Origin of the sequence: Mesorhizobium sp. M0195, from assembly GCF_040322115.1 — a bacterium.
Lineage (GTDB): Bacteria > Pseudomonadota > Alphaproteobacteria > Rhizobiales > Rhizobiaceae > Mesorhizobium.
In genome coordinates this window covers 1-55,802 of sequence record NZ_JAMYSV010000022.1, presented here as the reverse complement: position 1 = coordinate 55,802, position 55,802 = coordinate 1, and the positions used below count along the sequence as shown (strand labels likewise).

At 59.0% G+C, this 55,802-nt stretch carries 56 protein-coding genes and 1 pseudogene (1 of these 57 running past the window's edge); 25 read left to right on the top strand and 32 right to left on the bottom strand.

Annotated elements, in window-relative coordinates; translation table 11 throughout:
* Both NKJ12_RS27440 and NKJ12_RS27435 read left to right on the top strand, forming a co-directional pair.
* Nucleotides 1-1,118 carry the 3' portion of a mandelate racemase/muconate lactonizing enzyme family protein gene (locus NKJ12_RS27440; protein ID WP_352509052.1) on the top strand. The gene continues 46 nt to the left of window position 1, outside the view, so 1,118 of the gene's 1,164 nt are visible here — the last part of the coding sequence; the start codon falls outside the window, past its left edge; the stop codon is at nt 1,116-1,118.
* 22 nt (nt 1,119-1,140) lie between these two features.
* Nucleotides 1,141-1,890 (top strand): ribonuclease activity regulator RraA, encoded by a 750-nt coding sequence (locus tag NKJ12_RS27435; RefSeq protein ID WP_352509053.1) that lies wholly within the window; start codon nt 1,141-1,143, stop codon nt 1,888-1,890.
* Here the strand turns inward: NKJ12_RS27435 and NKJ12_RS27430 are convergent, their stop codons facing one another.
* From NKJ12_RS27430 to NKJ12_RS27420, 3 genes are read right to left on the bottom strand one after another with little or no spacing between them, the layout of a single operon-like run.
* Nucleotides 1,891-2,712: an alpha/beta hydrolase gene (locus tag NKJ12_RS27430; protein ID WP_352706352.1), complete on the bottom strand. Its 822-nt coding sequence runs from the start codon at nt 2,710-2,712 to the stop codon at nt 1,891-1,893.
* A gap of 8 nt (nt 2,713-2,720) precedes the next feature.
* Nucleotides 2,721-4,208, bottom strand: coding sequence for an NAD-dependent succinate-semialdehyde dehydrogenase (locus tag NKJ12_RS27425; RefSeq protein ID WP_352706350.1), 1,488 nt, complete (start codon nt 4,206-4,208; stop codon nt 2,721-2,723).
* Between the two features lie 18 nt (nt 4,209-4,226).
* Nucleotides 4,227-5,453, bottom strand: a complete 1,227-nt coding sequence (locus tag NKJ12_RS27420; protein WP_352706349.1) for an iron-containing alcohol dehydrogenase — start codon at nt 5,451-5,453, stop codon at nt 4,227-4,229.
* A gap of 188 nt (nt 5,454-5,641) precedes the next feature.
* Between NKJ12_RS27420 and NKJ12_RS27415 the strand changes: the two genes are divergently transcribed.
* The 4 genes from NKJ12_RS27415 to NKJ12_RS27400 all read left to right on the top strand — a co-directional run bounded on the left by NKJ12_RS27415 (nt 5,642) and on the right by NKJ12_RS27400 (nt 8,053).
* Complete coding sequence (locus tag NKJ12_RS27415) at nt 5,642-6,343, top strand: GntR family transcriptional regulator (protein WP_352706347.1); 702 nt, start codon at nt 5,642-5,644, stop codon at nt 6,341-6,343.
* Between the two features lie 153 nt (nt 6,344-6,496).
* Nucleotides 6,497-7,090, top strand: coding sequence for a DJ-1/PfpI family protein (locus NKJ12_RS27410; RefSeq protein ID WP_352706345.1), 594 nt, complete (start codon nt 6,497-6,499; stop codon nt 7,088-7,090).
* Nucleotides 7,091-7,391: 301 nt separating this feature from the next.
* On the top strand, nt 7,392-7,619 hold the full coding sequence (locus tag NKJ12_RS27405) for a CopG family transcriptional regulator (RefSeq protein ID WP_352479447.1): 228 nt from the start codon (nt 7,392-7,394) through the stop codon (nt 7,617-7,619).
* Nucleotides 7,616-8,053 carry a TA system VapC family ribonuclease toxin gene (locus tag NKJ12_RS27400; protein WP_352706342.1) on the top strand — a complete coding sequence of 146 codons (438 nt, stop codon included), beginning with the start codon at nt 7,616-7,618 and terminating at the stop codon, nt 8,051-8,053. Before NKJ12_RS27405 ends, NKJ12_RS27400 begins: the two co-directional genes overlap by 4 nt.
* A 713-nt stretch (nt 8,054-8,766) precedes the next feature.
* Here NKJ12_RS27400 and NKJ12_RS27395 read toward each other — a convergent pair.
* The 4 genes from NKJ12_RS27395 to NKJ12_RS27380 all read right to left on the bottom strand — a co-directional run bounded on the left by NKJ12_RS27395 (nt 8,767) and on the right by NKJ12_RS27380 (nt 12,069).
* Nucleotides 8,767-9,222 (bottom strand): type II toxin-antitoxin system VapC family toxin, encoded by a 456-nt coding sequence (locus tag NKJ12_RS27395; RefSeq protein ID WP_352509059.1) that lies wholly within the window; start codon nt 9,220-9,222, stop codon nt 8,767-8,769.
* Nucleotides 9,203-9,445: a type II toxin-antitoxin system Phd/YefM family antitoxin gene (locus NKJ12_RS27390; RefSeq protein WP_292653697.1), complete on the bottom strand. Its 243-nt coding sequence runs from the start codon at nt 9,443-9,445 to the stop codon at nt 9,203-9,205. Before NKJ12_RS27390 ends, NKJ12_RS27395 begins: the two co-directional genes overlap by 20 nt.
* A 431-nt stretch (nt 9,446-9,876) precedes the next feature.
* On the bottom strand, nt 9,877-11,004 hold the full coding sequence (locus NKJ12_RS27385; protein WP_352706340.1) for an NAD(P)/FAD-dependent oxidoreductase: 1,128 nt from the start codon (nt 11,002-11,004) through the stop codon (nt 9,877-9,879).
* A gap of 63 nt (nt 11,005-11,067) precedes the next feature.
* Nucleotides 11,068-12,069 carry an SIS domain-containing protein gene (locus tag NKJ12_RS27380; RefSeq protein ID WP_352509062.1) on the bottom strand — a complete coding sequence of 334 codons (1,002 nt, stop codon included), beginning with the start codon at nt 12,067-12,069 and terminating at the stop codon, nt 11,068-11,070.
* Between the two features lie 100 nt (nt 12,070-12,169).
* On the opposite strand from NKJ12_RS27380, the gene NKJ12_RS27375 reads away from it, so the two are divergent.
* The 4 genes from NKJ12_RS27375 to NKJ12_RS27360 all read left to right on the top strand — a co-directional run bounded on the left by NKJ12_RS27375 (nt 12,170) and on the right by NKJ12_RS27360 (nt 16,857).
* Entirely contained in the window at nt 12,170-13,060 is an 891-nt protein-coding gene (locus NKJ12_RS27375; protein ID WP_352509063.1) for a PfkB family carbohydrate kinase, read from the top strand.
* 134 nt (nt 13,061-13,194) lie between these two features.
* Nucleotides 13,195-14,031, top strand: a complete 837-nt coding sequence (locus tag NKJ12_RS27370) for an ABC transporter substrate-binding protein (RefSeq protein ID WP_352706338.1) — start codon at nt 13,195-13,197, stop codon at nt 14,029-14,031.
* Between the two features lie 76 nt (nt 14,032-14,107).
* A complete protein-coding gene (locus tag NKJ12_RS27365) occupies nt 14,108-15,637 on the top strand; it encodes an amino acid ABC transporter permease/ATP-binding protein (RefSeq protein ID WP_352509065.1) in 1,530 nt (509 codons plus the stop codon).
* Between the two features lie 89 nt (nt 15,638-15,726).
* Nucleotides 15,727-16,857: a LacI family DNA-binding transcriptional regulator gene (locus NKJ12_RS27360; RefSeq protein WP_352706336.1), complete on the top strand. Its 1,131-nt coding sequence runs from the start codon at nt 15,727-15,729 to the stop codon at nt 16,855-16,857.
* A gap of 1,271 nt (nt 16,858-18,128) precedes the next feature.
* On the opposite strand, the gene NKJ12_RS27355 is transcribed toward NKJ12_RS27360, so the two are convergent.
* The 13 genes from NKJ12_RS27355 to NKJ12_RS27295 form a co-directional block, all read right to left on the bottom strand.
* On the bottom strand, nt 18,129-18,521 hold the full coding sequence (locus NKJ12_RS27355; protein WP_352706334.1) for a hypothetical protein: 393 nt from the start codon (nt 18,519-18,521) through the stop codon (nt 18,129-18,131).
* 231 nt (nt 18,522-18,752) lie between these two features.
* Nucleotides 18,753-19,391 (bottom strand): ribbon-helix-helix domain-containing protein, encoded by a 639-nt coding sequence (locus tag NKJ12_RS27350; RefSeq protein ID WP_352542689.1) that lies wholly within the window; start codon nt 19,389-19,391, stop codon nt 18,753-18,755.
* The gene (locus NKJ12_RS27345) at nt 19,388-19,861 is read right to left on the bottom strand and encodes a beta-barrel domain-containing protein (RefSeq protein ID WP_352706332.1); all 474 of its coding nucleotides are present in this window, start codon (nt 19,859-19,861) and stop codon (nt 19,388-19,390) included. The genes NKJ12_RS27350 and NKJ12_RS27345 overlap by 4 nt, the downstream gene beginning before the upstream one ends.
* A 24-nt stretch (nt 19,862-19,885) precedes the next feature.
* Nucleotides 19,886-20,479: a hypothetical protein gene (locus tag NKJ12_RS27340; protein ID WP_352706330.1), complete on the bottom strand. Its 594-nt coding sequence runs from the start codon at nt 20,477-20,479 to the stop codon at nt 19,886-19,888.
* Nucleotides 20,476-21,066, bottom strand: coding sequence for a L,D-transpeptidase (locus NKJ12_RS27335; protein WP_352706329.1), 591 nt, complete (start codon nt 21,064-21,066; stop codon nt 20,476-20,478). The genes NKJ12_RS27340 and NKJ12_RS27335 overlap by 4 nt, the downstream gene beginning before the upstream one ends.
* The gene (locus NKJ12_RS27330; protein ID WP_352706326.1) at nt 21,050-22,213 is read right to left on the bottom strand and encodes a CpaE/TadZ family protein; all 1,164 of its coding nucleotides are present in this window, start codon (nt 22,211-22,213) and stop codon (nt 21,050-21,052) included. Before NKJ12_RS27330 ends, NKJ12_RS27335 begins: the two co-directional genes overlap by 17 nt.
* A complete protein-coding gene (locus tag NKJ12_RS27325) occupies nt 22,210-22,845 on the bottom strand; it encodes a TadE/TadG family type IV pilus assembly protein (protein ID WP_352473002.1) in 636 nt (211 codons plus the stop codon). Before NKJ12_RS27325 ends, NKJ12_RS27330 begins: the two co-directional genes overlap by 4 nt.
* Before the next feature lie 2 nt (nt 22,846-22,847).
* Nucleotides 22,848-23,366: a TadE/TadG family type IV pilus assembly protein gene (locus NKJ12_RS27320; protein WP_352473017.1), complete on the bottom strand. Its 519-nt coding sequence runs from the start codon at nt 23,364-23,366 to the stop codon at nt 22,848-22,850.
* 14 nt (nt 23,367-23,380) lie between these two features.
* Nucleotides 23,381-24,865, bottom strand: a complete 1,485-nt coding sequence (locus tag NKJ12_RS27315; RefSeq protein WP_352706324.1) for a pilus assembly protein TadG-related protein — start codon at nt 24,863-24,865, stop codon at nt 23,381-23,383.
* A gap of 61 nt (nt 24,866-24,926) precedes the next feature.
* Entirely contained in the window at nt 24,927-25,193 is a 267-nt protein-coding gene (locus NKJ12_RS27310; protein ID WP_352508001.1) for a hypothetical protein, read from the bottom strand.
* A gap of 10 nt (nt 25,194-25,203) precedes the next feature.
* The gene (locus NKJ12_RS27305; protein WP_352706322.1) at nt 25,204-26,649 is read right to left on the bottom strand and encodes a type II and III secretion system protein family protein; all 1,446 of its coding nucleotides are present in this window, start codon (nt 26,647-26,649) and stop codon (nt 25,204-25,206) included.
* Nucleotides 26,650-26,704: 55 nt separating this feature from the next.
* Nucleotides 26,705-27,742, bottom strand: a complete 1,038-nt coding sequence (cpaB, locus tag NKJ12_RS27300; protein ID WP_352706320.1) for a Flp pilus assembly protein CpaB — start codon at nt 27,740-27,742, stop codon at nt 26,705-26,707.
* 83 nt (nt 27,743-27,825) lie between these two features.
* Nucleotides 27,826-27,999, bottom strand: coding sequence for a Flp family type IVb pilin (locus tag NKJ12_RS27295; RefSeq protein WP_352472996.1), 174 nt, complete (start codon nt 27,997-27,999; stop codon nt 27,826-27,828).
* A 529-nt stretch (nt 28,000-28,528) separates the two neighbouring features.
* Between NKJ12_RS27295 and NKJ12_RS27290 the strand changes: the two genes are divergently transcribed.
* The 9 genes and pseudogenes from NKJ12_RS27290 to NKJ12_RS32335 all read left to right on the top strand — a co-directional run.
* Nucleotides 28,529-29,911, top strand: a complete 1,383-nt coding sequence (locus tag NKJ12_RS27290; protein ID WP_352706318.1) for a TadA family conjugal transfer-associated ATPase — start codon at nt 28,529-28,531, stop codon at nt 29,909-29,911.
* The gene (locus NKJ12_RS27285) at nt 29,911-30,882 is read left to right on the top strand and encodes a type II secretion system F family protein (RefSeq protein ID WP_352542681.1); all 972 of its coding nucleotides are present in this window, start codon (nt 29,911-29,913) and stop codon (nt 30,880-30,882) included. Before NKJ12_RS27290 ends, NKJ12_RS27285 begins: the two co-directional genes overlap by 1 nt.
* A gap of 21 nt (nt 30,883-30,903) precedes the next feature.
* Nucleotides 30,904-31,845 carry a type II secretion system F family protein gene (locus NKJ12_RS27280; protein WP_502899860.1) on the top strand — a complete coding sequence of 314 codons (942 nt, stop codon included), beginning with the start codon at nt 30,904-30,906 and terminating at the stop codon, nt 31,843-31,845.
* A gap of 54 nt (nt 31,846-31,899) precedes the next feature.
* Nucleotides 31,900-32,451, top strand: coding sequence for a tetratricopeptide repeat protein (locus NKJ12_RS27275; protein ID WP_502896167.1), 552 nt, complete (start codon nt 31,900-31,902; stop codon nt 32,449-32,451).
* A 9-nt stretch (nt 32,452-32,460) separates the two neighbouring features.
* A complete protein-coding gene (locus NKJ12_RS27270) occupies nt 32,461-32,967 on the top strand; it encodes a prepilin peptidase (RefSeq protein ID WP_352706312.1) in 507 nt (168 codons plus the stop codon).
* Nucleotides 32,968-33,088: 121 nt separating this feature from the next.
* Entirely contained in the window at nt 33,089-33,886 is a 798-nt protein-coding gene (locus tag NKJ12_RS27265) for a sterol desaturase family protein (RefSeq protein WP_352706310.1), read from the top strand.
* 19 nt (nt 33,887-33,905) lie between these two features.
* Nucleotides 33,906-34,535 carry a methyltransferase family protein gene (locus NKJ12_RS27260; protein WP_352706308.1) on the top strand — a complete coding sequence of 210 codons (630 nt, stop codon included), beginning with the start codon at nt 33,906-33,908 and terminating at the stop codon, nt 34,533-34,535.
* Between the two features lie 80 nt (nt 34,536-34,615).
* Nucleotides 34,616-35,617: a phosphatase PAP2 family protein gene (locus NKJ12_RS27255; protein ID WP_352706306.1), complete on the top strand. Its 1,002-nt coding sequence runs from the start codon at nt 34,616-34,618 to the stop codon at nt 35,615-35,617.
* A 118-nt stretch (nt 35,618-35,735) separates the two neighbouring features.
* A pseudogene (locus tag NKJ12_RS32335) lies at nt 35,736-35,834 on the top strand (transposase); the annotation flags it as partial.
* Nucleotides 35,835-36,671: 837 nt separating this feature from the next.
* Here the strand turns inward: NKJ12_RS32335 and NKJ12_RS27245 are convergent.
* A complete protein-coding gene (locus tag NKJ12_RS27245; protein ID WP_352706304.1) occupies nt 36,672-36,896 on the bottom strand; it encodes a hypothetical protein in 225 nt (74 codons plus the stop codon).
* 402 nt (nt 36,897-37,298) lie between these two features.
* Here NKJ12_RS27245 and NKJ12_RS27240 point away from each other — a divergent pair, with 402 nt between their 5' ends.
* The 3 genes from NKJ12_RS27240 (at nt 37,299) to NKJ12_RS27230 (ending at nt 39,712) form a co-directional block, all read left to right on the top strand.
* Nucleotides 37,299-37,520 (top strand): hypothetical protein, encoded by a 222-nt coding sequence (locus NKJ12_RS27240; protein WP_352706303.1) that lies wholly within the window; start codon nt 37,299-37,301, stop codon nt 37,518-37,520.
* A 152-nt stretch (nt 37,521-37,672) separates the two neighbouring features.
* Nucleotides 37,673-38,476 carry an ABC transporter permease gene (locus NKJ12_RS27235; RefSeq protein WP_352706301.1) on the top strand — a complete coding sequence of 268 codons (804 nt, stop codon included), beginning with the start codon at nt 37,673-37,675 and terminating at the stop codon, nt 38,474-38,476.
* A 135-nt stretch (nt 38,477-38,611) separates the two neighbouring features.
* Nucleotides 38,612-39,712 (top strand): ABC transporter ATP-binding protein, encoded by a 1,101-nt coding sequence (locus NKJ12_RS27230; protein ID WP_352706298.1) that lies wholly within the window; start codon nt 38,612-38,614, stop codon nt 39,710-39,712.
* Nucleotides 39,713-39,721: 9 nt separating this feature from the next.
* Here NKJ12_RS27230 and NKJ12_RS27225 read toward each other — a convergent pair whose 3' ends face one another.
* From NKJ12_RS27225 to NKJ12_RS27175, 11 genes are all read right to left on the bottom strand, one after another.
* Nucleotides 39,722-40,660, bottom strand: a complete 939-nt coding sequence (locus NKJ12_RS27225; protein WP_352706296.1) for a glycosyltransferase — start codon at nt 40,658-40,660, stop codon at nt 39,722-39,724.
* Nucleotides 40,657-41,535, bottom strand: coding sequence for a glycosyltransferase family 2 protein (locus NKJ12_RS27220; RefSeq protein ID WP_352706295.1), 879 nt, complete (start codon nt 41,533-41,535; stop codon nt 40,657-40,659). The genes NKJ12_RS27225 and NKJ12_RS27220 overlap by 4 nt, the downstream gene beginning before the upstream one ends.
* Complete coding sequence (locus NKJ12_RS27215; RefSeq protein ID WP_352706292.1) at nt 41,528-42,529, bottom strand: polysaccharide deacetylase family protein; 1,002 nt, start codon at nt 42,527-42,529, stop codon at nt 41,528-41,530. Before NKJ12_RS27215 ends, NKJ12_RS27220 begins: the two co-directional genes overlap by 8 nt.
* A complete protein-coding gene (locus NKJ12_RS27210; RefSeq protein WP_352706290.1) occupies nt 42,526-44,088 on the bottom strand; it encodes a glycosyltransferase in 1,563 nt (520 codons plus the stop codon). The genes NKJ12_RS27215 and NKJ12_RS27210 overlap by 4 nt, the downstream gene beginning before the upstream one ends.
* Nucleotides 44,085-45,182, bottom strand: coding sequence for an NAD-dependent epimerase/dehydratase family protein (locus NKJ12_RS27205; protein ID WP_352706289.1), 1,098 nt, complete (start codon nt 45,180-45,182; stop codon nt 44,085-44,087). The genes NKJ12_RS27210 and NKJ12_RS27205 overlap by 4 nt, the downstream gene beginning before the upstream one ends.
* Complete coding sequence (locus NKJ12_RS27200; protein WP_352706286.1) at nt 45,179-46,279, bottom strand: Gfo/Idh/MocA family protein; 1,101 nt, start codon at nt 46,277-46,279, stop codon at nt 45,179-45,181. Before NKJ12_RS27200 ends, NKJ12_RS27205 begins: the two co-directional genes overlap by 4 nt.
* Complete coding sequence (locus tag NKJ12_RS27195; protein ID WP_352706284.1) at nt 46,263-47,255, bottom strand: glycosyltransferase family 2 protein; 993 nt, start codon at nt 47,253-47,255, stop codon at nt 46,263-46,265. The genes NKJ12_RS27200 and NKJ12_RS27195 overlap by 17 nt, the downstream gene beginning before the upstream one ends.
* Nucleotides 47,252-48,184, bottom strand: coding sequence for a glycosyltransferase family 2 protein (locus tag NKJ12_RS27190; protein WP_352706283.1), 933 nt, complete (start codon nt 48,182-48,184; stop codon nt 47,252-47,254). Before NKJ12_RS27190 ends, NKJ12_RS27195 begins: the two co-directional genes overlap by 4 nt.
* A gap of 59 nt (nt 48,185-48,243) precedes the next feature.
* Nucleotides 48,244-49,215, bottom strand: a complete 972-nt coding sequence (locus tag NKJ12_RS27185; RefSeq protein WP_352706280.1) for an NAD-dependent epimerase/dehydratase family protein — start codon at nt 49,213-49,215, stop codon at nt 48,244-48,246.
* Nucleotides 49,212-50,462, bottom strand: a complete 1,251-nt coding sequence (locus tag NKJ12_RS27180) for a glycosyltransferase family 2 protein (RefSeq protein ID WP_502905740.1) — start codon at nt 50,460-50,462, stop codon at nt 49,212-49,214. The genes NKJ12_RS27185 and NKJ12_RS27180 overlap by 4 nt, the downstream gene beginning before the upstream one ends.
* Nucleotides 50,463-50,883: 421 nt before the next feature.
* Nucleotides 50,884-52,290, bottom strand: coding sequence for a polysaccharide biosynthesis/export family protein (locus NKJ12_RS27175; RefSeq protein WP_352706276.1), 1,407 nt, complete (start codon nt 52,288-52,290; stop codon nt 50,884-50,886).
* A gap of 159 nt (nt 52,291-52,449) precedes the next feature.
* Between NKJ12_RS27175 and NKJ12_RS27170 the strand changes: the two genes are divergently transcribed.
* The 3 genes from NKJ12_RS27170 to cysN all read left to right on the top strand — a co-directional run bounded on the left by NKJ12_RS27170 (nt 52,450) and on the right by cysN (nt 55,661).
* Complete coding sequence (locus NKJ12_RS27170) at nt 52,450-52,728, top strand: inositol monophosphatase family protein (protein WP_502899863.1); 279 nt, start codon at nt 52,450-52,452, stop codon at nt 52,726-52,728.
* 84 nt (nt 52,729-52,812) lie between these two features.
* Nucleotides 52,813-53,760: a sulfate adenylyltransferase subunit CysD gene (gene cysD, locus NKJ12_RS27165; RefSeq protein ID WP_352706273.1), complete on the top strand. Its 948-nt coding sequence runs from the start codon at nt 52,813-52,815 to the stop codon at nt 53,758-53,760.
* A complete protein-coding gene (gene cysN, locus NKJ12_RS27160; protein ID WP_352706271.1) occupies nt 53,760-55,661 on the top strand; it encodes a sulfate adenylyltransferase subunit CysN in 1,902 nt (633 codons plus the stop codon). The genes cysD and cysN overlap by 1 nt, the downstream gene beginning before the upstream one ends.
* The last annotated feature ends 141 nt before the right edge of the window (nt 55,662-55,802 follow it).

Below are 55,802 nucleotides of genomic sequence, written 5' to 3'. Positions count from 1 at the left end.
GGGTGGGAACCCGCAATCAGATGCTCGTCAAGATCGAGACCGACCAAGGCATCTTCGGCTGGGGCGAGAGCGGCTTGAGCGGTCGCGAGAGGGCCGTGGCCGGCGCGGTCGAGCACTATCGCGAGTTTCTCATCGGCCGCGACCCGATGCAGATCGGGCGGATCTGGCAGGAGGTTTACCGCAGCCAGTACTTCGAAGGCGGGCGAGTCCTTCAGGCGGCGATTTCCGCCATCGACATCGCCCTTCACGACATCAAGGGCAAGGCGCTGGGCGTGCCGGTCTATGAGCTGCTGGGCGGCAAGCAGCGCGACCGCATCCCCACCTTCGCCTCGACCGGCGACGAGGCCGAAGGCGATGTTGCCATCGAACGGGCGCGCGAGCTTCGCGCACAGGGGTGGCAGGCAATCCGCTTCTTCCCTTTCGGGCAAAACAGCAAGGACATCTTCGAGCCGCGCGAGTCCATCGGCGCTACCGCGAGTATGCTGAACAAGGCGCGCGAGGCGCTGGGCGGCGACGTGGTCCTCGGTCTCGACTATCATCATCGGCTGTCGGTGGCAGAGGCGGCGAGCTTCTGCAACAAGCTCGGCCGCGGCGTGCTTGATTTCCTCGAGGAGCCGATACGGGCTGAGACGCCGGAGGCCTATGAATCACTGCGCACGATGACCGACATCCCCTTTGCCATCGGCGAGGAATTTGCCAGCAAGTGGCAGTTCCTGCCCTACATCGAGCGCGGCATCCATCAGTTCAACCGGATCGATGTCTGCAATGTCGGCGGGCTCACCGAGGCGATGAAAATCGCTGGCTGGAGCGAGGCGCATTATGTGGACCTGATGCCGCACAATCCGCTTGGTCCAGTGTGCACGGCCGCGACCGTGCATCTCGCTGCAGCGGTACCCAACTTCGCGTGGCTCGAGACCAGGGCGCCCGAAACGAAGCTGGGCTTCGACAATTCCGACTTCTTCCCCGTGCAACCACGGCTCGACGGGACCGATTACCCGGTCGGCGATCTGCCGGGGCTCGGCGTCGAGGTCAACGAAGTTGCGGTCCAGGCGCAAAGTCTGCGTTTCTGGGAAGCGCCTCACCTTAGGCGCCGCGACGGTTCTGTTACGAACTGGTAGTTCCATTCAATCGGAGTCCACAATGACGCATACTTCCGACATCATGCGGCCGCCTAAAGACCTGATCGACGCGCTAAGGGAGATCGGCGCCGCGACGGTGGCCGGCACGCTTGGCCACATGGGCTTCCGCAATCCGCACATGGTCGGTCCGGTGGCGCAAAACCACGGGAAATCGATCGTCGGGCCGGCGTTGACGCTGCAGTTCCTGCCGCAGCGGCCGGACCTCTTCACCGAGGGAGAATATGCCGATCCGGAGACGCAACTGCACCGGCACGTGCTCTATCACGCGCAGGAGGGCGATGTGGTCGTGGTCGACGCGCGCGGCGACATGAGCTCGGGCGTCTTCGGCGATATGATGTCGACCTATTTCAAGGGCAGGGGTGGGGCGGGTATCGTCATCGACGGATGCATGCGCGACCGGCCCAATGTCGAAAAGCTCGACCTGCCCCTATGGCTGCGCGGCTGGACGCCAAACTATCATGTGCAGACCAGCATCTATCCCAATGCCGTCAACGTCCCGATTGCCTGCGGCGGTGTCACGGTGATCCCCGGCGACATCATCGTCGCCGACGACGACGGCGTGGTGGTGCTTCCCGTCGTAATGGCCCCGAAGGTGATCGAAGAATCACAGAAGCATCACGATTGGGAGGAGTTCTCGCGAGCGAAGCTCATGGAGGGCGGGCCGTTGCAACGCTACTATCCGTTGCATGACGATGCCCGCGGGGAGTACGAGGAGTGGCGCAAAACAAACCGCCCCGAGAACCCGAGTTAGTCAGCAGGCCTTGGCGATCAGTTTTGCAAGGCAATCGGCAGCCTCAGTCCCCGGCACGCCAAGATCTCTGACACTGTCCATGTGGTTGCGGTTCGGGAGCACATGCGACGTTACTAGCGATCCCTGCCGCAGCAAGCTTGCTTTGAATCGATCGGCTTGCTGATGGAAGGGTGGCGTCTCATTGGCTCCGACCAGAACCGCCGTCTTGGTTTGAGGATCATGCCGACAAGCGAGAGGTGTGAACATGGCGACTTCCTCGTCGGTGATTCCAATCTCGTTGGCGAGAAAGGAATCCTGGAGCGGCTTCAAATCATAGAGCCCGCTCAACAGAAGGGCTGCCCTCACATTCGAGGGGGTATGCTCTCCCTCGAACAGAAACGTTGCAAGATGTGCTCCTGCCGAATGACCACTGACAGTCAGGGCCATCGGGTTTCCACCATGATCGGCGATGTTGGCCAGGACCCACTGCTTGGCGCGGCGCACCTGGTCGACGATCCTCGCCATTCTGACCTTGGGCATCAGAGCGTAATCAAGGATGACGGCAATGGCCCCGGCCTGGGTAATCGTCGTCGCCATATATGAATAATCGCGCTTGGAGAACATTCTCCAGTAGCCGCCGTGGACAAAGACGTGCACTGGCAGGGCCGTTCTTTTGCCTGCGGGGAAGAACAGGTCCATGGTTTCGGTCGGATCCGGTCCGTAGGCCACGTCCGCGGTCATCGCAATAGTGGCGCGGGCGGCCTTGCTGCGATCAACGAAGTCCTGCACGATTTCGTCAAATTCCGCGACGTGGTCGCGGATGCGAAAGGGGTCGCCTTGCATTCTTCTGCTCACATGCTGATGGCGAGGTATTTCGCCTCCATGAATTCCGCAATGCCGTGATGCTGCCCTCCCTCGCGGCCGAGCCCGCTCTGCTTGACGCCGCCGAAGGGGGCAGCCGGATCGGACATCAGCCCGCGGTTGAGAGCAATCATCCCGGCCTCGATCCGGGAGGCCACCCGCATCCCGCCCGCCAGATCGCGCGTGTAGATGTAGGCAGCAAGCCCATATTCAGTGTCATTGGCGCGCGCGATGACCTCGGCCTCGGTTTCGAAGCTGGAGATTGGCGCCACCGGCCCGAATATCTCCTCATGCGCCATCTTTGCGTCGCCTGGCACGTCGCGAAGCACTGTCGGAGGGTAGAAGAAGCCACGTCCGGGCAGGACTGAGCCGCCGCACATGACCCGCGCGCCGCGTGCGACCGCGTCGGTGACAAGGCGGTCTATCTTCTCGACCGCCTTTTTCGTAATCATTGGCCCGCATTCCGTGTCCGGATCAGTGCCGGGGCCGACCTTGAGCGACGACATCCGCTTCTCGAGGCCATCCGAAAAGGCTTCGTAGATGCCGGATTGCACGTAGAGGCGGTTCGCGGCGGTGCAGGCCTCGCCGGCGTTGCGCATCTTGGCCACCATTGCGCCATCGAGCGCCGCTTCGAGATCGGCGTCGTCGAACACGATAAAAGGGGCATTGCCTCCGAGCTCCATCGAACACGAAACCACATGCCTGGCAGCTTCTGCCAGCAGAGCGCGACCCACACCCGTCGAGCCGGTGAAGGAGAGTTTGCGCACTCGCGGATCGGCCAGCATGGCGGCTGTCAAAGGCCCGGGACTGGAAGTTGTCAGGACGTTGACCACCCCCGGTGGAACGCCTGCGTCCTGGTAGAGCGCAGCCAGCGCGTAGGCGGTAAGCGGGGTCTCACTGGCCGGCTTCAGGATCACCGTGCATCCAGCGGCAAGTGCCGGCGCGATCTTGCGCGTCGCCATTGCGGCAGGAAAATTCCAGGGCGTGATCAGGACGCAGATGCCGATCGGTTCGTAGTCGACCACGATGCGGTTGGTGCCGGAAGGCGCAGTACCGAATTCACCGGTAATGCGAACCGCCTCCTCGGCATTCCAACGGAAAAACTCCGCGGCGTAAGCGATCTCGCCTCGGGCATCCCGCAGGGCCTTTCCATTTTCCAATGCGATGAGAGTAGCCAGCGCTTCCGATCGTTCCGTCATCAGTTCAAAGCAGCGTCGGAGGATCTCGGAGCGCTTTCGCGGCGACGTTGTCCGCCAGCCATGGGCTGCCTTGGCAGCGGCGTCAACGGCGGCGGCCGCGTCCTCCAAGGTCGCATCGGGTACGGCCGCGATGATGGCTTCCGTCGAGGGATCGATAACCGGAATTACCTTGCCATCCGCGGACTGCCGCCATTGGCCGTCAATATAGAGCCCGTGCGAAATTGTGTGGAAGTCGCTGACGCCCTGATCATCCGACAGAACCTGTGAAAACGTGTTCATCTCGATATTCCCGATTGTTTACACCGCGCAGCTGGCGAGGTCGCCATCAAAGGCGGCCTGGACCAGGCGTCGCATGGACCTCAAATCGAATGGCCGCGGATTGTTCTTGATGAGGCGCTCGATACCGATCGCTTGTTCCGCCGTCCAATCGAGCTTGTCGGCGGGCAGCCCTAGCTCGGCCAACGAGGGGGTGATCCCGATTGCCCCAAACAGGCGACTGACCTCGCCAATGGTCGCGTCGGCCAACTCGTCCGGCGTCCGGCCTTTTCCATCGAGGCAGAGCGCGCTGGCGATCTCGGCCATCTCGGTCGCTGTGGCTGTTCTGTTGTACTTCATGACATACGGCAACATGGTGGCGACACCCAATCCGTGAGCGGTGTGGGTTATCGCGCCGACCGGATATTGTACGGCGTGCGCTGCCGCCGTGCCGGCCGTTCCGAACGCGCAGCCGGCTGCAAGTGCGCCCATCATCACGTCGGCCCGGGCGTCCTCGTCAGAGGGCCGGCGGTATGCCGTTTCAAGGCTTCGGCCAAGCAGCTTGATCGCCAGCAGGGCGAAATGGTCGGTCAAGGCGGTTTTGCCGATAAAGACATGTTTCTGCGGAAGGCCGGGATCGGTTCCGCGCCTGGCGGCGGTGAAGGCCTCGATTGCATGCGTCAGCGCATCGGCGCCTGCGATCGCCGTCAATCCCGGCGGGCATGTCATCGTCAGTTCAGGGTCGCATATGGCTGCGGCCGCTATCAGATAAGGGCTGGAGATGCCGACCTTCAGTGTGCGATCCGGATCCGAGATCACGGCAACCGGGGTCACTTCAGAGCCGGTTCCGGCTGTCGTCGGCACCGCGATCAACGGCAGCGTTGGACCGGGCACCTTGAACTCGCCGTAGTAATCCTGGAGCTGACCGCCGTGGCTCATGAGCAACGCGGCGCATTTGGCCATGTCGAGACAACTGCCGCCGCCAATGCCGATCACCATGTCGGGCGCGAACTTCCGCGCCTCCTCGACGCAGACGGCAACCGTGTCTCGGGGAACGTCGGGTAGGACTCGGTCATGCACCAGCACATCTATCGCGGCGGCTCGCAGCGCCGCGACAATCGCTGCGAACGAGCCCGTTGCGGCAAAACGTTCATCGGTGCAGACGAGCGCGCGACGCCCGAGCCTGGCCGCGACAACCGGAATGACGTGGCGTTGGCCCTTCCCGAAGAGGATTTCGCGCGGCAGCCTTATGGCAGCGAAAAGGCTCATGCCGTGCATCCTATGATGATGTCTGGAAAGGCTGCGGGCGCGGCACGCTGCTCCCGCAGGGCCACCGCTAGCGCCATTGTTTCGTCTCGTAACGGCAGCAAATGATATCCTCTATAAAATCGTATATGATATAGGATTGCATTGGCCGGAGCATCGTGTTAGCAACTCCATGTGTCAAGAGGCAAAACATGCAGGCCATTAACTTACTCAATGCGGACGATACGAACCTCGGCGGCGGGCGTATCCAGCGCTCCAGCAGCCTGGTTGAGGACGTCTACGAAGCGATTTTTGCGCAACTCATGTCGCTAAAGATTGCGCCGGGTTCGCGCATCACGGTCGACAGCCTGGTCAAGGAATTCAACGTCTCCCATACGCCGATCCGCGAGGCGCTCGGCCGGCTCGAGGGCGAAGGCTTGGTGCTGAAGACGCATCTGATCGGTTACCGCGCTGCGCCGCAGATCACGAAACGACGGTTCGACGAACTCTACGAGCTTCGCCTGCTGCTAGAGCCTCATGGTGCAGCCAAGGCAGCGGTGCTCATGGATGAGGTAAAGCTCGCACAACTTCAGAAATCGGCCGGCGTCATGGCGCGCCATGAGGGCAAGGACGAGCGCCTGCGGTATTCCAACTTCGCCCGCCAGGATGCCATTTTCCATGACAAGGTCATGGAATTCGCCAACAACGAACTGGTGCGCGAGACACTGGCTCACCAGCATACCCACTTCCACATATTTCGCCTAATGTTCCATTCGCGCGTCACCGAGGAGGCGCTTGACGAGCATGAAGCCATTCTGGCCGCTTTCGCTACGGCCGATCCTGCCGCTGCCGAGCAGGCGATGCGTCGCCATATCGAGCATTCCCGCGACCGTTTGTTGTTGGCGTTCGACTGAGATTGCCCCGATGTCCCCGTACCCGCCATCGACGATCATCACGCAGGCCAGTGTCAACGAAGACTACTTCCCCGATTCAGCCTTCTAGAAACTCAAACCTACGGGGCGAGTACAGGTCTCGGCCGGCCCCGTTGTCACAGGAAAGGAAGTACCATGCCAGGCAAAAAGATCCTGATGCTGACCGGTGAATTCACCGAGGAATACGAAATCTTCGTCTACCAGCAGGCTATGGAAGCGGTGGGCCACACTGTTCACGTCGTGTGCCCAGACAAAAGCGCCGGAGACCTGATCAAAACGTCGCTGCACGATTTCGAGGGCGATCAGACCTACACCGAAAAGCTCGGCCACTCTGCGCTGATCAACAAGACCTTCTCCGACGCCGAGAAGCAGCTGGAGCAATACCACGCTGTTTACTGCGCTGGCGGTCGTGGGCCCGAATACATCCGCACGGACAAGCGCGTGCAGGCGATGGTGCGTCACTTCCACGAAAGCAAGAAGCCGATTTTCACGATCTGCCACGGCGTGCAGATCCTGATCGCGGTAGATGGCGTCGTGCGTGGCAAGAAGGTCGGTGCACTGGCGGCATGCGAGCCGGAGGTGACGCTTGCGGGCGGAACCTATATCGACCTGTCTCCAACGGAGGCATATGTGGATGGGACGATGGTTTCGGCAAAAGGTTGGACGGCGCTTGCTGCGTTCATCCGCGAATGCCTGAAGGTGCTGGGAACCGAAATCCGCCACGCGTAGACCTTTGCTCCGACGCATCTCAAAGGGGGTGCGCCGGTCCTTGCTGCAGCGTCCGTAGCTTCTGCCGATAGTCTCCCGAGCTGATAAGCTTCCGGAAGGCACGTCCCTTAGGTAGCGCGGCCATAACGGTCCTTTCGGCCCTGCGCAACTTTGTCGGGAGTCAAAGTATGAGGGAATCCGGACAACTCATCTGCTTACGACGCTACGAAGTCGCACCGCTGTCGGAAGTCGCACAGCTTGAGTATCCGACGTCGCTATTCTATATGATGCGTGATGTTTGATGCGCACCAAGGAGGGCGATATGAGAACCACACTTGCGATCGATGACGATGTCCTGGTCGCGGCCAAGGCCATCGCCCAGCAGCAGGATCGCAGCCTCGGCGAGGTCATCACCGATCTCGCACGGCGCTCGCTGCGCCGGCCTCAAGCCGGCGGCGAGCGTAACGGGATTCCTCTTCTGTCGCCTCGGCCGGACGCACCTCCTGTCACGCTTGAGACGGTCAACGCCTTGCGAGACGAACTGCCTTGACGTTCCTGCTCGACGTCAATGTGCTGGTCGCGCTGATCGATCCTGGCCACGTCGCCCATGACGACGCGCATGGCTGGTTCGAAGTGACCGGTAACGCCGCATGGGCTACGTGTCCCATCACCGAAAACGGCGTCCTGCGCATCGTCGGCAACCAAAGATATCCCAATTGTCCCGGCTCGCCCGCCGTCGTTGCGCAAATCGTTAGCAAGTTGCGGACTCTGCACGGGCACAGCTTCTGGCCCGACGATGTGAGCCTGGTTGGCTCTGGCAACATAGATGCAGCGAAAATCCTGACCTCGGCACAGGTCACCGACACCTATCTTCTCGCGCTCGCCAAGGCGCGTGGCGGCCAGCTTGCAAGCTTTGACCGCAAGCTGTCGGCGGCGGCCGTGAAGGGCGGGAAGTCTGCACTCCACCTGATTCCCACAAGGTAGACCACCGGGGTCTTTGTGTCTGTTCCCGCAGTTGAGATAGGCGTAGCCGCGCAGCACCATCAGGCTGTTGCGCTCAGGCGCAAACGCGCGACCGTTGCTCGAAGGCCCGATTGTCTCGATATGCCGCCTCTCATCGAAAGCGGTTGTTCTTGGGCTCCAGAAAGCCCGGCTCGGATTCTACACCGCGGCCACGATCCAAGGTCGCCTCAGCGTCGTTGGCCGGCTCGCGCTTCTTTCTGTTCCGGCCGCTTTTCCGGCGCCGGCCGTTTCGATGCTGCGCTCGCCGACAGTTGGATACGTGTGGATCGTCCCGACGCGGCTTGTGTCTGCCACGCGACTGCTTTGTCGCCGATGGTCCAATGGGTCGGCTTTACCACGCCGGCCTCGTCGAAGTGATGAGGCGGCATGCCAGCAGCATCTGGCCCCCCCAGCATTGCAGCCACCCTTGGCCCGCATATCGGCGCGTTATCGAACTGCCAAGGTCGCTTGTGCCCGTTTCTTTCCGCAAATAGGATTTTAACCGGTTTTCCGGGCCGACCGGCGGTCAAGCGCCTCTGGGCACAAAATGCCTTCCTAGCCAGATGGGGCAGGTTCCCAGGGCGCGGGCGTCGTCGGTCAAAGTTCGGCCAGAAACTTGCGGCGATCCAAGGGCAGCACGGAAACGAGAGACTTTGGCACGTCGAACAACATTGGCAGGTGGTCGAGCGAAGAGGTCAGTTGCCATTCGCGAGCGGCCCCAGAATTCGGACTCCCTGGCCGCGCGCGGCAAATGCGAGCTTACGATCGAGGGTGGCCAGGGGCAACTCGGTTTCGATTGCCAGCGCAAGATAGGCGGCGTCATAGACGCTGAGCCCGTGCGAAGCCGCTAGGCTCAGCACCGCACCGTCCGACCCGCCGCCCGCGTCCTCTAGCGGCAATCGGCGCAGCCGTGCCATGGTGGTGGCAGCTTCGCCCGCCGCGATGCGGCCACACCGCTCGGCAATCAGTACGACGTTCCGCGCCTCGTGCCAGAACAGAGAAGGGACAGGCGCCCTTGTTCCCGGCAATCGTCGCATCAGGGCGGCCGCCGCCTCGCTGTCTTCATCAGGAAGAATCCAGGCAGCCGCCATGGAAAGGTCGACAACGAAAGGCATCACACGATGATCGCCATCAAGCGCGGCGCCCTTCATCGCGCCAGGCCCGAATTTCGTCCTGCGTCACGGGCTTGGCGCGGGCCCGGGCAGCGCTGATCTCTTCGATCACGGCTTCGACATCGTTGCGCCGTTGAATCCGCGACAGTTTAGCGATGGGATCGTTGCCGCGCGAAATAATCACCTCCTCGCCTGCTTCGACTCTTGAAAGCAGTTCCGAGAGATGCGTCTTGGCCTCGCCAACTTTCACCGTGATGGGCATTTTCTGTCCTTGTACACGTCGGGGCCCCTCGCGGCGAGCCGTGTTCATTGCCGTTGAGCTGAGTGTGGATTGCCCGACAATCGCTGTACACAACAATAGGCGCAATGCTGACGCTTGGTCAATGCTTGGTCAAGTCACTAGGCCTGGACATTGCCGACCCCTCGCAGACCGCAAGGCGGGCCGTCTCTCAACAAGGTGAAGTTGTTCGTTCTGGTGGAACGGGGCTTCTGATCGTGCGCGGTTATCTGGTTTTCGAAGATGCGGAGGCTTGCAACTTGTCGCGGTCAGCGCACTCCAATGGATCGCGAGTGGCCATCTGACCATAAGACGACGACCTGATCACGCGATCCTGTCACCCCTCTCTCGGTAAGGGCAAGATTCCCCAGGCCCGCGGCCCATCTGGACGGGTTCGGCCTTGCCCAATTGCCCTTTCAGTTGAAACGATTAGGGCGGAACGTTGCAAGCATGGGATGCGGATTGCCTGAGGCGATTTCTTTGGCAAGCAATTCGCCGACGATCAATCCAAGCGTGGCGCCGCTGTGGCTAAAGGCGACGTGAAGCCCGGCAACGGTCTCGACGGAGCCAAGCACTGGCTCGCCATCGCCGGGGATCGGCTTCGGGCCAACTGCATAGGTAGCGAGTTGGAGCCGCGGATTGCCCTCGAGCACCGCACTAGCCTCCTCGAGCAGTCCTTTGACGGTCTTGTCGTGCACGGTGTAGGTTCCGTCGGAGTTGACCATGACTTCTTCCTCCGACCACGCCGAATCCAAAACAAGTGCGCCATCCGGCGTCGGGCGCACCGCCACGCGGGGCGTATTCAGCACGGCACGGAGCTCGGTCTTGATCGGCTTGGTTTTCAAGAGAAGTGAAATCGGGGTGGCGTCGGGGACATGAACTCCGACCGTCGCGAGCATGGCGGGCGTCGCTGGCCCAACGGCAAGGACCACCGCATCCGCCTTTAACGGCATACCGTCGGCAGTGACGACGCCACGCGCGCGACCATCTGTGGCATCTATCCGCACGCGTCCAGCGTTCTGCACGAGTTTGCCGCCGCGGGAGCGGAACTCATTGAGCAGCAGATCGATCAGGCAGGGCAGGTCAACCCATCCTTCGCCAGGATTGAAGATGGCACCCTGCGGGGTGATGGCGCTGGCGTTGACGCCGGGCGCCACTGCGCCGACTTCGGCAGGGCCGAGCGGAAGCGCGTCATACCCGATATCCTGCTCCAGCTGGCAGATGGACGCGATCTGGTTCGCCTCGTCATCCGCATCCCAGGTGAGGCCGCCGTCAAAGCGAAGCCAGGCCGCCGTTTCCGGCCTTGTGGCGGCCAGGGTCCGATAACGGTCGATGCCTGCAAGCCTCAGGCGGTGGTAGGCAGTGTCCGCACGTCGTGCTGAGTTCAGCCAGGAAAGTGAACGGCTGGATGCGCCATTGGCGGGCGCGCCGTCGTTGACAATGGTTACATCAACGCCAAGACGAGCGAGGTGCAACGCGGAAGAGATGCCGAAGATGCCCGCGCCGATAACAACGACATGGCGCGGCTTTGGGAATGCAGTCATAGAGAAATCCTTCTTCGCAGAAGACGGGCTGGAGTTGTTAGATCGCTGCAGAGCGCGGCGGAACTAGTAGTCCGTTAGCTTCTTCATGTAGCGCCGGCCCTCGAGCATCGGCCGGCCGCGCAGACCGGCCAGCTCGTAGGCAAAACGCCACAGAGTGTCGAAGAAGACCAAGGGCACGAGATAGGGTTTGATGCGATTGGACATACCGCTGAGGTCGAGTTCCGCTCCATCGAGCACCAGGGTGTTTTCCCGGCTGCCGTACTTGACAAGGAAGTCGCGGGCGCGTTCCGTGAGGCGCCTCGTTTCGTCCAAGCCCAACATCACGACGAAGCCGGCATCCTTGTCCACCACCTCAAAGGGGCCATGGAAAAACTCGTTGGCGTGTATGGCCTGCGAGTCGTACCATTGCATCTCCATCAACACGCAGATGGCGTAGGAATAGGCCGCGCCATAGCTGGCACCGCTGGCAAGTGTGTAGATCCCCTTGCGCGGCGCGAAACGGGGTGCAAAGGCCCGAAACCGGTCGGCATAGATCCGGTGCGCACGTTCGATGGCCGGCTGAAGATGGCTCAGGCTCATCAGCAGGTCGGCGGTTAGCTTGGCATCCTCCCGAGCATCGATCAGGCCAGCGAGCAACATATAGAGCACGCCGTAATTGCTGTAGGCCGCATCGATTGCTTTGCCCGTCGTGTAGGATGCCTGGTAGGCTACCGGGTGGTCGACCGCCCGCGCGAGGGGCGATGTTTGGTCGAGCGTCATACCGATTGTCGTTGCGCCTCGGTGTTTTGCGTGATTGGCCGCCCGCACGGTCTCCGTGGTGGTTCCTGTCTGCGAGCAAAGGACAACGAGCGTGTCAGGTCCCAACCGTCGCGGATCTCGGCAGACGAACTCATCCGCGTTGTAGATGTCGCAGGCGAATGTGCCGCTGTGACGGTCGACGAAGTATTTGCCTGCCATCATGATCGAGAGCGAGCCGCCGCACGCCACGAGGAATAGGTGCGAAAATCGCTTGCCCGTCGTAGCGGTCAGGGCGCGTTCCACGTCGGCGGGCAGGGCGGAAATCATGAGCTTCCTCGTCTCGTTGACAAGCTTGGCCGGGGGCACAATTGACAGATAGTGGTGATTGTGCGAACGTTCTCATATCCTTTAAACTGAAAGTCATGCAATGGTCAAGATTGCCGCGATGGGTGATAACGTGGTCGATTGTTATCTTGCTCGCGGCGAGATGTTCCCCGGAGGAAACTGCCTCAATGTCTCGGTCTATGTGAGCCGCTTCGGCGGGCAGTCGGCCTATGTTGGAGCGATCGGCAAAGACCGGGCCGGGGACCTGATCTGCGCTGCACTGGCGTCGGAACGCGTGGACGTCACCCGATTGCGTCGCCTCGAAGGGTCGACTGCCTACTGCCTCATAGGTCACCGAAACGCTGATCGGATTTTCCTGGACTTCGACCTCGGCGTCTCGATGTTCACGCCAACGCAAGAAGATCTGGATTTTCTCTCGGGCTTTCAGGCCGTCCACATCGGCCAATCCAGCGGGTTAGACCCGTGGGTTGCCGCGGTATCGAGCAAATCCCTGTTATCTTACGATTTTTCTACACGGCGGGAGCCGGGACACCGGCGCGAGATTGGGCGCTATTGCTATCTGGCCTCCGTCTCGGGCGACGGTCTCAACGACGATAAATTGGCTGCAATCGTATCCGAACTGCTTGCATGTGGTTCAAAATGGGTTCTGGTGACTCGAGGTCGAGCTGGCGCGGTGCTTCACAGCGACACCGTCTCCTACAGCACCCCGGCGCGGCTGGTCGAACCCGTCGACACCCTGGGCGCGGGCGACACCTTCATCGCCAGAACGCTATTCGGCCTGCTTAAGGAAGAGGCGCCTCAAGACATTCTCGGCCATGCCGCGGAGGCGGCGGCCGCTACCTGCCAGTACTACGGGGCGATCGGCCACGCGACAGCAATCGAGTTAGGAAAGATGACGCCGGAGATCCTTCGCGGAGCTAGGCACGCTCAAGACTGGAAACCGTCTAGCAGCGAAATTCTCCGAAGCAATTGACGCGAGAAATGGACAATGCTAGTGAAAATGATAACGTTCTCACCTATCTGACCAAAACGCCACCTAAGAGCGTTTAAATGAGACGTCGAGTGGGATCGCAGGGCCGAGTTCGGCCAATCGTAAGAGGAGAAGACATGCACACGAATTTGAGCAGGCGCCAACTGGTGAAATCCGGTCTGGCGCTGACGATCGCGCTGTTGACAGGACTTGGCACGTTGGCCTCGTCAACGCAGGCAAACGCGGCCGACAACCCCTACAACCTCATCGACCCGACGGTGATCAGCGTCGGAACCATGGGCGATGCGAAACCCTATGTCTTCACCGACGCCAACGGTAACTTCACTGGCTTCGACGCCGAACTGTTCCGTGATGTGGCGCGCCGGCTCGGGTTCAAGGAGGAACAGGTCGTTTTCACCGGCCAGGAATTCTCGGCGCTGCTGCCGTCGGTGGCCAACGGCCGCTTCGACGTCGCTGTCGCGGCCATCGGCACGACCGCGGAGCGCAAGAAGACCGTGGATTTTGGCGACGGCTATCTCGCCGGCTACCTGTCGATCATTTCGGCGGATCCGGCACTGACGAGCAATGAGAGCACCGCCGGAAAGCGCATCGGCGTGATCCAGGGAACGCTGCAGGAAATCTATGCCGAGAAGAATCTGAAGGGCGACATTGTCAAATTCCCCGACAACAACACTGCGGTGGCGGCGCTGAATAACGGGACGATCGATGGCCATTTCACTGATTATGAGTCGGCCAAGCAGTATGTGGAGCGCTATGAGAACCTGAAGATAACAATGAACGTGCCGTCCTTCGATGCGCCGGCCGGGTTCGTGGTCAAGAAAGGCAACGATGCCTTCCGCGAGGCGCTGAATAAGGCGCTGCGCGAGGCCATGGACGATGGCACCTGGAAACGGCTGCATGAGAAGTGGTTCCCGGGCACTCCGATGCCCGATCAATATCTGCCCAAGAAGTAAATTCGCGCGTATTCATTTTCGTTTCCGGCCGGGCCCGTGAGCAACGGTGCCCGGCCGAGTTATAGATGGACTTGATATGAGCTGGTTCGATACCTTCGCCCGCAGCTTCCTTGATTTCCAGGCGATGGCAGAAGTTCTGCCAAACATGGTGATGGTCGGCCTCAAGAACACTTTGATCCTGGCCCTTGCCTCGACGTTTTTCGGGACGCTGATCGGTATCGTCCTCGCTGTCATGGGGATTTCCGAAAACCGGCCGCTGAAACTCCTTGCCCGAGTCTACACCGATATCTTCCGCGGGCTTCCCGCCATTGTCACGATCCTGATTATTGGCCAAGGCTTCGCGCGGTTGGGCCGAGATCTGTTCGGTCCATCGCCTTATCCGCTGGGCATTCTGGCACTCAGCCTGATTGCCGGCGCCTACATCGGAGAGATTTTTCGCGCCGGTATTCAGAGCGTCGAGCGTGGTCAGATCGACGCAACGCGCACTCTCGGTATGACGTACGGCCAAGGCATGCGCCTGGTGGTGATCCCGCAAGGCATCCGCCGCGTCCTGCCTGCACTGGTCAACCAGTTCATCGGTAACGTCAAGGACTCCAGCCTGGTCTATTTCCTTGGCCTGCTCGCCTCCGAACGCGAACTGTTTCGCGTCGGCCAGGACCAGGCCGTGCTGACCGGCAATCTGTCACCACTGTTGCTGGCCGGCGTGTTCTATCTCGTGATCACGGTGCCGCTAACCCACCTCGTCAATTACATCGACGCTCGCATGCGCGTCGGCAAACGTATCACCGCTGTGCAGAGCGGCCTCAAGGAAGTCGCCGAGCTTGCCGAAGCGATCGTGCCGGGCGCAGCGACGTTGCCTGCAGCGGCGCCCACACGCTTCAAGGGCGGCGGCATCGAGGTCAAGAATATCGACATGGCCTACGGCGTCGTCCAGGTGCTCCATGACGTCAGTCTGAAAGTGCAGCCCGGGACCGTCACCTGCCTCATCGGGCCGTCCGGCTCGGGCAAGTCGACCTTGCTGCGTTGCCTCAACCGCCTCGTAGAGTGTCGAGCCGGTGACATTCTGCTCGATGGCGAAAGCATCTACAAACAGACCCCTGACCAACTCCGGCGGCGCGTCGGCATGGTTTTCCAGCAGTTCAATCTGTTTCCCGACCGCAGCGCCCTCGCCAACATCACCCTGGCGCTGCGCAAAGTTAAACGCATGTCGCGCGAGGAGGCTGAGGGGGCGGCCTTAGCGAGGCTGAATGAAGTCGGACTGCTGGAGCGCAAAGATCATCGGCCGGCTAATCTCTCGGGTGGGCAACAGCAGCGGGTGGCCATCGCGCGCGCCTTGGCCCTCGAACCTGAGGTTATGCTGTTCGACGAAGTCACCAGTGCCCTCGATCCGGAATTGGTCAAAGGTGTCCTGAATTTGATGGCCGACCTCGGGCGGGGCGGGATGACGATGGTGGTCGTTACACACGAGATGAACTTCGCTCGCAAAGTCGCGAACCAGGTCGTATTCATGGACGAGGGGCGGATAGTCGAGGCAGGACGACCAGAGGACCTTTTCGACAATCCGCAGAGTCCACGTCTTCGGCGCTTTCTGTCAGAGGTGCTGTGATTGCAATGGTGTGCGCAACGGCGGGTGCTTCGGTGTTCGGCCTTGCGGCGCGGGCTTAACTGCCGCTAGGTCCCCGTCACAACGCGCGCATGGGCGGCGGGGTTTGCCGAGTGACTCAAAGATCGTCGAAAAACGCAACTATCATAGAGGTCGCTCGCCGGGCCGGGGTGAGTTCCGCCACGGCCGGGCGTGTCCTTGGTGGGTACGGCTACAGCAGCCCCGAGGTTCAGGAGAAGGTGCGCGCCGCGGCAGCTGCGCTGGGCTATCGGCCCAATCGCCTGGCCAAAGGCCTGATCACCGGTAAGACGCAGACTATCGGAGTTGTCGTCGGCGACATCGAAAGCCCCTTCTATGCCAGCGTCCTGCGCGGAATAGGGGATGTCGCGCGCTGTGGCGGCTTCGGGGTTATCGTCACGAATAGTGACGAAAATGCCGAACTCGAGCGAGAGGCGGTGCAGCTCCTGCTGGAAAAGCAGGTCGACGGTTTAGTTGTCTCGTCGACTTTCGTGGACGAACCGGATCATCTTCGTGAGGCAGTCGCAGCCCGCTGTCCCGTCGTGCAGTTTGACCGCATGGTCGCGGGCCTGGAAACCGATACAGTGGTGGTCGACAATGTTTCCATAACGCGTAGCAGCATCGCGGCGATGATCGGCGCCGGACACAGCCGCATCGGAATTCTGGCGGAGCTCGGACCGGGCCAACGCGATGATGTTGGCTCGTTTGTGGCAAACGCCGATCTCTCCAGCGCTGATATTCGCTATCATCATCCAAGCTGGCAAAGGCTATTGGGTTACCTCGAAGCCCATCGCGCTGCGGGCATTACACCGGATCCGCAGTTGATCCGCCGCGTGGCGATCTATTCTAGCGAGGCGGCCCGCAAGGAGGCACTCGACCTGCTGACAATGCGCAATGCGCCGTCCGCCCTGTTTACCGCCGATGGCGTGATGTCGACAGGCGTTCTGGAGGCGACATCGGCACTGAAGCTTGCGATCCCGGGAAACCTTTCGCTGCTTTGCTTCGACGATCTCGACTGGATGCAATTCGTGGCCCACGGCATCACAGCCATCGCGCAGCCAGCACAATTGATCGGAGCGGCGGCGGCGGAGCTTCTCTTGAGGAGGTTAGGGGAGGCCAGTTTGCCTTTCGAGCACCGTGTGCTGGCGGCCCGCTTGGTGGAGCGTAATTCAATTGCGGTTCACCGCAACCGCGAGGCCGTCTGATCTCCGGCCGCGACGGTCTGGCTGGAGCTGAATTGCAGCGCGTCTATGCCGAGGTTGAGGCCATGCACGGATATTGACGTGTCGTATGTCTCTTCGCTTGCCTACAACAACATCGGCCATCGGGATCGGCTCGGCTGAATGACAGCCCAGGCGGACTGCTGGGCACGACTACTACTGCTTGCGATGCCTCGGCGTAAGCTGCGCAAGAAAACGGGTGAGAACATCCGGGTTCCGATTGCGGATCTCGATGTCGCTCTTGCGCCGGATTGCGCCGCGTACAAGTCTGGCGCCGAGATAGCGGAACGGCTCTGGAGGCAATGCCAGCCGCCGGTCGATGCCGACAAGACCGCTGGCGCTCCGCCGGTTCTTGCGCTGAGCACCAGACTGGCGAGCACGCGGCCGCCGATGGGCGTCTGTGCAATGCCGGTTCCGTTGAAGCCCATGCCATAGAAGATGCGGGATGACCGCGCAGATGATCGAAGACGGGAACATGCTCGGGCGCGAGCTAAAGCGATCTTAGCTATGCCTCAGAGTCCTGTCGGATCCGCCAACAATTCGCAAAGTGTTCGGGGTTCCAGTCGGGAGACCGCCAGCGGCTAATCACCCAATCGAGGGATATAGCTGCGGTGCCTACAGCACGAGCTCCTTTTTCAAATGCACCAGTTCATTTTTTTGCAAAATTCGCGTGAAACAGCCGCTGTCGCCAGACAGAACAGCCCAAGCGAGCCGGCCCCAAGCCGCGCGGGAGCGTTCAAGCCGTTTCCTGTAACGGAGCATCGCGCGCAAAGCTTCGCCGCAGCCAATCGAGAACAGCATAGAGACCGAACTTGTATGCGTGCGAACCCAAGGTGCGGCGAACATCAAAGCTGCGGCATCTTGATGGAAATGGGACCCAATGGTCCGTCTGCAGGGTAGCCAATAACTTGCCAAGGCTGCGCTGTTGACGGGCTCAGGTCTCGTATCGAAAGAGCCACCTGGATTTACGCCGATTTTCTTCGGCGACGGTATGGTGATCAGGTGATCAGGTGATCAGCCCATTTGCGCGAGCGGAAATCCAGGAGCGCTTCGGCTATTCCAACACGGCAAGCGTTGACAGCAGAGAGAGTGAGTTTGAAGACGCAGACTTCTCGTCGCAATGTCGTCTGGGTTCAACGCTCAATCGACCACGCTCAGCAGTGAAATTGCGGCAAGTGGTCTCAAGACAGTTCCACTGTCAGTGGCAGGCCGGGTGTCAAGATCGCCTTCTGAGTCATCGGACGAGGCAACACTCGCTAATTCGAATTGGCGGGCGCGGAGGAATACTGGTTTTTGCCTGTTGCCCTTGCTCGGCCCCGCCAATGCGATCCGTCAGGAAGTTTAGCCGATAATTCGCCTTGAGTCAGTGCGGCAACAACTAGAGAGCAATCGAGTTCCTCAAGGAACGGAGCCTTCAGGTCACTCTGAGCTGCCATCCGAAGCGATCTCAATCTTGCTGTCTTTTCGCTACGTTCGGCATGCTCAGCCTCGGCAATGATTTTCGCGGAGCGGATAAGCTTTCTATTTTCCAGCCAACACATGTGTTCGATCCTGCGAAATTTCTTCTTGGAGCTTGCCGCAGCTTTTCCGCGCGGATTTGCGCGACGATCAGCCCAGTTCGGATCCAATCCCGTTTTTCTGCTCGCCAAGCCTTCTCTGGCGCCAATACGTCGTCTTGCCCTCTCTCTTCGAGGTTGTCGCCCTTCATTGTAATGAATCCGGTTGATTGGTGATGGTGCCGCTCCCGCCAAACGGCGCGGGCCGTCGGCTGGCAATAGCGGTCGGGCCTAATCGAAGTCTCGCAGACAGTTCCTATTCGCGCTAAATGACACGAAGGATCTTCAGCCCGGATTGAGCCTCGCTCACTGGAGGCCGCAGTTCTAGCTGTTGACGAACGCCATCAGCAATTCCGGTTCGGGTACGGGCGCCCGTACTACATTCAATTGACCTCGGTACCGGCGTTCGCCGGCCCCGATTACAAAGCCGCTGGCGATCGGTACTTCGCCGTTGGCGTCGAGTTGGGCAAAAATGTCGGCGACAGGGAGATCCAGCGCCAGCTTGAGATCTAGTCGTGCATCATTGTTTGGTCCGATCGGCAACTGACGCTTGACGAATTGCTGGAACGAAGCATTGAAAGTCAGGATCTTCTTCGATGACGCCAAGGCAAAAGCGGGCGAGGGGCAGGCAAGCAATATGGCATTGATCGTCCTGATCGATGCAAGCTTCCGCAGGGCCATGTTTTCATCCGCCAGCCCGTGTATGCAAGCCACCCGAATCGCCGATGTCAGGTTACCAGTCTTGGTCGGGCTGTCGGCGATCTCCTCGATCAGCATGCCGATTGTGCATTTCCTACTTTCAGCCATCTGCTTCAGAGATATCCAGAAAGCCTTTTCCAGACGAATGCCGCGGCGTATGCCGCCACGCGCGACGACCCGGAATTCCAGCCCGAAATCCTCTTTTGTGATCGTTAGAAGCAGCCGATCACGATTGATGGGAGGAGAGGTGGCGCTAGCGCTCACTCATGGTCTCCTGACTCGCCTTGTTGATCGGCTTTAAAAGGTAACTCAGAATCGCCTTGCGTCTTGATGTCTACTGAGCACATTATGCCCGGGATGGTTGAATAAGTCTCGTCATTCCTCGCGAGCGTCGATTTGTCCGCCGCGACACGAACTTGGTAAAAGGCTCCCCCGTTTTTCTGATCGACCAAACTGTCGGCGATCATGCTAGAGACCTTGCCTTCGATGCCGCCGAAGATCGAGAAGTCGTAAGCGGTGACCTTTATCAGCGCCTCGCGGGACGAATAGACGACATCGCGTAGCGAGACCCACACTTCGATCAGCAAGGTTTCGTGGGTTGGCACGATGTCAGCCACGAGCACCAGGCTGGACGAAGGCACCGACGTCCACCCGACAAAAACGACGAAAAGCGCTCCCAGAACGAATATGGACGCCGACGCGCAAAGCGGCGGACGATCTTCTCTGGCAAGCATTCTCCACGCCCCCTTACCCCGCTTCTAATCGATCTTGCGGTAATAGACCTTGCCGTCAGGCTGCTCTATGCGCCGGTAGGAGGAGCTTGGGGCAGGGGGCACCGCTGCTGCGATCCTCCTTTTGGGCGGGCGTGGTGCTTCGACGATACTGCGTTCGGTCGCTTCTTCACTATCGAGATCGCTGACCGGCTCCGCCGTGGCGCTGGTCGTCTCAACAAAAGGCTCCGCCACGGTAGAAACGTCGTCGTTGACCAGCGGCAAGTTCTGTTCTATCCGAGCAATGCTGCCGTTGATCTGGCTGAAGCTACCCTGCAGTTGATTGTCCAGTTTTTCGAACCGGCTTTGAAAGCCGTTATTGACCATGTCGAGCCGGGCCGCAATCCGTTGCTCGAACGATCCGAGCTGTTCCAGCCTCCCTTCGACAGAGCGCAGATCGTTGATGCCGCGGAAGAGATAGACCGCGGCTATTAAATTTGCGGCTGTGATCAGCAAGGTGCCTGCAGCAACAACCCCGATCATCCTGGCATTGCTCGGTTTCCCAGCGACAACTTGCTCTATAGCTTGGGTCGCCGGCCCAATGTCGATCGCCGGCATGTCCGGGTCGCTAATCATCGTCATTGGACCACCACCTTTGCACCGACCGAGACGCGCCTGAAAAGATCGATCACATCGGTGTTGGTAAGACGAAAGCATCCCGATGTGCCGTCGAAGCCAACGCCTGAAGGGTCGTTGGTGCCGTGTATGCGATAAAGCGTGTCGTGCCCGTCTCGGGATAAGTAGAGAGCCCGTGCGCCGAGCGGATTGTAGGGACCGGCCGGCACCATCTTCGGCAGCTCCGGCTGGCGCGCGCGCATTTCTCTCGGTGGTCGCCATTCCGGCCATTCGGTTTTCGCCCCCACTTCCACGGTGCCGGTCCAGCCAAATCCGTCACGCCCGACGCTGATTTGATAGCGCAGCGCCTCACCCTCTCGGGTCACAAGATAGAGCGCCTTCTCCTGCTTGCGGATAATGATCGTGCCCGGCTGTTCCGCGGTTTGGAAAAAAACAAACTTGCGCAGGCTGGGGCCCATGGCTGGCAGCGGCGGCTGGTCCGATAGCCCGGATCGGGCATGGGCGCAGTCCCAGGACGATGCCGCCAATGCCAGGCCTATGATGCAGGCGCCCGCAAGCGTTGGAACGAAGCGATATCTACCGGACAGTGTCATCGAGCCGCTCTTTGAACATCCGCTTCAGATCCTTGTTGAAGCGTGCCCGCCCGTCCACTTCGGAAGGCATGATGGCTCGGTTCAGCGCATCGGTCAGCAGCGTATTGTCCAAGGCAACCGATTTGATGTGCGGTGCCTTGAATATCTTTTCGAGTTCGCCGCGCGAAAAGTGATTGCCGAACCATTTGCTCTTGTGCTTGTTGGCGACCAGCGTGATGTTCACCGAATTGCCGCGCAAATCGCGGATCTTCTTGTAGAGCCGCTTGCCCTGCCGCAGCGAGGCGACGTTGAGCTCGAACACGATGAAGATCGCGTCGCTCGTGGAAAGCACAGGATTCTGCCAGGGAGTTTCGATGTTGGGCAGGTCGATGACGATGTCATCGAAGCGATAGGCGACGAGGTCCAGCAGCCGGAACACGAAATCTGCGCCCTGCGGCTCGAATGGCAGTTGCGGCCTTTCGAAGGCGTACAGCGTCAGGCCGGACGGGCGCGAGAGCTTGATGACATCCATCAGTTCGACATCGAGCCGTTCCGGCTGGCCGATGATGCCGGCAAGGTCGAACTGGTTGAAGAGGTTGAGATAGGCGCCACAATTGGCGCTTTGGAAATCGAGGTCGACGAGGCAGGTCGAAGCTGCACGTTCGGTGGATTTCGAGGCCAGGAACTCCGCCGCTGACAAAGCGAGCGTCGTGGCGCCGGCGCCGCCGCTAGCGCCGATAAAGGTGATGATGCGGCTCTTGGTGCCCTGGTTGCCGGTGTCGTGGAAGGTGACCGCGTTCAGAAGCTCCTTGGCATCAAGTGGTTTGTGCAGCCAGTCCGAGGCGTTCATTCGCACCAGGATGCGCGTCTGTTCAGAGGTCAGATCGTCGGAAACCGCAATCAGCGGCACGGCCGCCCACAGGGCGCGCCCTTCGACAATGCCAGGCTTGCCAAGCAGCTCGCCATTGGCAAGGTCGAGGATTACGATGCCCGGCCGCGTGTCGGGGGTCGGGCCTTTGAGAAAATCATCCGTTTCGGAAATCCGGACGTCATAAATCGCCAGCGCATCGAGCCGCGTCGCCACGTCTTGCTTGAACTGCGAATCAGACGAGAACAGGGCGACCTGCTTTCGTTTGGTTGGGAGAACCTTCGTGTTGATGGCGTTCATGGTGATGTGCTCTTCAGGTCTTCGCCCGTAACCGTGCTTAGCATGGAGGGCATGGTGAGGTTCGCGAAGCCCATCAGCCCTTGCAGAAAGAAGAACTGAAAGGTCACGTTTTGAAGACTTACGGTGATTGTTGGCACCGGTCCGCCCAGCCGGGTCTGATAGCTCAAGCCAGTGGCGCTGTAGGTGACCACCACGTTATCGCGGCGCAAGCGCGGAAAGAAATGGCACATCCCGGGCCGTTGATTTGCTGCGAGTGGGGGACAGGCATCATCGTTGGTGTTTGCCGTGTCCCCGCGGAAGATACGGCTGAAGTTGGCGGCATTGAATGTGCCGCCGTTGGTGCAAGCTCCTGTGCCAGCAGTATATCTGCAGACGAAGGGGCCATATGCCGCGGCAACGACTGGCGCACCCGGTGTCGTTGTCGGCGCCGCAGTTGCAAGGGCCGTCGCAATTGGGTCTGAAATCGAGGCCAGCCGGGCGCCGAGTTGGACCGCCTTGGTAGCAGCGTTCCATTGGTAGAAGGCGTGACCGAAATCGATGAAACCGAGGACAAGGGCAAACAGCAGCGTCGAAACGATGGTCATTTCGACCATCGCCGCGCCGTCGTCCGAATCCGCAAAACGTTTGAACATGGTCAGAACCGGATCAGCCGCTCCTCGTGAGAGCCGTTCAACGTAATCGGGCCGATGCCGATTATCGATAGCATGCCGACCCCGCCGTACGCCAAGGTACCCGCAGCCCTGACGATACAGACCTGCGCGGTGGTTGATCGATATTGCGCGACGCCGGCAACCACAGCGTCATGGCAGGAACCGGAGGCGGCGATTGTCACCGTCACATTCGATTTCTGCCAGCCGCTGACGCGTGCACTGCCTGTTCCCGCGGCATTGCCGAACACAGCGATGTTTGCAGCGATGTCGGCGCAGTTGATCGCCGCAAGCCCGGCTTGTGTATACAATTGGCTGTTGCAGCGCGCGGCGAAGCGGCTTGCATCTGAAAGTCCGGCCTCCATCAAGAGTTTTTCGTGAATCAGATTGCCGAACTCGAACACGCCACCCGCCAAAATCAGCATCAGCGGCGTGATCAACGTCATTTCGATGAGCACTGCACCGCGTTGATCGCATCGAAATCTATCGAGATGACGCAATAGCATTCCAATCATCGCCATCACCGGTAAAGCTGAGCTTCGTCGCGGAGGAAATTGTCTAGCGTGCCCTGGCCGCCACCCCCAGTAACGTCTACCAATTCAACCATCACGGATGCGTCTTCCGATGGCGACGCAACCGGTTCAGTCAGTAAAAAGCTTCCAAAAGCTTCCACCGGCAGATCCGTGCTGTGGCCGGACAGATCGCTGCCGGCAGCGTGGAGTGCATTGCAGTTCAGGATCGCACCGTAAATCAACCGACGGTCAACCGTCGTGACAGGGGGTTGGCAAGTTGCCGACGGGGTTCCGATCTCGCCACCAGTCGACGCCATGCCTACCAACCCGGCTGATATCTCGTAACGGTAGACCTGATAGCGCGTCGGCTTGGTCGTATTCCATGAAGATGGGTAGCCAGCGGAACCAAAGTTGGTGCTCCAGTAACCAGAGAAATTCCAATTTCCATCGCCCATTCGGCCGCCGAGGTATGGAGTGGTCGCGTCGCGTGGAAGGCCCATTGTTCCAGCTTGGGTGAATGAAAGTTGGTTCATGGAAGGACATTGGTTTGCGCTTCCTCGGGTCTTGATTGCCCCTTTGCGGACGTTCGCGGCTGGACCGTATTCAGCACTATTGAAATGGTTGCCGCTGGCTGCAATGCCGAAACGAACATTGAAGGCGTCTTGCACTGGGCCGGCGTTCTGGCCAGTTTTCGTGCTAACGTTGGCGGAACTGTAGCAACCAATCGGCCTTGATGTTGCAATCGTCTGAGCGAGGGCTTGAGCACCGTTCCCCACACCGGCCGGAGGTTCGAGGAAGCCGAAGTTACCAGGGCCAGCGGCAGCCCCATTTCCGACCTTCCTCAGTTCGATCAGTCGACGATGTACAGCCGGGTTGGAGACGGCCTGCTCAAGTGTGAATCCGCCCGCTGCATTCGTCCCGTCCACCGTCTCGTAAGGGTTGCACATAAAGACCGGCGTGAAATCGCACACGCCGGAAGTGAAGCCCGCCACAGCGACTGCGCCGACATTGAAATTGTTGCTGGCGCTGGATGACAAGAAGGAAGCCGGGAAGATTGCAGCAAACCCGACCGGGGTTACAGTGACTTCAACAAAACGGGCAAGTTTGGCGTCATTCAGCTCGTCGGTGATCACATTGGCCGGCACAATCGGGAGATTGTCGGTGGCCGGCAATGAGCGAAGATATCGGCGTGTTACTCCGGCGGAAGCGAGCGTTTGAGGAGGGCCGGCGGTCGAGAAGGTGTATCGATTGCGTACCAGCGTAGCGATCGCCCTATCAGCACGGCTGATAGAGCCCGACGTCCCGTCCAGCTCAGCCGCGCCTGCCAGGGCAAACGCATCAGCACCCTTCTGCAGATCGTTATGCAGATTGTTGAGCCGGCTCATGTCGATCACCAGCAGAGAAAATCCGATGATCGCCGGCAGCATGACGCTGACCAGTATCAGCGCTATTCCCCTCTGATCGTGCCAGAACGCGCGAATAATACGCAGCATGGCCTTGCTCTTTTGCTCGACGCCAGGATTCCTTGTTTACCTGACGCGCTGATCCTTCTGTTCAATCCGCCGTGTCTTTCGGCGTCCCGACATTGACCGTGATGGCCGGCGGCGGCGGTGGTGGCGGTGGAAACTTGTAACTCTGGGCAAGAGCAGCAGCGCGCGCGCCATCCCCTTCAATGGCGGTCTTTTTTGACGCCGGATTGAGCGGATCGACCGTCTGCAGAAGCGAATTGTATTTCTGGGTGTCGCCTGCGGCCAGTGTCACCGTGTCGTAGCGGTTTAGATAGTCGGCGCAGCCCGCCAGCCCGCTGGCACACAAAAGCATGATCAACACCCTATTTCTTGACATAGATCATCTTGTCCTTGGATTTCAGGTCCAGCATGTGGCCATAGGGGCCGACGACGCCTTCGCCCAGTTCATATTTGCGCACCATGTCCTTGGTTACTTCCAGTTGGCCGAGCACGAAAAACTCCGGGTCGTTGGCCGGCCGTGTCTTGTCGAATGGGGTCGCCAGTTGCTCGCCGGGTTTCGCCGGGCGCACGATATGCGGGGTGACGATGACAACCAGTTCGGTCTCTTCCTTCTGATTGCTTGAATTGTGGAACAGCGCGCCGACGATCGGCACTTGGCCCAGCCATGGCACCTGCCTCTGGATTTTGGTATTCTTGCTGGACAAGAGCCCGCCGACGGCGAAACTCTGGCCGTCGCGCAACTCGACGACGGTCGCCAGCTTGCGGGTGGTGAAGATCGGGTCGCCAGCCGGCGTGAAGCCGTTCAGGTCGCTTACCTCCGGCGCTAGCTTGATATGGATCTTGTCGTCGTTGAGCACGATCGGCGTGAACTGCAGATTCACGCCGAACTGCTTGTACACAATGTTGATCTGCCCGTCGCTGTCGAGGCTGCGGATGGGTACTTCACCGCCGGCGTTGAAGCTGGCCGGCTCGCCGGAAAGCGTGGTGAGATTGGGCTCGGCCAACATGCGCACGACACCCTTTGCCTCAAGCGCCTCGATGATCAGATCGACCTTGATGTTGCTGTCGATGACGCGAGTGATCAGCGCCGCGAACGGATTGGTGTTCGAGAGCAGGCCAGTGAGCAGACCGCCCGGTCCGAGCACAACGTTATCTTCATCGACGGCGGCAATGCCCGTTCCAGTTCGGGTCGTTCCGCTGTTGTTCGTGCTCCTGATCGACACACCAAGGTCGCGACCGGCATTGCGCTTGGCCTCGAGCACGCGCACTTCCAGATTCACTTGCTGGCTGTCATCAACGGTAACGGCATTGATAATCGCGTCGGGACCGTATTGCTGGGCCACTTCCAGGATCGACGCCAGCGTCGCGCCGTCTTTCACATGCCCGCCGAGCCGGACCTTGCCATTGACCGAGCCGATATCGATCCGCGATCTGGGCGCTACCTGCCGAATTGCCTGCGCCATATCGTTGACGTCGACGCCGACCTCGATCTGGATTACGCCAAGCGAGCGCTTGTCCTCGGAAAAGAGATTGACGGTTGTGGTACCGGCGCCCTTGGCAATGACGTAGAGCGTCTTGTCCGTCATCGGCTGGGCATCTGCGATCTTCTCGTCGGCGACGACGATATCGCCAAGAGTGGCATTCACCTCAATCGTCAGCGATTGCGACATGGGCAGGAAGACACGATGGACCTTGGGGTTCGACACGTCGATACGGCGATCGGCTGCCGTAGCCTCAAGGCCGATCGGCAGTAATATCACCGAACAGGCCAGCGCGGCGGCTGCCAGTGTTTCCCGGACCGTTCGCATCTACATTCCCCCCTTTGGCGGCTCTTCGGACGCTCTTTATCTCAACATACCAGAGTTATCTTTGTCGCGGTACGTCATATTTTTCGAGCTTCACGCCCCGAAAAACGCCGACGGTCGCACGGGCTGACGGCTCCGGCTGCACATATTTGATCACTTCCTTAACGACCTCTTGCGCTTCGGGTGCCGAGGTCACGGCCGGAGCAGGCTTTGCTTTGCTCAAGTCGTCGAGCCGGTTTCCGACCTGTTCGACGGCCCGAGTCAGGCCATTGATCTTGTCGTCCGCGCGCTTGCGCTCGGCTGCCGCAGCAGCATCGGCCGTCGCCTGCCTGGCGAGTTCGGCCTGCCTGGCTGCGACATCGGCCGGCGTTTCGCCGGTCAGGTCGGAAAGCGTGATGCGTTGGGTGATCTCGTCCTTGCCGGCGGCTGCCTGGCGAAGCGCGAGCGACAACTGGCCGGCGCCGGCGGCCAGCGTCAGCTTCTGGGCGTCCTTGGTGCTAGCCTCGACAGTCACCGATTTCACCACCGTCGGGCTGTCGGTGCTTTCATCGGCGACCTGGTCGACGGCGAGCACCTTCATGCTCTGCAACAGCACGTCGACGAAACTCTGGTCTGCATCTCCAGGGTTGCGCACGGTGCGCGTCAGGAGCACATCGACCCGATCACCTGGGAAAACGAATCCTGCGACGCCGAGCACATCGTTGACTCTGATGGAAACAGCTTTCATGCCTTCGCCGAGCACCGCCGAAAGCGTGGCGCGCTGGCCGGGGCCGGTAATCTTGGTGGCAAGAACGGGTTCATTGGCGCCGATCGCCTGCAGCGCCTGCTTTGTGCCTTCGCCAGCGAGTAGATCTTTTGTCGTCTTGAAAGCCCCGGCCGGAACCGCGCCCGCCGGCCATGTGATTTCACGCAGCTTGTCGGCCGACAGCGTGTCGCCGAATTTCAAAGATACGGCCGCCACCACGACGGTATCGCGCGGTACGTCCGTCTTCGCCATAGCGCTGCGTTGGCTGGTCAGCCAGATATTGGCGAGAACCACTGCGAGCACGCCGAATACGCCGGCGAGAACGATCATGATGCCAGTGTTTGCACGCACTTTCTTTTCCCGCCAGACTCCGTTCACCCACCACCTGGATCGCCGCCGGGGACCTCCCCGGCGTCGATGATAGGACTAAGCTATCACGGCAATAACGCGTAAAGCCCCGTCCATTGGGTGCTGACCCAGCCACCGACAAGAATGATCGTGGCGATCACCGCCACGGTGATGATGCCGAGCAGGATGGTATATTCGACCATGGCAGCGCCGTGTTCGTCGTCGCGGAACTGCCGGGTCATCGTCATGAGCTTTTTCATGCCAATTTCTCCCTTTGGAGGTTCAAACCCTGACGAGACGAGCCAAGGATGAAATCGCATACCTGAGCATCCTCCGTCGACCTAATCCTAGGGGCCGATAAAAAGCAGAGTCAAATATGTTAATGGTTCTTTAACTTATTTATACCTGTGCTATGCCTGAAATGGTAATATCGTTTCGAGGTCTCTCTGCAGCAAGACGTTGATTCTGCCTGCTTTTCGCCAGTCTTTAACCATCCGTTAACAATTTCGCCGCGTCTGTGGCAGAAGCGAGGCGATATTAGCAGATAGGCATATGCCATTATATCCAAGGGCTTGCCAGAGCCCGTAAGGGCCATCGTGGCCAAAAAGAGGCAGGGCGATGTTTTGGCAGGCCCTTGTATATTTACGGCCGGACGCCTCGTTCGAATAGATGAGATGTTTTTTCGACCTGGATGTTAAATATGCAGAAGTATTGAGTTCGAGAACGTGCTCGGTGCCTGCCGTCTTGCGGGGTATTCCCCCCAAGGCGTGTCCAAAGGGGTAGCGCAAAATGCTGGGCCGATTCACGAAAGGGCCAAGCGAGCCGCGGGTCGAGCCGAAGCTTGATCCGATCGTGCCGGCAGTCCCCGTACTGTCCCGTTCTGCGGAATTCGAATCGCCGGGGGATGATTTCCTTACGCTCAAGGTCGAGCTCCACCGCCACTTGATTGATCGCTTCAACCTGACGGCCCTTGAAAGTGCGTCCAAGGAGGAAATCCTGAACGAGATCCGCCCCATAGTGCGGGAATTCGTTCGTGCTCGCAACGTGCCGCTTAACGCCCGCGAACTTGACCAATTGACCAGCGACACCGCTGACGAGATGCTCGGGCTGGGTCCGATCGAGCCTTTGCTCAAGGATGATTCGATTTCCGATATTCTGATCAACACCCACAAGCGAGTCTTCATCGAGCGGCGGGGAGTCATAGAGGAGACGGCGATCCGCTTTCGCGATGAAGCCCATCTGCTACGTGTCATCAACAAGATCGTCTCGGCTATCGGCCGGCGCGTCGATGAATCGGCGCCAATGGTCGATGCGCGGCTGGAAGATGGGTCGCGAGTCAATATAGCTGTGCGGCCGATCTCGGTGGATGGCCCGCTGGTCTCGATTCGCAAGTTCTCCAAGAACCCCTATTCGCTCGAACGTCTGATGGCGTTTAATTCGATCCGGCAACCGATGGTCGACCTGTTGCGCATTGCCGTGCAGGCCCGCAAGTCGATCCTGGTTTCGGGCGGCACAGGCAGCGGCAAGACGACCCTGCTCAATGCCCTGTCGAGCTACATCCCAGCCAGGGAGCGCCTGATCACCATCGAGGACGCAGCGGAACTGCAACTGCAGCAGCCGCATGTGGGCCGTCTCGAGACGCGTCCGCCCAATGTTGAGGGAAAGGGCGAAGTTCGCCAGCGCGAATTGCTAAAAAATGCGCTTCGCATGCGGCCGGACCGCATCATCGTCGGTGAGGTGCGAGGCGAGGAAGCCTTCGACATGCTGCAGGCTATGAACACCGGCCATGAAGGTTCAATGACCACCATTCATGCCAACACGCCCCGAGATGCGATATCGCGATTGGAACAGATGGTCGGTATGGCCGGCATGCCGATGAGCCACGATTCAATACGGGCTCAGATTGCCTCGGCCATCGACATCATTGTGCAGACGCAACGGCTTTCCGATGGTGGAAGGCGGGTTGTTTCCATATCAGAACTCACCGGTATGGAAGGCAATGTCGTACAGGTTCAGGAACTTTACCATTTCGTCCGCCGCGATGTGACTGCCGAGGGCCAGATCGTTGGTGAATTTCGGGCGACCGGCATTCGTCCGCGCTTTGCCCAGGAAGCGGCGACCCTTGGCCATCAGTTCGCCAGGGACGCGTTCAACCCACAGGTCCCGCTCTAATGTTGACCGGCCAGACATTGCTCTACTTCATCTATGTACTGGCGGCTGCCTCGCTCATCCTCGCGGCCGAGGCTCTGTATGTGACTTACTCCAAGCGGCGCTCAACGGTCAGCACGATCAACCGTCGACTGAAGCGGCTCGCCGACGACGCTCCGGCCGAACAGACCTTGCAGCGATTGCTGCAAGAACGTGGGCTTACCAGCTCGGGCGACTTTCTTTTCAATGCGGTCGGCCTGAACAGGCTGTACACGCAATCCGGCGTTACCGGAAATCCGCTGTCGTTCGTCGCGACATTTGCTCTCGGTGGACTGGCCCTGGCACTGGTATTTGCGTTCCTGCTGCACTTCTCCGCCGTGTTTTCGTTTATCATCTTTCTGCTCATCGTATTCCTCCTGCCGTTTCTGGTTCTCCGCCGCGCGCGCGCCAGGCGAATCCAGAAATTCGCGAAGCAATTGCCGGATGCCCTTGAGATGATCGTGCGTTCGCTGCGTGCCGGTCATCCGACTTCCGTGGCTATAAGCCTTGTCGCACGAGAAATGCCTGATCCGCTGGGCACCGAATTCGGCATTGTTTCCGACGAGATCACCTTTGGCCTCAGCCTTGAAAACGCGGTGCGAAAACTCTCGCAGCGCGTCGGTTTCGAAGGTCTGCATTTGCTGTCGGTGTCGCTGTCGATTCAGGCCAAGACCGGCGGCAACCTTACCGAAATTCTGTCGAATCTCTCAGTGGTGCTGCGCGAAAGGCAGAAACTCAGGTTGAAGATTAGGGCGCTCTCTGCCGAGGGGCGAATGTCCGCGTGGATCATTTCCCTGTTTCCTCTTTTGATGCTCGCCATCCTCACGGGCCTAGCCCCCAGCTACTACGGTGATGTATGGGGCAGCCCCTTGATCATGCCTGTATTCTTGGTTTTCGGGTTCTGGGCGCTGCTCGGCGACTTCATCATGTACCGTATGGTCAATTTCGATTTTTGAGCGATCGGAGCTATAGAAGTTGTGACCCAGGATCTGAGCCTTCTGGTGTCCATCGCCGTCTTCCTGGCGGCCGTAGCGCTGTTTCTGGTGGGCGCGCTCGTCGTCTTGCCGGCGCTGCAGACGAGGAAACTGGTTGCGCAAAGCCTGCTGGCAGAGGGCATTCCCAACCGCCGCTCGCTTTTGGGCCAGGAAGAACTGGCCAAGATTTCAGCACAGCGGCCGGTCGACGCCTATTTCAGATCGATCGAAAAAGAACGCGACCAGCCCAGCGCGCTGGACGCAAAGCTCTTTCGCGCCGGCTTCTATCAGTCAAGCGCGCCAATGATCTATACTCTGTCGCGTCTTGGTGCGGTCTGTCTTGGCTTTTCCGTGACGTTTGCGCTCCTGTCGCGGATATTGCCACCCGGACTTCCCGGTCTTGTCACCTTTGCAGGCTCTGCCCTGCTTGGGCTGGGATGCATCGTCATTCCGAGCATTGCTCTCGATCGATTCGAAAAGGGACAAAAGCAGATTTATCGTCGCGGCTTTCCGGATTTCATGGACATGATGATCACCTGCGCCGATGCCGGCATGAGCCTCGAGGCGGCTGTCGAGCGTGTCGGCAGCGAACTGGCTGGCACCCACAGATGGCTCGGTATCCAACTCGCGATCATGAATCTTCAGTTGCGCGCGGGCAAGCCGTTGCGCGAGGCCCTGCGCGAACTATCCGACCGCGTTGGACTGGAGGAGGCGCGCGCGCTGGCTGTGCTGTTCCGTCAATCCGAAGAGCTCGGCACCAGTTTGACGGACGCCTTGCGCGTCTACAGCGACGAAATGCGGGGACAAAGAATTCTCTTCGCCGAGGAACGCGCCAACGCTTTGCCTGTCAAGATGATGATACCACTGGGGCTATGCATCTTTCCTGTTGTGATGATGGTTGTGATGCTTCCAGTGATCATTCGAATGAAGGGCATTTTCTTCTAGACCGGGATGTGCTTTGGTCAGGGGACGGGATCGGAAAGATCCCTGGGGGATAAAATGAAAAGGCCAATGTGCCTCGTTGCCGCTGCCAGTTTGCTGGTAGTCGTGCTTTCCGGATGTCAGTCGAATGCGACGGATCCAACGGGAGTCGTCCGCACTAACGAGCCGGCGAAAGTGGAGCTTACTGCCTTCGGCGATACCTTCGACGGACTGAAGACGGTCAGCGACGTCGAATATTATGCCTCCGACCAAGCCGTTGCCGAAGCCAAGAACCAGTTCCGCTCGGAAAATTATGGCAATGCGGGCGCCCTGTTCTACAAGGCAACGCAACTTGCCCCCAACGATGGTGTCGCATGGCTGGGCCTCGCCGCCTGCAGCGACCGCATCCACCGCTTCGATCTCGCCGACAGGGCTTATGGCCAGGCCTTCCGGCTGATTGGGCCTACGCCCGAATATTACAATAACGTCGGCTATTCCTATCTGCTGCGCGGCAAGCTGCAGGACGCGCGCAGCAATTTCCTTAAAGCGTACGAACTGGCTCCCAACGATCCGACCGTCGCCAACAATTTGCGACTCCTGTCATCCAGCGTGAAGAACCTCGAACGGTAAGGCGCTAGCATGTTGCTTGCCGGAGCGCTGCTGATGAAAGGGCTGGCGGTTTCTTTGCTGGCAAGGGTTGCATGGCTCGACTTCACCACCCAAAAAATATCTAACCGCGACGTGCTGCTGCTTTTGTGCCTTGGGGTGGGTTCGCTGCAGTTTGTGTCGATCCTCACCGGGTCGTGGTGGGACATGGGCCTGAGCGCGCTTGCCGGCCTTCTGCTGTTCGTTGCGCTTTTCCCGTTCTGGGCCATCCGCAAGGTCGGCGCCGGCGATGTCAAGCTGATGGCGGTGATTTCGTTTCTGATCGGCGGCAGCGGGCTCCTGGTGTTTTCCGTGCTGTTGCTGGTCTTCGCGCTTGCGACCGCGTTAGTCGTGAAGAACCCCTTGATGCTGCCCGAAGGCGCCTTCCGCCTCTACGTTCAGCATCTGGATCGCAAAGGCGTCGTCCCTTTCGGTGTGCCGATCTCGATCGCCGCTATCTGCACGCTAGGGCTTCAGATCTATGGCAACGCACGGTTCTAGGCGGGCTCTCAGTCTGACATGTTTGGCGCGCAAACTAACTTTCAATCAACCTGTGAGAGATCATTAGCTTGCGCTCAAATTGGCGAAGTGCTTGGATTGCGTCTTGCCGGCGGGACGCCGTATGGACATTCTGAATATCAAAGCGCTCTTAATTGCGGTTCTGATCTTCGTTCCGATCGAATACCTGTTCGCTCTGCGCCCCCATCAGAAGATATTTAGGAAAGCCTTCTTCAATGATCTCGTCTATGCGCTGTTTAATGGCATCCCGATAAGCCTTGGCCTGATCGCGGCTATCACGGTAGCAACGAGTACGGTGGGGCGGCTGGTGCCGGCCTATGTCGGCAGCGCAGTATCATCGCAACCTGTTTGGCTCCAGGTATCAGAGATCATTGTCATTGCGGACGTTGGCTTTTACCTGGCCCACCGCACCTTTCACGCCGTTCCCTTTTTGTGGCGCTTCCATTCGATTCATCACAGCATTGAAGAACTGGACTGGTTGGCGGCGCACAGGGTTCATCCTGTTGACCAGGCTCTGACAAAGAGCGCGTCGCTCGTGCCTGTATATCTGCTGGGTTTCAGCAGCCCGGCGATCGCCCTGTTTGCAATAATTTTTCACGTCCACGGACTTCTGCTGCACGCCAACGTCAGGCTGAATATCGGCCCGCTTCGGTGGTTGATCGCGTCACCCCAGTTCCATCATTGGCATCACGCTCACGAGCGCGCGGCATATGACAAGAACTTCGCAGGTCAACTTTCATTGATCGATGCGCTCTTCGGAACGATGTACCTGCCCGGTAACGCTGTCCCGGAGCGCTATGGCGTCGATGATCCGATTCCATCAACTTACGTCGAGCAACTCGCCTATCCAGTGATTCCGAAGGGCAGAATCAATGAAGCTCCCTCCGCCAGAGATACGTGATTTCGCCGGGCGTGCAACGATGACACTCTACTTCACGTTCTGCGCGACTTTGAAGGCCGCAACGTTCTTGGTAGCTCTTGCCGGCGCAGAATGGACTGTGGCGTGGATTATCGATCTCACCGCAGATGTCGCCGCTCTCGGCTTTCTCGTGCTCGTCGTTGTGATGACAGTGGCGCGTCTTCCGCCCCTGGGAACAGCGCACGGAATTGAACCCCGAATCTCTGCGCTCATCGGATGCTTTGCCACCGCAACTTTGATCGCGGTCCCTCGCATCCAGGCAGCTCCGCAGATCGAGTTTGTTGCGGACCTGACCACCATAGTTGGTTTCGCTCTTTGCATCTTGTGCCTGTTCTGGCTTGGCAGATCCTTCAGCATCACCGCGCAGGCCAGGCGGCTCGTCACGGCAGGGCCTTACCAGATCGTGCGTCACCCGCTCTACGTCTGCGAAGCGATCGTCCTGCTCGGCGTTCTTCTCGGCAACGCGACATGGGCGACCGTCGCAATCTGCGCGATTGCCCTGGCTTTCCAATATCGGCGGCTCGTGAACGAGGAGAGGGTCTTGCGAGCGGTGTTCCCCGAATACGAAGCCTATGGGCAGACCACGCCAATGCTCATTCCGTCTTTATCCTCATTGTGCCGATGGCAGTGACTGTGCCCCATGCTGACCTGCAGTGTACAGATGTAAGGGCATGCCTGGTGATCTTACACGGCGGCGTTAGGAATGCTTCATTGGCTGACGGAGGTGTTGAAACTCGAAATCACTTAGTAACTATTGCCTTGGTCACAGCTCTTTTCGGGCTGATTGACATTTTTTGGTTGCCATTTTCTACAGTCGATTTTTCACCGAGGAACTGGGTTGACATAGGCAAGGTGGCCCTTGTCCTCAGCGCATCTTGGATGGCATCGGCAATTGCCCTCCATAGATTGAGATCTGATACAAGCCCAATCGCCAGCATAATCAAACATCTTTGTGGCTGCTTGAGAATCCTGGTCGTTTCCGCAGTTGCATTCATACCGCTCGCCATTTCAACCACCGTCTTCATGTACCTGGCGTCGGCCACCTCAAGGCCGCTGGCAGACCCGGTTCTAGCTTCTATCGATTCCTGCCTCGGTTTCGACTGGCGGTGGTTTCTGGCCACGACCAACCAGCCGACTACAGCATCCGTCCTGGTTTTTGCTTATCATGTGCTGGCGTTTCAAATGCCGCTCGTTTTGTTAGTCCACGCGGTGAGAAACCAACGAGAACGAGCACTGGAGTTTGTGGCTCTTCTAGCGGTTGCCTCGGTCTTCACGGGCGCACTGATGGCGTTGGCGCCAGCTGAAGGCGCTTATGCCTATTTCAAGCCGGCGCGCGGGCTATTTTCGAACTTCACCACTGATGCCGGAATGTGGCACCATCATGTGCTTATGGCGCTGCGATCAGGCGAGCCGTTTGATCTAATTATGACTAAAGGCACAGGGCTCGTCACGTTCCCGTCGTTCCACACGGCACTTGGATTGGCATTGGTCTATGCCGCGCGGACCATCCGGCCACTTTTTGTCGTGTTGGCCATGGTGAATGCCGCCATGATTGTGGCCACTCTGCCTGAAGGCGGTCATCATTTAATAGATGTAATCGCCGGCATAATCATCGGTATTCTCTCCATCATTGCCGTCAAGATGCCTAGCTATGCTCGCGGAAAGGCCGACCGCGTTGCGAGATCAGCCGTGGGATCGGACGCGGACCACTGAATTGGCCACGGGCCGTTGCCTTCGGCTGCCTGGCAATGACGTGGCGGCGGCGAGACACAGGGAGGAGGAGCGCCGCCCTGCGGCGGCATCTGCGCAGCTGCATGCACAGGAAGAAGAGAAGAAGATCAACATCTCCACCGTGCTCGCCGGCCAGAGGCTCGGAATCACCGAAGTCGCCGACGACATTTGGCTCGTCTCCTTCATGCACTACGATCTCCGGATATATCGAAATGCTTGCGTGCAACAACTCGGCGCGTTGTGGGAACAGGCTCTGCGCGATGCGCTCACTCGGAGCGTCCGCAGACCCAGCGACGTAGGATTCTATGGTGGAGCTCCCTTAGCCATGCCTGGGGTCCCAAGCATACTGCTGTTTGTAGAATTTGTCTGCGGCGCCGCGGTCGGAATGGCCTGGGTCGCTGGGTGCCAAGTTTTTGTCTTGGCAGGACAGCCGGCTGCTTGTTGGCGGCATCGGCGGCTTGCTCTTTGTGTGGCCCTCCGCGCGCATTCCGGGGGTTGGGCGCCTCATCCGCCACCACGCCGACGGCCTGACGCCGACCATGTTAATCGGAGCCGGAATAGCAGGGCTGCTGGGAGGTCTTGTCCTGATTGTGCTGGCCGGTTTCGTCGAGTCACTCATAAGAGGCTGACAGCAGCTCCGAATGAAGAAGATGCTTGGCGCGCACAGATACTTTCCGGCTATCCATCGGCCGCGCTGAAGATTGCTCGGTAACTAAAATATATAGACTTTGTCCTACCTGGGCGCGGGCGCAGCGTCGTACGTGATGGAGCGATCCTGCCGTTTGACGCTTTGACGGTGGCTGGCTCGCGAAATAGATCCCGCGTCGCATCAAGACAATCCCGCCGGCGCGTGCCACCGCCGACTAACGAAAACTCTCCGACGCGCGTCGACGTCTACCCAGAGTGTGGCTGGTGGTAGCGGTTGCTCACGCAACTGCTTGATCTTGATTGATTAGGTGCTAGCGGAGAGCGCTACATCGCGAGACCCACTATCGAAGAGGTCATCTGCTATCGGAGGCGCACGTAGCCTAGACTCCTAGGCTAGAGCGGTTCGCGTTTTGGCTGAATCCAGATTCCCAAGATTGAGCAAATCAAATTCGATGTCCCGGCCGTGGAGGTCGTGACTGATGGCGAAGCCTATTCGGTAGATCTGCGGCAGCGGGCGATGGCACGCCTTGAAGCGGGCGAGACGAGCTATGAGGTGGCGGCGGCACAGCGCCGGTTGTGAGATGACAAAGCGATCTTGTGTGCGTTCGACCATGGCGGGCTGCACCAAACCTCGGCCTGACTTGACGAGATTACACCTCCTGGTGCTTATCGTTTGTGCCGACGCCTTCTGCTTCGATGTCGCGGAAATCGCATCGACAGCGCCCCTTCCGCAGTATTCTCCGAGCCACCCAATCCGGTTGATCCGGCGCAACTCTCCTGGCTACTGTCCTCGATGTTCATTGGGGCCCCACGGGATGGGTCGCCGATCGTTACGGGCGAAAGTTGGTGCTCTCTGGCGTGTTGCTGTTCCTCACTGTGGTCTCGCTCCTTGCCGCGTTTAGCCGAGACATCCAATCCTTTACAGTGCTGCGTGGCATTCGGGCATCGCTCTTGGGGCCTTCCACCTCTGGTCATTTCCTACCTGACGGAAATCCTGCCGCCCAGACGCCGTGGCATGCTGATCCTTCTCGTCAGCACCACCGCCGCCCTTGGCCCCCACTGCTACATCTTCATCGCCCGCTGGCTTGCGCCGCTCCAGCCATTTGGGCTCGACGCGTGGCGCTGGGCGTTTTGCCTCGGCAGTTTCGGCGCAGGGGTCTTAGGGCTCCTGTTTCTGATCCGGAATCACCGCGGTGGCTATTCTCGCAGAGCCGGCTGGCGGAGGCTGAAAAAATAGTCCAGGCATTCGAGCGTTCCCCGAGAATAGACTTCGGAGAAAGTCCTGATTGCACTGCGCGGAAATGTAGGCCTCAATGGGGCCGTCAAGGGAGGGCGGACGCCATCATAGTGTCGGTACGGACAGACCCGCAACCTTTAGCTGTTGAGACAGTGATCGATCCGTCCCGCAAGCGGCGGCTGATCGACCTTTCCGAACTTTGGCGATATCGGGAAGTTGTGTTCTTCCTGGCCTGGCGCGACTTCAAGGTCAAATACCGCCAGACTTATCTGGGTGTGCTCTGGGCAATGCTGCAGCCGCTCGTTGCCATGTCGGTCTTCAGCGTCTTGTTTGGCCGACTCGTGGGCATCTCATCAAACGGAGCGCCATACCCGCTGTTTGTCCTGTGTGGGCTCGTGCCGTGGAATTTTTTTTCGCGAGCGGTTGGCAGCATGACGGGCAGCCTTGTCGGCAACCAGGAACTTGTGAAGCGCGTCTATTTTCCGCGTCTGATCATTCCCATATCCGCTATGGCCACGTGCCTGACCGATATGATCGTCGGCCTCACTCTTTTGTTCGCGGCGCTGCTGGCATTCGGAATCTGGCCGGCACCGCAGGTGATCTTCCTGCCACTGTTCGTGCTCGTCATGGCTGCGTCGGCGACGGGGCTGGGAGTGGCACTATCTGCGATCAATGTCCGCTTTCGCGATGTGGGATATCTCGTGCCGTTCAGCCTTCAGATAGTTCTGTTCATGACTCCGGTTGTCTACCCGGGCAATCTCGTGCCGCACTTTTGGCGCCCGCTCTACAGCCTGAACCCTATGGTGGGGATAGTCGAAGCCATGCGCTGGAGCGTACTGGGCACGCCCGCCGATTGGGTCATGATCTCGATATCGACTCTCTCCTCGCTGGCCCTTCTCGTTGCCGGACTGGCTATTTTCTCAAAGTCCGAACGCGCGTTTCCGGACCTGATCTGAGCAATGACCGACACAGTGATTGAAGCCACCAATCTCTCCAAGGCCTACAGACTGGGGGTGGCGAACAATAGCTTCCCTACCTTGCGGGACGCGCTGGCCAGCGGCGCAAGGCGAATCCTTCACAGGAAGTCCGCTTTGGGTCGACGCAACGGTGGAGACGATCAATTCTGGGCCCTGAGGAACGTCTCCTTCCAGGTGCGCGCGGGCGAAGTCCTTGCCGTGATCGGACCCAACGGCGCGGGAAAGAGCACCATTCTCAAGATATTGGCGCAGATTGTGGAGCCGACTTCCGGTCGCGCGACGATACGCGGACGGCTGGGAGCTTTGCTGGAGGTCGGCACGGGGTTCCACGCGGAGCTGACCGGCCGCGAGAACATCTATCTCAACGGAGCGATACTCGGCATGCGCCGCGCCGAGATCAGATCCAAGCTCGATGAAATCGTCGATTTCTCCGGCATCGAGCCGTTTCTCGACACGCCTGTTAAGCGTTACTCAAGCGGCATGTACTTACGCTTGGCCTTCGCGGTTGCCGCGCATGTCGATCCCGATATTCTGGTGATCGATGAGATATTGGCCGTCGGCGATGCCGCATTCCAGAAGAAATGCATTGCCAAGGCCGAAAGCGTCGCCGAAACGGGCCGCACAGTGCTGATCGCTAGCCACCAGATGTCGGTTCTGCAGCGGCTTTGCAACCGCGCGATTTTTATCGACGGCGGGACGATCCTGGCCGACGGCCCGACGGGCGACCTGGTCCGGAATTATCTGCAGACACTGGAAGCGCGAGCGAGCACCGATCTGAGTACACGAACGACGCGCACCGGGCGAGGCCGCCTGCGTGTCGTCGGCATCGAGGTTTTCAACAAAACGGGTCCCGTCGCGTCGGGGCAGCCGGCGGTTTTTCGGCTTCAGGTCGATGGGCCGCGCGAACTTGCACAATGCCTTATTACCATTATTGACGACCTCGGCGATCCTGTGACGTCATTCGACACGATGGAGCACTCCGAGCATGATCGTCAGGGCGAAGTCTACACGGTGCATGTAGAGAGCCTTATGCTGAGACCAGGGCGCTACAGGATTGATGTGGCGCTAGTGGCGGACGACAGAGTGGTCGAAGACCAGGTCGAGACCGCCGCCGTGTTCGATGTCATGCCCGGCTTGCTCGACAACCGACCGGTTACCGCCCAACCCGGCTTCGGCAGTGTCAGCTTTCCGCACCGATGGGTGACTAGGCGTTGACGCTTGCTTTCAAACTGAAGCACGCACGAGTTTACGCCGAATCCGGCGCCGTTGCTTTGCTGTCCACATCATGATCTTCAGGATAAGCCGGTCGGCCCTGCTTCCAATCGTCGGCGGCACGACGTAGGGCGCACGCGCCAGCCGCAGCGTCCATCGGACGTGGAAGCCTCGCAGTCCACTCTCCTGCAAATGTTGCGCGACCCAGTCGAGGAATGCAGCGCGGGCAGGGTGTTTCCCCATGCCGTCGTAGACCCCTCGCTCAGCCGCCGCCGCCGACGTCGAACCGGAATACTGCCGGTAGCGTGCCAGAGTTACAGGCGTGACAAAGACGGGAAGACGCAGGAATAGCTTCGCCCACAGAGCTTGGTCTTCATAGAGATCGAAGCGCTCCTCAAAGCCGCCGACCGTGCTGATCGCGCTCCTTCGCAAGAGCACCGAACAGGTACACGGAACGTGACCGTTCTGGATCAGCAGAAGTCGCCTTAGAAGCCGCGGGGGCTGATGCAAACGGCCAGCAAGCCCGTCCGTCGGCTCGATCCAGTCGGGGCGCTCACCGTCTGGATACCACCATCTCGTCGGCCCGAAGATCATTGCGGCTTCCGGGTTGGCATCGGCTGCCGCCAGAACCGTCCGGAGCATATGCGGTTCGTACAGATCGTCTGCATCCAGGAAGGCAAGCAAATCGCCGCTGCCGGCCTCTATTCCGGCGTTTCTCGCTGCCGCCGCGCCACGCTTGGATCCGGGAGGCCTGTTCAGCACCTTGATCCGAGGATCGGTTGCTGCAACATCATTGGCGATCCTGACACTGTCATCCGTCGAGCCATCGTCGACCAGCAAAAGCTCCCAGTCCGCAACTGTCTGGGCTTGGACGCTGGCGATCGCTTCGCCCAGAGTTGCCTCCGCATTGAGGAAGGGGGTTATGATCGTCACTCGCGGCAGGGAAGTCATCGCCGAAGCCATCCTTTGATACTTCGCTTGATCACCTTGCGGCGCTCGCGCGCAAGCGCTTTCCAGATTGCTGAACGAATGCGGAAAGAGGCGCCCTTATCCGCCATTGTGCGATTTAGCCATGTGAGAAACGTGATACGCGCGGCCTCGTCAGTGCCTGCCTCAGAGCAGGCAACAGAGCAACTTTCAGAATGCTGGCGGTATTTTGCCCAGGTCCGGCCGGACACGTAGGCGGGCGCGAATGCGAGCGCCTTGGCAAAGAACGTCTGGTCCTCGAACATCAGGCGAAAGCTGTTCTCGAACCCCCCAAGCGTTGCGAATAAGCTTGAACCCATCAGGGCATTGCATGTTGTCGGCGTCTGGACCTCGTTCTGAAGTAGCAGCTCAAACAGCACGGGAGGCTCGTATCGGGTGTCTGGTTCGACGCCGAGCGGGTAGTAGAAGTCCGCGCGGTCAGCAGCCTCTTGCCAGCTATGCCAGATCAGAGTCCGGCCATAGATCATGCCGAGCGCCGGATCGCTTTCCATAATAGAGACCTGTTCGGAAAGCTTTTCGGGCAGCCATGCATCGTCTGCGTCGAGAAATGCGACGTAGGCGCCGCGCGCTTCCGTCAGTCCACGGTTGCGCGAGGCGCTGATACCGTGATTGCCATTGTCATGGTGAGACAATAGTCGCACCTTGCCCGGCAGCCGCTGCTCATAACCGCGTATGATGGCGGGCGACTGGTCAGTCGAGCCATCGTCGACAACGAGGAGTTCCCAGTCGGTGAAGCTTTGACCTACAATGCTGTCAACAGCTTCCCGGAGATAACTCTCACCATTGAACACGACTATAATTGCCGTGACACGCGGCTGTCCGCCTGAATTGTCAGCCATGGCACAGCACCATGCGCCGAAAGTCAGCTTCACCCCAATCGGCGACCGTAACGCGCGGCAATCGGTAAGGGTCGACGCGAGGCCCAGCTTCACGCGGCAGGGTAGTTACTGCATAGTCTATGCCGGCAGACCTTACGGCGTTGGCGGTGCTGCCATCGAAATCTCCAAACGGGTATGCGAATCCCACCACCCGCCGTCCTGTAATCTCCTCGCATTGTTGGCGGCTGCCTGAAATCTCGCGTTCAAGCTCGTCCCGTTTCAGTAGCGGCAAGGATGGGTGCGTACAGGTGTGGGCGCCGATCGAAACGCCATCGGTGTCGGCGAGCTGCCGCAGCTCCGAATGCGTCATGGCGCGATCGCGCCCTCGGGGACTGGCGTCGGTTCCTGCCCATCTTGCCAGCCGCTCAAGGGCCTTCTCGCGTTCGTGTGGACTCAACGGCTTCAGCAGTGCGTGCAAGTTGAAATGGAGCGTCGTGCGGTTGATCGCGTTATTGGAGTCCGCCGGCATTGCGTCCTCCCAAACGCGCCAGTCATAGTTTCGGCCAGCGATCTCGATCTCCAGAGTGTTCGGGAGAGCAGGCATCTCCAAAATGATGCGGGATAGAATGTCCCACCAGAACACTGAGGGATCGGTGATCGCATGGGTGGTGACGAAGACAGTCGCAGGACAGTTCATACGCCGCATGACCGGCACGGCGTTTTGGAGGACATCCGCGTAGCCGTCGTCAAAGGTGATTGCCACCGCATTTCTCGGTGACCGTCTCTCCCCAAGCCGTTGCGCCAGCCATTGCAGGGGAACAATGTCCCGCGCTTTCGTAAGAAGTTCGATCTGGCGTGCGAAATTTTGCGGCGAAACCGCGAGTTCCCAAGGATCGACGAGCGGTTCTGCGATGCGGTGATACATCAGCACGATAGGTCGGCCGAAACCGGCAAGCAGGCGCCCCCGTCGCAGGAATTTGCTGACAGTTTGACGCGCTGTCACGGCGCCGCTCATCGCCTGAAAGCCCGCGCCGCGACTATTACCGGACAATAGGGGTCGTGCACATCAAGTAATGCCGAATTCAGCTCATGTTCCGCCAGGCCGTAGAGGAAGGCCGTAGCAGAATACGCGTTTCCATAGTGACTGACTTCGACGTTCTTCGCCCCGAACCTGTCCGACAGAAGTCGCCTTAGGGCAGCCGGAGTTATCGACCAGAACCAGCTCTCGCCCCATTCTCTCCTGTCAATCGGGCTGACCCAAGGCACTGTAATCAGGAGAACGCCTCCCGGCTTCAGGATCCGCCACAGGGTTGCGACTGCAGCAGGTAGATCGAAAAGAAGGTGCAGGGTCTGGGTGAGTACGATACAATCGAAGGTCTCGGACGGCAGATCGTCGTTATTCGCCAGATCACCCACGAAGGTTGTCAACGGGTGGCCGTTATAACGGTTCAGAACATCGCTTGCGGTAACCCGACTGCCTCCGAAACGCATCGTATAGGCGTTGTCACCGATCTCCAGGACCCTTCCGGATATGTTCAACGAACAGGACGCGAGGAAAGTCTCGACATAGCGGCGGTCCAATGGCTTGCCGCGATCAAAACCGAACTCCGTGCTGAAGGGTACGGTACGCTCGAGGTCACCGAACCGGGCGCTCGAGCGGTGCCGACTTGACCGGCGCCTGAGACGATGCCGGAGCATCACAGCGGTCTGTAACGGCGCTGCAAGCGAAACGGCGATAGTGCTGCTGAGTTGACCGGCGAGTGAAGAGCGGAACCGAAGCGCTGTACCAAGCTGTCCCAGTTGCTTGTCCGTATAATAGCACTTCCATTTTTCGACACCCTGACGGTAGGCGGCCGCCCAATCCGGATTGGTCTGCGCGACGTCCCGCTGCCGGCGAAGGACCTTCAGCGCCGCGCGCAACATCATCGGATTGCTGTTCGACATATTCGTTGCGTGCCGACGGTAATCTGCGAGGTATTCCGGAATGCAGGCCACCTTGTTCGCCCGAGATAGGCGAAGGTAGACGTCGTAGTCCTCGCAAGCCCGCAGTGACCGGTCAAATCCGCCGGCGGCTTCCAATGTCCTGCGGCGATAGAGCACCGTCGCATGCATTCCAATCAGGTTGTCGGTCAGGAAGCATGCATACGGGTCCTCGCCCACCGACCTCAGTGGTACAGTATTCCTGACTGCACCGGCCTCGTCGATGTAGCGGAAAGCACCGTAGACCAACGCGCAATCGGGATTGTCGTGAAACAAGGCAAGATTGGTGGCCAGCGCTACCGGGCGCAGCCTGTCGTCGGCATCCAGGAAGGCAATGAATTCGCCGCGCGCTGCCGTCATCCCGGTGTTACGGGCAGCGGCCAAACCCTGGTTTTTTTGGCGGATGTAGTGGACGTCGTCATATCGACGAACAACACTTTCGGGATTGTCCGACGACCCATCGTCCACAATGATGATCTCATCCGGCGTCACGGTCTGATTGCGGACGCTGTCGATCGCTTCGGCAAGGAACCGCGCATGATTGTAGGTCGTGATGACAACTGAAACGCTGGATGCAGCGGGGCGGGTGGTCATCTCTCACCCGCTCCGTTTCGGCAGGTCGGGTAGCCGGCAAAGGTCAACCAGCCGACAGATCGCCGACATGCTTCCTCGAAGCTGACAGCCGGCTGGTATCCGAGCTCACGCTCGGCCTTGCGCCATGGAAGTTTCGTCTGGCACTGGTGCAAAAGTGCACGCTCCTCCGATACCATGACCGTTGGGGCCGTAGTCGCACCGGTCGCATTGCGTCCTGCCTTCCGCCACTCGGCATAGCCTGCCTTCAGTCCGCTGCGAACAGGCCTTGGCAGGCTTCGGACAAGCCGCCGATATCCTTGGCTTTCCTTCAGTCCTTGTTTCCATCTCGGAGCAAATGACAATGGCGCTGAAGCCGAAATCGCGGCCAGGTCGAACCCCAGTGCCTCGGCGATCGGTCGGCAAAGATCTGCCCAACTGATCTCTTCCCGGTCTCCGATCAGATAGGTTCGCCCAGAGGCCTCGGGCACTTCGATGGCGAGCTTGATCGCGTGAATGACATTGTCGACATAGGCGCTGTTGCAGATACCACGACCGCCATCCACCAGGTAGGCGGAACCGTCAATGAGCTCGTCGGCAAAACCACCGGTCCAACTGGAGCGTGGGCCAAAGACAATTCCGGGCCGCAGCACCACTACCTGCACCGTGCCGTCGCGTGACAGTTGCCCGAGACGGCGTTCGGCATGAATCTTCGCATTGTTGTACTCGATCGTCTGATCGTCATGCAGCGCGCTCGTTTCGTCCGTCCCGGGCGGGGGCGATTGGCCATGAACGGAAGCGCTGCTGAGATAGATCAGACGAAGCACGCCGGCAGCGGTGGCTGCACGATAGACGGGCTCGATAGCATCGACGATCGTGCGGGCGTCACCGGCAACTGCATGTACGACGTACTGACAGCCCGTAAAGGCAGCGGTAAGAGCCTGAATATCACGCGCATCCGCCACCATTGCGTCAATCGCAAAGCGAGACAGACTGGCGAAAGCATCCGGCCTGCGAACGATCGGCCTCACATTCGCCCAGCCGGAAAGTTGCAGCAACTCCACGGTGCGGCAACCTATGAAACCGTTGGCGCCAAGCACTGCAACAGTGCCGGTCATTGTCTGGTCCCGGCGGAAGCAGCGACATGGAGCAATTCTTCCGGACCGAGCCACGGCATGTCCATCAGTTTCCGTCTAGCATAGCATCCTTCGATCAGATCGACCACATTGCGCCCAACACTGGCCGGCACGGAAAGGGGGGCCCCATTTCGGACCGCATCCACCAAGCCCGAAACCTGATCGCAAAATGCATCGACAAAATCGCGCGACCGGCCGTCGGCATTGGTGAAGGAAACGCAGCCTGTCGTGCGACTTCCATTCAAGGCGACCTCCACAGTCTCGGTCTCATTGACCGTCCAGGAAATCGAGCCACGTTCGCCCTCAAGGCGGTACAGATTCGGGCGAGCCCAATCCCGGCTCAACCTGACCGTCGCGTCGAAGCCGCCAAAACGCAGCCGGACAAGGCAGTTCGCCTCGAGGCCGCCCATTGCGTCATCGGCGTAGTGGATTTCGTCGGGCTCTCCAAACCACCAGGTCAGGAGGTCAAAGCAATGCGTGCCGATATCCTGAAGCACACCACCACCGGACTCCGCGAAGCTGAAATAGCTCATCGAAGCCACCGGCCACTGGAAGGAGCCGCCCTCAAAACAACTGACGCTTCGTAACCGTCCGATCATTCCGCCCTCCAGCATGGCCTTTATCGACCGCGTCGCAGGGAACTGCCTTCTGACGAGCCCTGTTGCCACATGAAGATTGTTGGCTGCCGCTGCCGCAAGGATACGAGCCGCCTCGGAGCTGCTCGTGGCCATCGGCTTTTCGCACAGAACATGCATCCCGGCTTCCAACGCTTGTGTCGACTGATCAGCGTGATATCCAGGTGGCGAAGCAATGATCGCAATATCGGCGTCCATAGCCAAAAGGCCGTCGAAACTGGCCGCAACCTTGGCTGAGGGCAGTCGCGCCTGAACGAGTGCGGCCTGCTTCGCATCTGGATCGAATATCCCCGCGACTGCAACTTGGCCTCTGCTTTGAAGGCGTGAAAGCGCTTCCGCATAGTAGAGCCTTGTGACAGCTCCACATCCGGCCAAAACGAGCCGGACCGGTTCATCTTCCCGGAGTCCTGCAGGCCGCTGCGCGGTTTCAACTAGGATGGACAATCCTGCCTCCCTGTCTTGCAACGAGCCGCAGCATACGACCAATTGTCTTGAGTGAGGGATCGAAGCGGAACGCTTCGCTCATCTGCGCCAAGCATCCAGCCCAATCGCCGGCGCCGAACAGTCGCCGCGCAGTCTCGAGAGCGCTTAGCGCATAGGTCCGCCGGGCCGACGCGGCGACATCGTCCGCAAGCTCGGTTGGAAGATAGCTCTTGAAAATATCGATCGCCATTCGCGTGTAGGCCATGTCCTCGGCACTTCGGATATGGCGCCCTGTGTTCGATTGGGGGTGCATCCGATAAAGTGCAAGGGCCTGCGGTTCGTACCAGACAGGAAATTGAGAAGCGATGCGGACCCACATCTCCCAGTCTTCACTGCATTTGAGCCGCCGGTCGAAGGCGCCGAGTTCTTCGTAGACCGCGCGGCGCACCACGATTGATGGCGTCATGACGTGCTGTTCCAACGCCAGTCGAGCCGCCGCATTCTCGAGCCGTCCGGGGCTTGACTGCATTACAGGCGGGATCGACAGCTCCTGTCCGTGGGCATCCATGAAGATCGCCCGGCAGAATGCCGCGCCTGTACTCGGGTCCGCATCGAAGCCTCGTCCGAGCAATTCGTAGAAGCCGGGGCGGACGGCGTCGTCGCCGTGCAGGAGATGTACGAGTTCGCCCTGGGCACGATCCAGGCAGGTATGGAAGTTGCCGATATGCCCTAGATTTTGCGGCTGGTGGAAAAAGCCAACGCGGTTCCCACCGATTTCATTCAAGACTCTTTGCGGATCATCGGAAGAACAGTCGTCAACCACCTCGATTTGCATTTGAGCCGGGCCGGGGTCCTGCGCCAGCACACTTTCCAGCGTTGCGGCAAGAAAGCAGGCGCAATTACAGGCGGGGATCATCACTGACCATTTCGGGCGTGCAGCCTCCCGTGGCAACGGCGAGATCGGATCGCGATACTCGAAGTCACGGACCGCCGTCATCGCTGGAGCACCGAGGACTTCAGCAGGTGCAGCCCCAACCTGACAATGTCGCGTTTGTCCACGTCACGTCCGATGCCACCGCTGCGAAGGCTCCGCAGGAAGCACGATCTGGCCGATGGCAAATCGCCTTCTACCAGATACCGCATTGACCATTCATAAAAGTAGCGGGAGCAGCCGCCGCGGGCAGAATTTGCCACCTGCGTGTCCATGACCTGCGCCATGCGCCGGTAGAATCCTTCTATTGCATCCAGCTTGGGTCGGTTTGGCAGTGCCGATATGAGTCCGCCCGGATACAGACGGTAGACACCTGCTACCTCGTCGACAAAAGCGAGATCTGCTGTCCTTGCGCAAAGCACATACAGCGGCCAGTCAGTTATCGGAAAGAAATCAGCATACCACCACGGCACATTTCGAACGCACGCGGTTCGCATCATGCCGGCGCAAGTTGCGAAAGGATTGCCTTCCCAGATATCCCTTTGCGTCACGATGGGTTTCTGGTCCGCCCGCGTCCATCGCGTCGATGTGAACTCATCGCCATCCGCCACGACTGCATTGTGGAATATTGCGGAGAGTTCCGGGTGCGCGTTGAGATGGGCCGCCTGATCTTTGAGCTTGGTCGTGGATGTCCACAGGTCGTCGCCATTGAGGATCGAGACGTAGCGCCCACGCGCCATCCGGAGTCCTCTCGTGACGACTTCGTTCGATCTCACATTACTGCCGGAATAGATCGCCGACAGCCTTTCAGGATGGTTGGAAACATATCGCTCGACAATCTTCCGGGTTCCGTCGGTCGAAAAGTCTTCACTGATCAATATCTCGACACCGAAATCGGCCTCTTGCATGAGAGCGCTGTCGATCGCAGCCGCCACGTAGCGTGCGTGATTGTAAGTGACAATAAGGACGGTCACGCGAACCGTTGACTCATTCACCTTCCGCTCCGCAGTCCATGCCGCCCGCCTATCTCAGATCATGCCGATCATTGCTGGCTCTAGATCGCGTGAGTTGCCCTCATTTCCGCAATTCCACCATTGGCCTCAAACCAGCGCAATGTGCGCACGAGACCCTCTTCATAGGGCACTTTGCACGACCACCCCGGCAAGATTCTTCGGCATAGGGTCAGGTCAGGACGCCGGTTGGTCGGATCCTGCGGCGCCGGCTCACCATGAACAATGGTCGTTCCGGGAATGAGGCCTGCAACATACTGCGCGATCTCAAGCACCGAAATTTCCCGGTCGTTTCCTACGTTGACTGCTCCCACATGATTGAAGTTCTCCAGCCAGAACAGCCGTTCGAGCCCATCGACAATATCGTCGACATAACCCCAGCTGCGGGTTTGGAGACCATCACCATGGACGACGATCGGCTTGCCGGCCAACGCATTGGCGATAAAGTTGGAAACAGCACGCCCATCATCGGCTCGGGTGCGCGGGCCGTAGACGTTAAAGAGCCTGGCAACCCGCACATCGACGCCGCGGACACGGTTGCTTTCGAAGAGGAGCGCCTCGGTGCAGCGCTTGCCTTCGTCGTAGGAAGAGCGCGGGCCCGTACAGTCCACTGACCCCCGATACGTCTCGGGCAGCGGGTTGACCAACGGATTTCCATAAACCTCCGAGGACGACGCAAAGCAGATTCGCCCATCCTTTTTGAGCAGCTTCAAGAGCCGCATAGCGCCAATTAGATTTGCTGAGACGGTACGCTCGGGCTCCCGCATATAGACCGGCGGCGACGCGGGCGAGGCAAGATGAAAGATCTCGTCGAATTGGAAATCGGATTTGAAATGCTCCACCTCGGAGCGGACCAGCACTAGGCGTTGATCTCGGATATGACCAACGTTTTCTGCTCTGCCGGTCCATAGGCTGTCGACCACAACCAGCATGTCCAAATCGTTTCTTTTGAGAAGCCGGTCGACCAGGTGCGACCCGATGAATCCTGCTCCTCCAGCCAGCAACAGCTTCTTCATCTCATGTCACGAAGGGGACATAGGCTGTCCGAATTCGTGTCCTCGTTGGGCATTGCAAGCGTCCCTCCTTCGGGAAGCCGCGTCAAATAGGCTCCGCTTGGTCCAAGCTTCTCGTCCATTACAGCAAGATTGCTGAGCACCACGCGGTAGTCGGCTTTCTCGGCGGAATCCGCAAACTCATGAATAGAGTAGTTCCAAAAATTTCCTCCGCTCTCCGAGCCGTTTTCCCCTGAGCTGCGGTCCTCGCTTTCCGGTTGGGGAAGTGCTCGCTTCGCCTTGCGCAGGAAAATGGCCGTAAATGCGGCAACGAGTTTCGCGAACTGCACAGGTGATCGCCAGAGCATTTTAGTGCAGTTCCTGGCGACAGCAGCAAATCGGTGTGTCATCAGCCCAAGCTTGGCAATCTCGACATCGGTGCGGAAGATCGCATCCAGCAGGACCGGCTTCACCGCCTCTGTGCAGCGGGCAAGTACGCTCTCGAGCACCATCCGACGCGAGATGAGCATTCGCACGAAATCTGCCGACATATTCCCTGGCGTTCGGCGGTATCCGACAAGATGCTCCTCAACGACGCCGAAACGGTATTTGGAGGCAATGCTCTGTTGGATGAAGAAGTCCTCGCAACCCTCTGCACCGCTCTCGCGCAGTCGCGAGGAGTAGCCACCCATTTCGAAGAGAACATCGCGCCGAAACATCACCGAACTGCCGTTGCCGATGAAATTTTGTCCGAGATGCTGCATGAACACCCATCCATTTGGGTGCCTCTGCTTCGGCGTGATGATCACCATATCATCGGCGTCAATCGTCCGGTAAAGTGTGTAGACAAGCCCTAGATCATTGCCAGCCGCCGCGAAAACACGCAGCTGCTTTTCGAGCTTGGTCGGGTGCCAGAGATCATCGGCGTCTACAGGCGCTATAAAGATGCCCTTGCTTGCCCGCACCCCCGCATTCCGCGCCGACGCGACGCCACCATTCTTCTGTTGGAGCAATTTGATGCGCCCGTCGCCATCAGCCAGTCGTCGAACGATCGATGCTGTTGCGTCGGTCGAACCATCGTCAACGACTATTATTTCCGTATTTTTATGCGTTTGGGCGAGCACGGACGCCAAGGTACGCTCGATGAATGGCTCTGCGTTGTAGGCAGGGATGATAACCGCCACGAGCGTGTGGGCAGAGTGCTGTGAATTGCCCGGCAAATCCGCCATCCCTAGTCGCGCCCGAAGGAAGAGAATTGCAATCCCCCCCATATTGGCCAGAAATGATTTTTGGACGAGATATCAATTAGACAATCAGGCAGCGTGAAGTTCGCAAAGACCTGACGAGAGATTGACGGACGGAGTGTCATCCAAACCCTTCTCCCTTGGTGTGTGCAGGCGTCCACCACTGAATCTCATTGCTTTTCAGCATTCTTCGTTTGCTGCTATCCGCCGCAACCTAGGCACAGAGTTGCTGGGATCGGTCGTTCACGCATATATTAGCCGAAACTACTATTCGCGCCAAGGAGCTGAAACCGACATAGCGACGGCGGTGGGCTCTATCTCCGCGTAAAAACGCGGAACCAAGTCCCGGGCCGTCGTCCACTTCAGGTGCCCGGCAGCAGCTTGCGGGTTTCGTCCTCCGTTTGGCAGGGGAGGTGTGACGATGAACGCCGTAACAATATTTAATCAGTTAGTTCGCGATCGCCGCTCCTGGTGGGGCCTGTAGCGTAATTGTGATGGTGTCACCCGGAGCGAGCAGAGTATCTTCGGTCGCCTCGATCGTCGCTGTCTTTCCGTCATTGGAACGGGTTACACCCATCATAACCCGGCGGCCCCCTTCGGCCAAAAGGTCGCTGCGCAGCTGCCTCACATAGGCGATTTGTTTGGCCAAAGAATCCATCTCAGCGCGCATTTCCATCATCGCCGCGCTTTCAGTCTGCAAGTCAGCCAACAGGTTAATTCGACCCTGGTCGGTAAGCTTCTCAAGGCTGCGCTGCAATTCCCCTTGGTCGCGTTCAAGTCGAGAGATCTCAGCGTTGGTTTGCAAAGCGCGGGTCGCTGACAAGAGCACTGCGCGTTGAGCATCGTTGATCATGGTGATCTGGATCAGACCTTTTTCGAAGAGCTTCTTGAGGCGATCAAGTTCAGCCGCATCCGCTGCCGCGCCAGCTTGATCCGCCTTCTGCTGCTCCTTCAGGTAGCCCATCCGTTCCGCCGCCTTGGTCGTGGCCAACTTGATTGAAGCGCGCTCTTTCTCCTGATCCACATAGAGAGCTTCAAGATGCTTCTGTTCCTGCTGCAAAGCTTCGTCGCGACGGGGTTCGAGGCTCGGGTCACGTTCTGCCTCCGGAACCTCGATCGCCCTGGCGCCGCTCAGCTGCGCCTCTATTCGAGCAGCCTTGATTTGGCTTTCCTGATACTTGATGCGCAGAACGTAGAGGCGGCCGCCAAGGTCCGCTACTGTCATTTCAGGGTTTTCAACCTCGCCGCGACCGAGCTTATAGCCGCCGCCCGCAGCCACAGCTTGTCGGACAGCCATTCCTGGTCGGAAGGCCTGAGTCCCAGGAGAGGCAATGTCCCCGTCGATATAGACCGGTCGGTATTCCTCAATATCAACTATAATCTGATCTGGATAGAACCCGGTCCAATTCTCAGTGCCGTCAGCGGATCGTTGCGGAAGGGACTTCGGTTTTAGGACCTCGATTACCTCCTTGCGAACATCCTCTATTGTCTTCTGGCGAACCTTTAGGGGGCCCAAGACCGGCAACACAATTGTACCGCTCTGGTCGATCACAGCTCGCTTTTGCATCTCGGGATAGCCTATGACCGCGAAGCCGATCACGTCGCCAGTCTGCAGACGGTACTCGTCGACGTTGTACTCCTGTGCTAGGGCAGGGCCATTCGACAGGTTCGCGTAGACGAACAAGAGTAACAAGCATGTGAGCGCGGCGCAGCTGCCTGCTCGCCAGCGCACCGATCTATTCAACATTCGCGCTCTCGTGTGTTCGAACGGCTGACAGTCATACACATAACCAACCAATTCAGCCCCTTGTCGCAACGCATTTAATGGATCGAGCAGTTGCGGATCGAGCAGCATATCAGCTGCTCCAACCTGTCATGAAAATATCGAGTTCACTGTGTCCGCGGTCACAGCGAGTGTCGCCGATATGCCTCATTTATCCCAGGTATCCCGGTATCCCACGTAAAGCTCGGTACAAAAGTCGCACAGGCGGAAGAGTTGGACGGGATCGACATAATGGACCGTATGGTTAGCGCCGTTCCCTCAGGGCCATTGCTGAAGCTCTGGCGTGTAGCGGCAGGTGAGACGGACACCTATCCCCGGCCAGGCAGAACCATGGAGTGGGACACGGCGGCTGGCGACGCAATCCTGCGAGTTGCTGGTGGCATCGTCCTTAATCTCGAGGGACCTACAACAAGGGGGCGCCAACGATCAGATGTCGATTTTGCAAATCTTGTCGCTTACGGCGAAGCAGAATTCTACGTCGGAAAAATTGGGCTCAGAGGCTCGGTGTAGTCCCCGATTGCTCCACGAGCACACCGCGGATGAAAAGCACGCCTCGCTCTGTCGATGGAGGATCGTGAAGAGGGAAAGCGTGAGATGCTGCACGATATGGTGGCCACGAATGGAACCCCCTTCGTCTCCAGCGGAAGATTGACCCACCTTAAGCGACTTGAGGCAGAGTCAATCCACATTTTACGCGAGGTTGCGGCGGAATTTCAAAACCCGGTAATGCTCTATTCGATCGGCAAAGACTCGTCGGTAATGTTGCATTTGGCGCTCAAGGCGTACTTTCCGTCGCGCCCGCCCTTTCCGCTACTTCACGTCGATACGACTTGGAAATTCAAGCAGATGATTCAGTTCCGTGATGATGCTGCCGAGTGCGCGGGCATGGATCTGATCGTCCATACCAACATGCAGGGCTTGAAGGAAGGGATCAACCCGTTCACTTACGGCTCTTCCACTTACACAAGCGTTATGAAAACCGACGCACTCAAGCAGGCGTTGACCAAGTATAAATTCGACGCAGCGTTTGGCGGGGCTCGACGCGATGAGGAGAAAAGCCGAGCCAAGGAGCGCATCTTTTCCTTTCGAACGGAAAATCACAACTGGGATCCGAAGACCCAGCGCCCGGAACTCTGGAATGTTTTCAACGGGCGGATTCGTCATGGGGAGTCCATCCGTGTCTTCCCTCTTTCCAATTGGACCGAGCTCGACATTTGGCAGTACATCCTGAAGGAAAACATTCCCGTCGTTTCGCTCTATTTCGCGGCCAAGCGTCCGGTCGTGTGGCGCCAGGACGTGCTGATAATGGTCGATGATGACCGGCTGCCGCTTGAGCCCGGCGAAATACCGGAAATGAGAATGGTGCGCTTTCGCACTTTGGGTTGCTACCCGCTGACCGCCGCAATTGAATCGGATGCGTCGACGGTTGCGGAGATCGTCTACGAGATGCTGTTTGCTCGAACGTCCGAGCGCTCTGGGCGTCTAATCGATCACGACGAGTCAGGGGCGATGGAAAAAAAGAGGCGGGAGGGATACTTCTGATGAACGCGATACCGATAGACCCCGCAGCGATCAGCCAGTACCTGGAGCGCCATGAAAGCAAGGACCTGCTTCGCTTCCTGACGTGTGGAAGTGTCGATGACGGAAAATCGACACTGATCGGACGCCTGCTTTACGATGCCAAACTGCTTTTTGAGGATCAGCTCGCGGGTCTGAGACGCGATTCTCGTAAGCACGGAACAACTGGAGATGACATCGATTTCGCGCGTCTGGTGGACGGTTTGGAAGCGGAGCGTGAACAAGGCATCACCATCGATGTCGCCTATCGATTCTTTTCGACCCATCGCCGCAAGTTCATTGTCGCTGACACGCCTGGCCATGAGCAATACACGCGCAACATGGCGACCGGCGCGTCGAATGCCGACCTTGCCGTCATTCTCATCGACGCGCGGAAGGGGGTTCTCACGCAGACACGCCGCCATACTTTCATCGCGTCGCTGCTTGGGATCAAGCACCTCGTTGCCGCAATCAACAAGATCGACCTGGTGGATTACTCCCAGAAGGCCTTTGATCGGATTGGCGCTGACTATCAGACTTTCATCGCGGACCTTGGCTTCAAAACGATACTCTCCATTCCGATGTCGGCACGCTTTGGCGACAACCTGGCGGAGCGGAGCGCCAAGTTGGCGTGGTATGAAGGGCCGACGCTCATCGAGCACCTCGAAACCGTCGATGTGGTCCGCGATGAAACAGCCGGCCCATTCCGGTTGCCGGTGCAATGGGTCAATAGACCGAATTTGAACTTCCGTGGCTATTCGGGAACAATCGCATGTGGCGTGGTCAACGTTGGGGATCCAGTCGTTGTCGCACAGTCCGGTTGTACGTCCAGGGTCAAGTCGATCATCACCTACGACGGCCAGCACGAATGGGCGGCGGCTGGCGAAGCGATTACCTTGGTTCTGGAACACGAAATTGATGTTTCGCGTGGTGACATCATTTGTGCAGCTGCCAGCCGCCCCGAGGTTTCTGATCAGTTTTCGGCCCACGTGATCTGGATGAGCGACGACGAGCTCATCCCAGGGCGGACCTATTATCTCAAGATTGGCTCGCGCACTGTGGGTGCAAGCGTGATGGAGATAAAGTACAAGGTCGACGTGAATACGTTTCAAAAATTGGCGGCCAAGACGCTCCACCTAAACGAGATCGGCGCACTTAACCTGTCGACGCAGGAGCCGATCGCGTTCGAGCCGTATTCGTCCAACCGCGTTATGGGCGGCTTCATCATGATTGATCGGCTGTCAAACCAGACGGTCGGTGCCGGAATGATTGTTTTCGCCTTGCGTCGGGCATCCAATATTCATTGCCAGGCAGTGGAGATAAACAAAGCCATACGATCGCGCCTGAAAGGTCAGAAACCGGTCATCTTGTGGTTTACCGGTCTTTCGGGGGCGGGCAAGTCAACGATTGCTAACCTGGTAGAAAAGCGCCTCGTCTCAATGGGGCGGCACACATATCTTCTCGACGGTGACAATGTTCGCCACGACCTCAACCGTGACCTTGGTTTCACGGATGCTGACCGTGTCGAGAACCTGCGGCGCGCCAGTGAGGTGGGGAAATTGATGGTCGACGCCGGCTTGATTGTCTTGGCGTCGTTCATATCGCCGTTCCGGGCCGAGCGCAAAATGGCCCGAGAGCTATTTGCTGCGGGAGAGTATGTCGAAATTTTCGTGAGTACACCTCTCCACGTGGCCGAGAAACGGGACCCAAAGGGACTGTACAAGAGCGCGCGTCTAGGTCGACTTAAAAATTTCACTGGCATCGACAGCCCCTATGAAGAGCCAGAGTCGCCGGAAATTGTGCTGGCGGCAGGGGTGAGCGCGTCGGAGGAGCTGGCCGAACAGGTTATCAACTATCTCGCGCATCACGGCTACATCGACCGATGAACCGCGCTTTTCAGCCATGTGCCACACGTCCGGCGCCATCACTTCGGTAGGAAGGCATATTCGACCAGATCTACAAGCCGGCCCAGTAGCATTTAGATCAGGACGACATGACCACAGCACCCGCCAAGGCGGGGTGGCGAT

What these genes read in the sequence shown, in the direction of transcription:
- cysN (WP_352706271.1), top strand. Translation starts at nt 53,760, where the DNA reads ATGAACGCGATACCGATAGACCCCGCAGCGATCAGCCAGTACCTGGAG.
- NKJ12_RS27385 (WP_352706340.1), bottom strand. Translation starts at nt 11,004, where the DNA reads ATGACTGCATTCCCAAAGCCGCGCCATGTCGTTGTTATCGGCGCGGGC.
- NKJ12_RS27210 (WP_352706290.1), bottom strand. Translation starts at nt 44,088, where the DNA reads ATGACCACCCGCCCCGCTGCATCCAGCGTTTCAGTTGTCATCACGACC.
- NKJ12_RS27345 (WP_352706332.1), bottom strand. Translation starts at nt 19,861, where the DNA reads ATGCTTGCCAGAGAAGATCGTCCGCCGCTTTGCGCGTCGGCGTCCATA.
- NKJ12_RS27290 (WP_352706318.1), top strand. Translation starts at nt 28,529, where the DNA reads ATGCTGGGCCGATTCACGAAAGGGCCAAGCGAGCCGCGGGTCGAGCCG.
- NKJ12_RS27175 (WP_352706276.1), bottom strand. Translation starts at nt 52,290, where the DNA reads ATGCTGCTCGATCCGCAACTGCTCGATCCATTAAATGCGTTGCGACAA.
- NKJ12_RS27420 (WP_352706349.1), bottom strand. Translation starts at nt 5,453, where the DNA reads ATGAGCCTTTTCGCTGCCATAAGGCTGCCGCGCGAAATCCTCTTCGGG.
- NKJ12_RS27375 (WP_352509063.1), top strand. Translation starts at nt 12,170, where the DNA reads ATGGTCAAGATTGCCGCGATGGGTGATAACGTGGTCGATTGTTATCTT.
- NKJ12_RS27370 (WP_352706338.1), top strand. Translation starts at nt 13,195, where the DNA reads ATGCACACGAATTTGAGCAGGCGCCAACTGGTGAAATCCGGTCTGGCG.
- NKJ12_RS27430 (WP_352706352.1), bottom strand. Translation starts at nt 2,712, where the DNA reads ATGCAAGGCGACCCCTTTCGCATCCGCGACCACGTCGCGGAATTTGAC.
- NKJ12_RS27360 (WP_352706336.1), top strand. Translation starts at nt 15,727, where the DNA reads ATGGGCGGCGGGGTTTGCCGAGTGACTCAAAGATCGTCGAAAAACGCA.
- NKJ12_RS27240 (WP_352706303.1), top strand. Translation starts at nt 37,299, where the DNA reads ATGCTGATCCTTCTCGTCAGCACCACCGCCGCCCTTGGCCCCCACTGC.
- NKJ12_RS27405 (WP_352479447.1), top strand. Translation starts at nt 7,392, where the DNA reads ATGAGAACCACACTTGCGATCGATGACGATGTCCTGGTCGCGGCCAAG.
- NKJ12_RS27315 (WP_352706324.1), bottom strand. Translation starts at nt 24,865, where the DNA reads ATGCTGCGTATTATTCGCGCGTTCTGGCACGATCAGAGGGGAATAGCG.
- NKJ12_RS27185 (WP_352706280.1), bottom strand. Translation starts at nt 49,215, where the DNA reads ATGAAGAAGCTGTTGCTGGCTGGAGGAGCAGGATTCATCGGGTCGCAC.
- NKJ12_RS27295 (WP_352472996.1), bottom strand. Translation starts at nt 27,999, where the DNA reads ATGAAAAAGCTCATGACGATGACCCGGCAGTTCCGCGACGACGAACAC.
- cysD (WP_352706273.1), top strand. Translation starts at nt 52,813, where the DNA reads ATGCTGCACGATATGGTGGCCACGAATGGAACCCCCTTCGTCTCCAGC.
- NKJ12_RS27410 (WP_352706345.1), top strand. Translation starts at nt 6,497, where the DNA reads ATGCCAGGCAAAAAGATCCTGATGCTGACCGGTGAATTCACCGAGGAA.
- NKJ12_RS27265 (WP_352706310.1), top strand. Translation starts at nt 33,089, where the DNA reads ATGGACATTCTGAATATCAAAGCGCTCTTAATTGCGGTTCTGATCTTC.
- NKJ12_RS27325 (WP_352473002.1), bottom strand. Translation starts at nt 22,845, where the DNA reads ATGTTCAAACGTTTTGCGGATTCGGACGACGGCGCGGCGATGGTCGAA.
- NKJ12_RS27260 (WP_352706308.1), top strand. Translation starts at nt 33,906, where the DNA reads ATGACACTCTACTTCACGTTCTGCGCGACTTTGAAGGCCGCAACGTTC.
- NKJ12_RS27415 (WP_352706347.1), top strand. Translation starts at nt 5,642, where the DNA reads ATGCAGGCCATTAACTTACTCAATGCGGACGATACGAACCTCGGCGGC.
- NKJ12_RS27310 (WP_352508001.1), bottom strand. Translation starts at nt 25,193, where the DNA reads ATGCTTTTGTGTGCCAGCGGGCTGGCGGGCTGCGCCGACTATCTAAAC.
- NKJ12_RS27180 (WP_502905740.1), bottom strand. Translation starts at nt 50,462, where the DNA reads ATGGGGGGGATTGCAATTCTCTTCCTTCGGGCGCGACTAGGGATGGCG.
- NKJ12_RS27365 (WP_352509065.1), top strand. Translation starts at nt 14,108, where the DNA reads ATGAGCTGGTTCGATACCTTCGCCCGCAGCTTCCTTGATTTCCAGGCG.
- NKJ12_RS27380 (WP_352509062.1), bottom strand. Translation starts at nt 12,069, where the DNA reads ATGATTTCCGCCCTGCCCGCCGACGTGGAACGCGCCCTGACCGCTACG.
- NKJ12_RS27335 (WP_352706329.1), bottom strand. Translation starts at nt 21,066, where the DNA reads ATGACACTGTCCGGTAGATATCGCTTCGTTCCAACGCTTGCGGGCGCC.
- NKJ12_RS27435 (WP_352509053.1), top strand. Translation starts at nt 1,141, where the DNA reads ATGACGCATACTTCCGACATCATGCGGCCGCCTAAAGACCTGATCGAC.
- NKJ12_RS27215 (WP_352706292.1), bottom strand. Translation starts at nt 42,529, where the DNA reads ATGAGCGGCGCCGTGACAGCGCGTCAAACTGTCAGCAAATTCCTGCGA.
- NKJ12_RS27275 (WP_502896167.1), top strand. Translation starts at nt 31,900, where the DNA reads ATGAAAAGGCCAATGTGCCTCGTTGCCGCTGCCAGTTTGCTGGTAGTC.
- NKJ12_RS27195 (WP_352706284.1), bottom strand. Translation starts at nt 47,255, where the DNA reads ATGACGGCGGTCCGTGACTTCGAGTATCGCGATCCGATCTCGCCGTTG.
- NKJ12_RS27320 (WP_352473017.1), bottom strand. Translation starts at nt 23,366, where the DNA reads ATGCTATTGCGTCATCTCGATAGATTTCGATGCGATCAACGCGGTGCA.
- NKJ12_RS27425 (WP_352706350.1), bottom strand. Translation starts at nt 4,208, where the DNA reads ATGAACACGTTTTCACAGGTTCTGTCGGATGATCAGGGCGTCAGCGAC.
- NKJ12_RS27270 (WP_352706312.1), top strand. Translation starts at nt 32,461, where the DNA reads ATGTTGCTTGCCGGAGCGCTGCTGATGAAAGGGCTGGCGGTTTCTTTG.
- NKJ12_RS27220 (WP_352706295.1), bottom strand. Translation starts at nt 41,535, where the DNA reads ATGGCTGACAATTCAGGCGGACAGCCGCGTGTCACGGCAATTATAGTC.
- NKJ12_RS27330 (WP_352706326.1), bottom strand. Translation starts at nt 22,213, where the DNA reads ATGAACGCCATCAACACGAAGGTTCTCCCAACCAAACGAAAGCAGGTC.
- NKJ12_RS27245 (WP_352706304.1), bottom strand. Translation starts at nt 36,896, where the DNA reads ATGGTCGAACGCACACAAGATCGCTTTGTCATCTCACAACCGGCGCTG.
- NKJ12_RS27305 (WP_352706322.1), bottom strand. Translation starts at nt 26,649, where the DNA reads ATGCGAACGGTCCGGGAAACACTGGCAGCCGCCGCGCTGGCCTGTTCG.
- NKJ12_RS27205 (WP_352706289.1), bottom strand. Translation starts at nt 45,182, where the DNA reads ATGACCGGCACTGTTGCAGTGCTTGGCGCCAACGGTTTCATAGGTTGC.
- NKJ12_RS27225 (WP_352706296.1), bottom strand. Translation starts at nt 40,660, where the DNA reads ATGACTTCCCTGCCGCGAGTGACGATCATAACCCCCTTCCTCAATGCG.
- NKJ12_RS27340 (WP_352706330.1), bottom strand. Translation starts at nt 20,479, where the DNA reads ATGACGATGATTAGCGACCCGGACATGCCGGCGATCGACATTGGGCCG.
- NKJ12_RS27285 (WP_352542681.1), top strand. Translation starts at nt 29,911, where the DNA reads ATGTTGACCGGCCAGACATTGCTCTACTTCATCTATGTACTGGCGGCT.
- NKJ12_RS27170 (WP_502899863.1), top strand. Translation starts at nt 52,450, where the DNA reads ATGGACCGTATGGTTAGCGCCGTTCCCTCAGGGCCATTGCTGAAGCTC.
- NKJ12_RS27395 (WP_352509059.1), bottom strand. Translation starts at nt 9,222, where the DNA reads ATGAAGGGCGCCGCGCTTGATGGCGATCATCGTGTGATGCCTTTCGTT.
- NKJ12_RS27390 (WP_292653697.1), bottom strand. Translation starts at nt 9,445, where the DNA reads ATGCCCATCACGGTGAAAGTTGGCGAGGCCAAGACGCATCTCTCGGAA.